Source organism: Streptomyces sp. NPDC057743, assembly GCF_042798755.1.
Taxonomy (GTDB): Bacteria; Actinomycetota; Actinomycetes; order Streptomycetales; family Streptomycetaceae; genus Streptomyces.
The window spans coordinates 1-57671 of the sequence record NZ_JBHVJX010000009.1; the positions used below are offsets into that span (position 1 = coordinate 1).

The window sequence follows — 57671 nt, forward strand, 5'->3', positions numbered from 1 at the left end:
TTTCTCGCCTCACGTGCTGGCGGCCGCCGCTGTCGGGGGGGGGCCGGTCGTCGTCGTCCGCCCCCCGCTTCCGCTTCCGGACGGCATCGCGTACGCCTGTGATCACCCGATGCGCACTCGTGCCCACCTTGATCGCTCACGCATCCGATTTGCCCGAATTGCCCCTAACTAAATCGTGATCAAACTCTAAAGTCCCGCCGGATTGCTGCCGAAGAGGTCAGTGACCCTTCAAACACGGATCATTCCGGCTTTCCCCAGTCGGCTTCCGTCCCCGCCACTCCCCAGGAGGCCCGGTGTCAGTTCTCCTTGAGCAGCCTTCGAGCCTGGTCGCCTACCGCCCGAACAAGCCGACCGCCATGGTCGTCGTGGCCGACCCTCGCGTCCGCTCCACCGTCACCCGTCACCTGTGGGCCCTCGGCGTGCGTGACGTGATCGAGGCATCGTCCATCGCGGAGGCCCGTCCCCGCGTCGGCAACCCGCGCGACATCTGCGTGGCCGACGTCCACCTTCCCGACGGCTCCGGCCTGACCCTGCTGTCCGAGACCCGGGCGGCCGGCTGGCCCAACGGCCTGGCGCTGTCCGCCGCCGACGACATCGGCGCGGTGCGCAACGCGCTCGCCGGCGGCGTCAAGGGCTACGTCGTCACCGGCACCCGCACCAACCTCGGCCTGCCGGGCCGGCCGGGCGCCACGCCGATCGGCGCCAACGCGGCCCGGATGCAGCGCCGTCCGCCCGGCGCCCCCGGGCATCCCGGCGGCTACCGCGAGCTCTCCGGGCGCGAGGTGGAGGTGTTGCGGCTGGTGGCGGAGGGCCAGTCCAACAAGGCCATCGGCGTCTCGATGGGGCTGTCGGCGCTGACCGTGAAGAGCCACCTCGCGCGCATCGCCCGCAAGCTCGGCACCGGAGACCGCGCCGGCATGGTGGCGGTGGCCCTGCGCACCGGCATCATCCACTGAAAAACCCCGCCGCCCGACCCGTCTCGCCCGTCGAGGGAACATTCCCCCGACGGGCGACGTGCATCCACAGATACCCTTGACTGGTGACCGACGCCCAAAAGACCGCAGCAGACATGACACTGCGAGCACCCGGAGAATCGCCTCCGGATTCCCGACCGGCGCCGGTACCCCTACTGGAACCCCGTGAGGGCATCCCCCCGGTGACCGCCAGCGGCGAGGCGCTCGCCGACATCGTCGCCGCCTTCGCCGCCGGCCGCGGACCGGTCGCGGTGGACGCCGAGCGCGCCTCGGGCTACCGCTACGGACAGCGCGCCTATCTCGTCCAGCTGCGCCGCGAGGGCGCCGGCAGCGTGCTGATCGACCCGGTCGGCTGTCCTGACCTGGCCGCGCTGGGGGAGGTGATCGCCGACGCCGAGTGGGTGCTGCACGCCGCGACCCAGGACCTGCCCTGTCTGCGCGACATAGGGATGGTCCCCACTCGACTCTTCGACACCGAGCTGGCCGGGCGGCTGGCCGGCTTCGCCCGGGTCGGCCTGGGCGCCATGGTCGAGAACGTCCTCGGCTACGCCCTGGAGAAGGGCCACTCCGCCGTCGACTGGTCCACCCGCCCGCTGCCCGAGCCGTGGCTGCGCTACGCCGCGCTCGACGTCGAGCTGCTGGTGGACCTGCGCGACGCGCTGGAGGAGGAGCTGGACCGGCAGGGCAAGTTGGAGTGGGCCCGGCAGGAGTTCGCGGCGATCGCGGCCGCTCCCCCGGCGCCGCCCCGCAAGGACCCCTGGCGCCGCACGTCCGGGATGCACAAGGTGCGCCGGCGGCGGCAGATGGCGGTCGTCAAGGAGCTGTGGACGCTGCGCGACCAGGTCGCCCAGCGGCGCGACGTCTCGCCCGGCAAGGTGCTCGGCGACGCCGCGATCATCGAGGCCGCGCTCCAACTCCCGCCCAACGCCCATGCGCTGGCCGCGCTCTCCGGTTTCGGGCACCGGATGGGCCGGCGCCAGCTGGAGCAGTGGCAGGCCGCCGTCGACCGCGCCCGGGCGCTGCCGGAGAGCGAGCTTCCGCAGCCCGGCCAGCCGCTCAACGGCCCGCCGCCGCCCCGCTCTTGGGCCGACAAGGACCCCGCGGCGGCGGCCCGGCTGACCGCCGCCCGCGCGTCCGTGACGGCGCTCGCCGAGCAGCTGAACCTCCCTCAGGAGAACCTCATCACCCCGGACACCGTGCGCCGGGTGTGCTGGGAGCCGCCGGCCGGCCCGACCCCGGAGACGGTCGCCGAGGTCCTCGCCGGACACGGCGCCCGTCCCTGGCAGATCGAGCTGGTGACGCCGCTCCTCACCGAGGCACTGCTGGCCAACGGCTCCTGACGCGGGCCCCGACGCCCCTCAACCGACGGCCCCGGCCGCGCTCCCATGGCGCGGCCGGGGCCGTCGGCGTTCCCGGTGCGCGCCGCGTTCGGCGTCCGCCGCGCGCGGTTCGCCGGGCCAGGAGGGTTCCGGCCGGTGGACGGTGTGACGTTCGCCGCTCCCGGCGAGGGGGGTGTGCAGCGTGGTTACCCGTAAGTAGCATGTGGGTGTGACGCGTCCTCCGGGGCGCGCCCGCAGCAGTGCCATCCCGCACCTGGAGGAGAGCCAACGTGCCTCGTACCGCTAGGGACGTCGTCTTCGTCGACGGCGTCCGCACCCCGTTCGGCAAGGCGGGCCCGAAGGGCATTTACCACGAGACCCGCGCCGACGACCTGGTCGTCAAGTGCATCCGGGAGCTGCTGCGCCGCAACCCGGACCTGGACCCGGCCAAGATCGACGAGGTCGCCCTCGCCGCCACCACCCAGATCGGCGACCAGGGCCTGACCCTGGGCCGTACCGCCGCCATCCTGGCGGGGCTGCCGCAGTCCGTGCCCGGTTTCTCCGTCGACCGGATGTGCGCCGGCGCGATGACCGCGGTGACCAGCGTCGCCGGCGGGGTGGCCTTCGGTGCGTACGACCTCGCGGTGGCCGGCGGTGTCGAGCACATGGGGCGGCACCCGATGGGCGAGGGCGTGGACCCCAACCCGCGGTTCGTGAGCGAGAAGCTGGTCGACCAGTCCGCCCTGTTCATGGGCATGACGGCGGAGAACCTCCACGACCGGCTGCCGCAGATCACCAAGCAGCGCGCCGACGAGTACGCGGTGCGCAGCCAGGAGAAGGCCGCGAAGGCGTACGCCGACGGCAAGATCCAGGCCGACCTGGTGCCGATCTCGGTGCGCCGCACCAACGCCGAGGCCGGCGAGACCGGTTGGGGCCTGGCCACCGCCGACGAGCCGATGCGCCCGGGCACCACGCTGGAGAACCTCGCCGGCCTGAAGACCCCGTTCCGCCCGCACGGCCGGGTCACCGCGGGCAACGCCGCCGGCCTCAACGACGGCGCCACCGCCTCGCTGATCGCCGCCGAGGACGTCGCCCGCGAGCTGGGCCTGCCGGTCAAGATGCGCCTGGTGGACTACGCGTTCGCCGGCGTCGAGCCCGAGGTGATGGGCATCGGCCCGGTCCCGGCGACCCAGAAGGCGCTGGCCAAGGCCGGCCTGACGATCGACGACATCGGCCTGTTCGAGATCAACGAGGCGTTCGCCGTCCAGGTGCTCTCGCTGCTCGACCACTACGGCATCGACGACGACGACCCGCGGGTCAACCAGTACGGCGGCGCGATCGCCTTCGGCCACCCGCTGGCCTCGTCCGGTGTGCGCCTGATGACGCAGCTGGCGCGGCAGTTCGAGGAGCAGCCGGAGGTCCGCTACGGCATCACCACCATGTGCGTCGGCTTCGGCATGGGCGGCACCGTTATCTGGGAGAACCCGCACTTCGAGGGGAACAAGTGACTACTACCGCTGAGCTGTTGAAGGGTGCGGCCGAGCTGTTCCCCGACGAGGTCGTGACGCAGGCGCACGTGCGCCACCTCGACCTCCCCAAGAGCGCGGGCCGGTTCGCGCTCATCACGCTGGACAACGGCCTGGACCACACCAAGCCGACCACCTTCGGACCGCAGTCGCTGGCGAACCTCAACGTCGCCATCGACCAGGTCGAGAAGGAGGCCGCGGACGGCGCGATCGTCGGCGTCGGCATCACCGGCAAGCCGTTCATCTTCGCCGTGGGCGCCGACCTCAAGGGCGTCGAGCTGCTCAAGCGGCACGAGGACGCGCTGGCCATCGGCAAGGGCGGCCACGACGTCTTCAAGCGGCTGTCGTCGCTGGCCGTGCCGACCTTCGCGTACTACAACGGCGCGGCCATGGGCGGCGGTGTCGAGGTCGGTCTGCACTGCACCTACCGCACCGTCTCCAAGGCGCTGCCGGCCTTCTCGCTGCCCGAGGTCTTCCTCGGCCTGGTGCCCGGCTGGGGCGGCTGCGCGCTGCTGCCGAACCTCATCGGCGCGGACAAGGCGATCTCGGTGATCATCGAGAACTCGCTCAACCAGAACAAGCAGCTCAAGGGTGAGCAGGTCTTCGAACTCGGCATCGCGGACGCGCTGTTCGAGGGCGCGGACTTCCTGGAGCGGTCGCTGGATTGGACCGCGTCGGTGCTGACCGGCCAGACCGAGGTCAGTCGGACCGAGGTGGACCGCGGCGAGGCGTGGGACGCGGCCGTGCAGCGCGGCAAGGAGATCGCGGACGGCAAGGTGCACGGCGCCGCCCCGGCCGCCTACCGCGCGCTGGACATCATCGCGGCCGCCAAGAACGGCGACCTGCGGCAGGGCTTCGACGCCGAGGACCAGGCGCTGGCCGACCTCATCATGGGCGGCGAACTGCGCTCCGGCATCTACGCGTTCAACCTGGTGCAGAAGCGCGCCAAGCGGCCGGCCGGTGCGCCGGACAAGGCGCTGGCCCGCCCCGTCACCAAGGTGGGCGTGGTCGGCGCCGGCCTGATGGCCTCGCAGCTGGCGCTGCTGTTCGCGCGCCGCCTGGAGGTCCCGGTCGTCCTCACCGACATCGACCAGGCCCGGATCGACAAGGGCGTGGAGTACGTCCACGGCGAGATCGACAAGCTGCTGCTCAAGGGCCGGGTCAACCAGGACAAGGCGAACCGCCTCAAGGGCCTGGTCTCCGGACACCTCGACAAGGCCGCCGCGTTCGGCGACGCGGACTTCGTCATCGAGGCCGTCTTCGAGGAGATGGGCGTCAAGCAGCAGGTGTTCGCGGAGGTCGAGGCGGTGGTGCCGGAGCACGCCGTGCTCGCCACCAACACCTCGTCCCTGTCGGTCACCGAGATGGCGTCGAAGCTCAAGCACCCCGAGCGGGTCGTGGGCTTCCACTTCTTCAACCCGGTCGCGATCCTCCCGCTGTTGGAGATCGTCCGGGCGGAGAAGACCGACGACGCGTCGCTGGCCACCGCCTTCTCCGTCGCCAAGTCGCTGAAGAAGACGGCGGTGTTGGTGAAGGACGCCCCGGCGTTCGTCGTCAACCGCATCCTGACCCGCTTCATGGGCGAGATCCAGAACGTCATCGACGAGGGCACCCCGGTCGCCACCGCCGAGAAGGCCGTCGAGCCGCTCGGCCTGCCGATGTCCCCGCTGGTGCTGCTGGAGCTGGTCGGCCCGGCGATCGGCCTGCACGTCTCCGAGACGCTGCACGGCGCCTTCCCGGAGCGCTTCACGGTTTCCCCGAACCTCAAGGCGGTCGTCGAGGCCGGCAAGCGCGGCTTCTACGTCTACGACTCCGGTAAGCCGGAGTTGGACCCGGAGGTCGCCGCGCTGCTCAAGCAGGGCGACGCGGTGCTGACCGAGGAGCAGGTCCGCGACCGGGTGCTGGACGCCGTCGCGCAGGAGATCGGCCTGATGCTGGACGAGGGCGTGGTGGCCGAGGCGCAGGACATCGACCTGTGCCTGATCACCGGCGCCGGCTGGCCGTTCCACCTGGGCGGCATCACGCCGTACCTGGACCGCGCGGGCGTCTCCGAGCGGGTGACCGGGAAGAAGTTCCTGGCCCCGGGGGTCGCGAGCGTTCCGGCGTAACGGCTCGTCGCTGCAGGGAAGTTGGCGCGCGGACCGGCTCGGTGGAGCCGGTCCGCGCGTCGTTCGCGTACCGGGCGCGGGCGGACGGCGGCGCCGCGCGTGGCAGGCTGGCGGTATGGATTCCTTGGTCGTCGTGGATGCCGCGAACGTCGTCGGTTCGGTGCCGGACGGCTGGTGGCGGGACCGGCGCGGGGCCGCCGAGCGGCTGCGGGACGCGCTGGTCGGGTACGCCGCGACGGGGTTGCCGGGTCTGGTCGAGCCGCCGCTGGAGCTGGTCTTGGTGGTGGAGGGCGCGGCGCGCGGGGTGGCGTCCGTGCCGGGCGTCCGGGCGGTGTCGGCGCACGGCAGCGGCGACGACGCGATCGTGGCGCTGGTGGCCGACGAGGGCGCGGGGCGGGACTGTCTGGTGGTGACCGCGGACCGCGGGCTGCGGGAGCGCGTGCAGGCGCTGGGTGCCCGCGTGACGGGCCCGCGGACGGTCCGGGGTGGCTCGGGGTCGGCCGGCGCCTCGTAGCCGCGCAGCGCGGCGCCTGCGGGCGCGCGGGGCCGGCGGGCGTCCGTACCACCGGCCCCGGTTGGCGAGGCGCTACGGCCGGGTGCCGGCCGCGTCCCGCTGCCGCTGGCGGAGGGCGAGGCGGCTGTGGCGCTGCCCGTAGAGGACGTAGAGGACGTAGCCGACCACCATCCAGATCGCGAAGCGGATCCAGGTCTCGGCGGGCAGGTTGAGCATCAGCCAGAACGAGGCGAGCACCGACAGCAGCGGCACCACCGGGACGAACGGGGTGCGGAAGGCGCGCGGCAGGTCCGGGCGGGAGCGGCGGAGCAGGACCACGCCGATGGCGACCACGGCGAAGGCGAACAGCGTCCCGATGTTGACGAGTTCGGCCAGCACGTCGATGGAGGTGAAGCCGGCGACCACCGCGACCACGACGCCGAGGACGATGGTCGACCGGTGCGGGGTGCCGAACTTCGGGTGCACGCGGGAGAAGAGTGGGGGCAGCAGCCCGTCCCGGCTCATCGCGAAGAACACCCGGCTCTGGCCGAGCAGCAGGATCATGCAGACCGACGTCAGGCCGACCGCCGCGCCGAAGCTGATCAGGCCCGCGTAGAAGGGGTGGCCGACGTGCTTGAACGCGTCGGCGAGCGGGGCGTCGACGGAGAGCTGGTCGTACTTCTCCATGCCGGTGACGACGACGGAGACGGCGACGTAGAGCAGGGTGCAGATGGCCAGCGAGCCGAGGATGCCGCGCGGCACGTCGCGCTGCGGGACGCGGGTCTCCTCGGCGGCGGTCGCCACGATGTCGAAGCCGATGAAGGCGAAGAAGACCACCGCGGCCGCGGCGAAGATGCCCATCACGCCGAAGTGGGACGGGGTGAAGCCGAAGAGCAACTGGGAGAGCGGCGCGGCCACTCCGCCGCCGGCGGGGCTGGGTTGGCTGGGCGGGATGAAGGGCCGGTAGTTGGCCCCGGTGATGAAGAACGCGCCGGCGATGATCACCAGCAGCACCACGGTCACCTTGACGCCGACGACCACCGACGTCACCCGGGAGGAGAGCTTCATGCCGAGCACCAGGACGGCCGTGATGGCCAGGACGAGGACGCAGGCCAGCAGGTCGAAGCCGAAGTGCCCGCCGTGGCTGCCGGACAGCGCCGACGGCACGTGCAGCCCCGCGGAGTCCAGCAGCGAGCGCACATAGCCGGACCAGCCGACGGCCACCACCGCGCAGCCCAGGGCGAGTTCGAGGATCAGGTCCCAGCCGATGATCCAGGCGGGCAGTTCGCCGAGGGACGCGTAGGCGAAGGTGTAGGCGGAGCCGGCGACCGGCACGGTGGAGGCGAACTCCGCGTAGCACAGCGCCGCCAGCGCGCAGACCACGCCGGCGACGACGAAGGAGACGGCGACCGCGGGCCCGGCCTGCTCCTTGGCGATCTTTCCGGTGAGGACGAAGATGCCGGTGCCGATGACCACACCGACGCCGAAGACGGTCAGGTCCAGCGCCGAGAGCGACTTCCTGAGGGCGTGCTCCGGCTCCTCGGTGTCCTGGATCGACTGCTCGATGCTCTTCGTCCGTAGGACGCCGCGGTCGCGGCGCGTGCGGTTGCGGGGCGCGAGCGGCCCGTTTCCGGGCGCCTCTCCCTGTGGTCCCTGCTCTGTGCTCATGGGCGAACCTCCGCCTGGACGGCCCTCGCGACTCTCCTGAACTGCCCGAGTGTCTGCAATGTCCCGAATGAGGCTGCGGCGGCGGGCCCTCGGGGGCCGGGGAATCACCCGATGGGGTGGGAACCAGATGGGGTGCCACGAAGACGCCGATGGGCCGGCCGGAACGTCCCTGGGGGCGTCCGGCCGGCCCATCGGTCGGCGGTGCGGGGTGCGGTCAGTCGCGGGCCGCCTCGGCGGTCGCGGTCGCACCGGCGTCCTCGTCGCGGTTGTCCATCTTGGCGACCAGGCCGGTCACCTGGCGGGCGATGTCCGGCGCGGTCAGCCCGATCTCGGCCATGACCTCCTTGCGGGAGGCGTGGTCCAGGAACCGCTCGGGGATGCCGAAGTCGCGCAGCGGGACGTCCACGCCGGCGTCCCGGAGCGCCTGCGCGATCGCCGAACCGACGCCGCCGGTACGGATGTTGTCCTCGACGGTGACCACCAGTCGGTGCTCGGCGGCCAGGCCCGGCAGCGCCTCGTCGACCGGCTTGACCCAGCGCGGGTCGACGACGGTGGTGGAGATGCCCTGCTTGTCGAGCAGGTCGGCGACCTCCAGGCACATCGGGGCGAGCGCGCCGACCGACACCAGCAGGACGTCGGGGCGCCCCTCGGTGCCGGCCTCGCGCAGCACGTCCATGCCGCCGACCCGTCCGACCGCCTCGACGGCCGGGCCGACCGCGCCCTTGGAGTAGCGCACCACGGTGGGCGCGTCATCGACCTCGACGGCCTCGCGCAGCTGGGCGCGCACCTGGTCGGCGTCGCGCGGTGCGGCGAGCCGCAGGCCGGGGACGACCTGGAGGAGCGACATGTCCCACATGCCGTTGTGCGAGGCGCCGTCGGTGCCGGTGACGCCGGCCCGGTCCAGGACGAAGGTGACGCCGCACTTGTGCAGCGCGACGTCCATCAGCACCTGGTCGAAGGCGCGGTTGAGGAAGGTGGCGTAGACCGCGAAGACCGGGTGCAGTCCGGCGGTGGCCATGCCGGCGGCGGAGACCGCGGCGTGCTGCTCGGCGATGCCGACGTCGTAGACCCGGTCCGGGAACTCCTTGGCGAACTTCTCCAGGCCGACCGGCTGGAGCATGGCCGCCGTGATGGCGACGATGTCCTCGCGCTCCTTGCCCAGCGCGACCATCTCGTCGCCGAAGACGCCGGTCCAGTCCTTGCCGCCGGAGGAGATCGGCAGGCCGGTGTCCGGGTGGATCGGGCCGATGCCGTGGAAGCGGTCGGCCTCGTCCTGCTCGGCGGGCTTGTAGCCGCGGCCCTTCTCGGTGAGGCAGTGGACGATCACCGGGCCGCCGAAGCGCTTGGCACGGGCCAGCGCGGACTCCAGCGCCTCGATGTCGTGGCCGTCGATCGGGCCGACGTACTTCAGACCCAGGTCCTCGAACATGCCCTGCGGCGCGATGAAGTCCTTCAGGCCCTTCTTGGCGCCGTGCAGGGTCTCGTAGAGCGGCTTGCCGACGACCGGGGTGCGCTCCAGGATGTCCTTCCCGCGGGCCAGGAAGCGCTCGTAGCCGTCGGTGGTGCGGAGGGTGGCGAGGTGGTTGGCCAGGCCGCCGATGGTCGGGGCGTAGGAGCGCTCGTTGTCGTTGACGACGATGACCAGCGGGCGGTCCTTGGCGGCGGCGATGTTGTTGAGCGCCTCCCAGGCCATGCCGCCGGTGAGCGCGCCGTCGCCGATGACGGCCGCCACGCGGTCGTCCGTGCCGCGGACCTCATGGGCCTTGGCGATGCCCTCGGCCCAGCCCAGGACGGTGGAGGCGTGGCTGTTCTCGATGATGTCGTGGTCGGATTCGGCGCGGGAGGGGTAGCCGGAGAGGCCGCCCTTGGCCTTGAGCTTGGAGAAGTCCTGGCGCCCGGTCAGCAGCTTGTGGACGTAGGACTGGTGTCCGGTGTCCCACAGGATCTTGTCCTTGGGGGAATGGAAGACGCGGTGCAGGGCGATGGTCAGTTCGACCACGCCGAGGTTAGGGCCGAGGTGTCCGCCGGTCTTGGAGACCGCGTCGACGAGGAAGCTACGGATCTCCCCCGCCAGCTGCGCGAGCTGCTCGGACGAGAGCCGGTCCAGGTCGCGCGGCCCCTTGATACGGGTCAGCAATGCCACCCCATGCCTCCTTGCTGCCGTAGGTCGAGCTTGCCGATCAGATGAGTCTAATGTTGCGTCCGCCGCAGGCGCGGCCGGGCCTCACGATGCATGTCACTCGGGTGACAACCGTGTCGGAGGGCGATTTTTGGCCGGCGGTGCGGGTGTGACGTGGCACTGCGCACGGGACGGCGCAGGGCGCGGCCCCCACCGGGACGCCTCTGGCGAGCGTCCGATGGGGGCCGGTATCTGCCGTTTTGCGCTGCGACATTGCGCACTTAAGTGCGGCGGGGGCGCTGTCGCGGACGCACCACCGCCCGTGCCCTACGCGCGCCCAGGGGCGCCGCCGCGGAAGCACCACCGCCCGCGCTTACGTGCGCCCCTCCTTATGTGCGCCCCGCGGTCTTCTGGGTGCGGCGGGAGAGCGAGTCGATGACCACGGCGGCCAGCAGGACCGCGCCGGTGATCATGTACTGGATCTCGCTGGCCATGCCGAGCAGGTTCAGGCCCTGCTGGATCGACTGGATGACCAGCATGCCCAGCAGCGCGGACCAGATCTTGCCGCGGCCGCCGAAGAGGCTGGTGCCGCCGATGACCGCCGCCGCGATCACGTTCATCAGGGTGTTGCCGGCACCGAGGTTCTTGGTGGCACCGCCGGAGAGGCTGGCGATGAACAGGCCGCCGAACGCGGCGAGCATCCCGGAGATCGCGAAGACGGTGATCCGGACCCGGGCCACGTTGATGCCGGCCCGGCGGGCCGCCTCGGCGTTGCCGCCGACCGCGAAGATCTGCCGGCCGTAGGAAGTGCGGCGCACCACGAAGTCGGCGAGGACCAGGACGGCGAGGAAGAGCACCAGGGCCAGCGGCAGGCCGCGGGCGCCGGCCGGCTCGTTGAGGACGTAGGCGACGGCGAAGGCGATCACCGCGACCACGCCGGTGCGCAGCAGGACCTCGCTGAGCGGCCGGGCCGGCAGGGCGGCGGCCTTGCGGCGCCGGGTGTCCAGTAGCAGCGAGCCCGCGTAGGCGAGGACCGCGACCAGCGCCAGGCCGTAGGCGGCGGCCTTGTCGTCGAAGTAGTAGCCGGTGAGGCTCTCGACCACGCTGCCGCTGGGCGTGTTGATGGAGCCTTCCTTGCCCATCAGCCAGATCTGGAGGCCGCTCCAGCCGAGGAAGCCGGCCAGGGTGACGACGAAGGCGGGCACCCCGATCTTGGCGAAAAAGAACCCGTGGAGGGCGCCGATGACGGTGCCGGCGACCACCGCGAGCACGACCGCCAACCAGTCGTTGACGCCGTGACCGACGCTCAACACCGCCCAGACGGCCGCCCCCACACCGGCGACCGAGCCGACCGAGAGGTCGATCTCGCCGAGCAGCAGGACGAAGACGATGCCGACGGCCATGATGCCCAGGCCGGAGGTGTAGACGCCGATGTTGGCGAGGCTGTCCGCGGACAGGAAGCTGCTGTTCTTGAACTGGAAGACGACCGCGATGACGACCAGGCCGATGATGACCGGCAGGGAGCCCAGCTCACCGCCGCGGATCCGGCGGGCGAACTCGTCGAGATAGCCGGCGAACCCGTTCTCCCGGACCAGCAGGCGGGGATCGACGGCGGCCGGTTGCCGCGGCTGCGGCGCGGTCTCGGTGGTCTGCTGCTCGCTCACGCCCCGGCCTCCTTCTTCGTCAGGTCGGTGCGCGCCTGGTCGGTGCGCGCCCGGCGGCGGGTGACGGCGTTGTCCGAGGCGCCGGTGATGGCGGCGATGATCTCTTCGTGGCTGGTGTCCGCGACGTCGAAGACGCCGTTGTTGCGGCCCAGTCGGAGCACCGCGACCCGGTCCGCGACGGCCAGCACGTCGGCCATGTTGTGGCTGATCAGGATGGTGCCGAGGCCCCGTTCGCGGAGCCGCTCGACGAGGTCGAGGACCTGGGCGGTCTGCTCGACGCCGAGGGCGGCGGTGGGCTCGTCGAGGATGACCACCTTCGGCTCGCCGATCAGGGCACGGGCGATGGCGACGACCTGCCGCTGGCCGCCGGAGAGCGAGGCGACCGGGATGCGGACGCTGGGTATCCGGATGGACAGGGTGTCGAGGAGTTCCTTGGCCCGCTTCTCCATGGCGATCTCGTCGAGGACGCCGGCGGTGCGAAGTTCGTTACCGAGGTAGAGGTTGGCGACCACGTCGAGGTTGTCGCAGAGCGCGAGGTCCTGGTAAACGGTGGCGACGCCGAGCTGTTGGGCGTCGTGCGGCTTGCCGATGCGGACCGGGGCGCCCTGCCACTCGATGGAGCCGTCGTCGACCGGGTGGACGCCCGAAATGGTCTTGACCAGGGTGGACTTGCCGGCGCCGTTGTCGCCGACGAGGGCGACCACCTCACCGGCATGGATCTCCAACGTGACGTCGGTGAGCGCCTGGACGGCGCCGAACCGCTTGGAGACCCCGCGCAACGCCAGCACGGGCGGAGCGGACACGTGAATCATCTCCTTCACCGCCGTCGCTGCGGCGGGGAAAACGGTGGGGCGGGTGCGGGGGTGCGGGCCCCGGCGCGGCGAGGTGTCGTCGGCCGGGCCGGGGGCGGGGCGGCGCGGGCCACAACGGGCCCGCGGCGCGCGCTACTTGATGCCCGCCGCCGCGCAGGCCGCCTTGACGTCGGCGGTGCAGATCTGGCTGGCCTTGTAGACCTTGTCCTTGATGATCGTGCCCTCGATGTTGTCCTTGGTCACGATCTGGGCGTCGTAGAGCTTGGCGGGGATGCCCTTGACCTCGCCGCTGATGCTGTCGACCTTGGTGGGGGCCAGCGAGTCGATGCTCTCGCCCTTGAGCAGTCGGACCGCGATCTCGGCGCTGGTGTCGGCCTGCGGCTGGATCTGCTTGTAGATGGTGAACGCCTGATCGCCCTTCAAGACCCGCTGGAGGCCGGCGAGTTCGGAGTCCTGGCCGCCGACCGGCACGGAGACGCCCTGCTGCTTGAGGGCGGTGATGATGCCGCCGGCCATGCCGTCGTTGGCCGAGTAGACGCCCTGGAAGCCGTTCTTGCCCAGGGAGTTGATGGCGGCGCCCATCTTCTTGTTGGCCTCGTCCGGCGACCAGTCCGGGATGTCCTGCTCGTAGACGACCTTCTTGACCTGCTTGTCGAGGACGCTGTGCGCACCGCGCTTGTAGAGCGGGGCGTTGGGGTCGGTCGGCGAGCCGTTGATCATGACGACATTGCTGTCCTTGGCCTTGTCGCCGAGCGCCTTGACCAGTGCCTGGCCCTGGAGGCGGCCGATCTTCTCGTTGTCGTAGGAGACGTAGGCGGAGATCTTCCCCTCGGCCAGCCGGTCGTAGGCGACGACCTTGACGCCCTTCTCGGCGGCCCGGTCGATCCAGGACCTGGTGGCCTTGTAGTCGACCGGGTCCAGGACGATCACCTTGATGCCCTGCGTGATCAGGGCGTCGAACTGCTTCTTCTGCTCCTGGGTGTCCTGGTCGGCGTTGTTGTACTTGACCTTGCAGTCGGGGCAGAGCGCCTGGATCTTCTTGGTGATCAGCGGGCGGTCGAAGGTCTCATATCTGGTGGTCTTGTTCTCCGGCAACAGCAGACCGATGGTCTTGCCGTCACCGCCGCTCTTGCCACCGTCGCCGGCCTTGCCGCAGGCGGCCACGGAGAGCGCCATCGCGACGGCGGCGGTGCCTATGACGACGCGGCGCGTCCACATGTGCGTGCACTTCATGGGGTGCCTCCCTGACATGGCCGCGTCGTTGCGGCCGAGGTGGCTGGAAGTCAACTCGGCCGCCAGCCGCCGGTCAAGGAGTAAATCCTTAACGAGATGACAACGGTGCCATGCGTTTTGGAGGTGAACCTATGCCGGTCGCGCTATGGCGGCCGCGTCCGCGTCCCGCGCGCCGTCAAGCAGGCTCGAATCGCCCATCTCGCTCAGCACCAGGGCCAGCGCGCCCAACACCTCGGCGCGGCCCCCGAGGGTGCCCGGCACGATGCTCAACTGCCGTGCGGCGCTGGGGATCGCGTACCGCGACACCGACTCCCGGATCGGCCCGAGCACCAGCTCGCCGGCCTCGGCCAGGTCGCCGCCCAGCACCACCCGGCTGGGGTTGAGCAGGTTGCAGAGGTTCGCCACGCCGCTGCCGATGTGCCGGCCGACGTCCGCGATGACCCGCCGGCAGCCCGGGTCGCCCTCGCGGGCCAGCTGGACCACCCCCGCCATGGTCAAGTCCGGGCCGTGGCCGGGCTGGAGCAGCGGGAGGACGTAGCGGGCGGCGGTGAAGGTCTCCAGGCAACCGCGGTTGCCGCAGCGGCAGACCGGGCCGGTCTCGTCCAGGGTGATGTGGCCGATCTCGCCGGCCGTGCCGCCCGGGCCGCGGTAGATCTGGCCGCTGATCACCAGCCCGGCGCCGACGCCGCTGGCGACCTTGATGTACGCCAGGTCCGCCGCGCCGCGACCGCCGCCCCACACCAACTCGCCGAGCGCGCCGAGGTTGGCGTCGTTGTCGACGTAGACGGGCACGCCGAGCCGCTCGGAGAGCTCCTCGCCGGGCTTGGTGCCGGCCCAGCCCGGCAGGATCGCGGTCGAACCGAGGGTGCCGGACTCCACGTCGATCGGGCCGGGGACGCCCAGGCCCACGCCGATGACCTTGCCCGGGGTGACCGCGGTCCGCTCGATCAGCCGGCTGACCAGCCGCTCCGCCCGGTCGAAGCCCTCGGCCGCGGAGGCGTCCACGTCGAACGGCTCGGCCTCCTCGGCGAGCACCTCGTGGGCGAGGTTGCCGACCGCCACTCTCAGGTGGGAGTGGCCGAAGTCGACGCCGACGACGATGCCGGCGTCCCCGGAGAGCGAGACGCTGCGTGCCCGGCGACCGCCCGCGGAGGTGGGCGTCACCTCGACCGTGCCGCCGTCCTTCAACTCGCGAACGATGTTCGAGACGGTGGCCGCGGACAGCCCCGTACTCCGGGCGATCTCCGCCTGGGTGAGCGAGCCCGCCATGCGCACCGCCCGGACGACCCGCTCCAGATTGGCCCGGTGCAGCGAGGACTGCGACCCCGGAGTCTCCATCGACTCATCCACTCCCGCCTGGGGCGGGCAGTGCGACGACTGCCCGCCGGCCGCACCCACGTCGTCGGAGGGGCGGCAACCGATTTCAACATGTGAACTCTAAGCAGAACTCCAGTGAGGAAGTTACGTCAAGGCGTTGAGTCCGGGCGCAACCGGGAGGTGGTGGGGCATGCGGACAGGGCGGTTCCGACGGGTGCGGAACCGCCCACCGACGCCGCGGCCGGCGCTACTTCAGCGCGCCGGCCGTCAGCCCGGCCTGCACCTGCCGCTGGAAGATGACGTAGACGAGCAGCACCGGCAGCATCGCGATCATCATGCCGGCCATCAGCCCGCCCCAGTCGCCCTGGTAGCCCTGCTGGAGCGCGAGGTTGGCCAGGCCCTGGGTGAGCACGTACTTGCTCTCGTCCTGGTTGAGGACCATCGGCAGCAGGTACTGGTTCCACTGCCCCAGGAAGTTGAAGATCCCCACGCTGATCAGGCCCGGCTTGGCCATCGGCAGCATGACCTGGAAGAACGTCCGCACGTGCGAGGCGCCGTCGATCATCGCCGCCTCCGCGATGGACGTCGGCAGGGTACGGAAGAACGCCGTCATGAAGAAGACCGTGAACGGCAGCGAGTAGGCGATGTAGACGGCGATCAGGCCCTGGTACGTCGCCAGCAGCGGGACGCCGGGGAAGTCCCGCAGCACGAAGAAGAGCGGGATCACCAGCATGAAGACCGGGAAGGACATGCCGGCGACGAAGAGGTAGTAGATGAGGCGGTTGCCGGGGAAGTCGAAGCGGGCCAGAACGTAGCCGGCCATGGACCCCAGCACCATCGTGCCGGTGAGCGAACCGCCCACCACGATCAGGGTGTTGAGGAACATCCGGCCGATGTTCGCCTTCTGCCAGGCGTTGACCCAGTTCTCCAGGTGCAGCTTGCCCGGCAACGACCAGGGGGTGGTGAGGATGTCGCCGCTGCTCTTGAAGGAGCTCCACAGCACCCACAGCAGCGGCAGGCCCACCATCAGCGCCCACACCACGAGGATGCCGTGCGAGAAGACGTTGAGCGTGCCGCCCTCGGCGGTCCGGCGCGCCCGCGCCGGCGTGGTTTGTGTCGTCATGCGCCCTGTCCCTAGAACTCGATCCGCTCACGGCGCGCGAAGCGCATCGTGAGGGCGGCGAACAGCAGCGTGACGACGAGCATCGCGACGCCCATCGCCGCCGCGTAGCCGAACTGACTGTCGCGGAAGGCGGTCAGGTAGAGGCGGAGCGGGACGACGTCGGTCGCGCCGTCCGGGCCGCCCATGTTGACGGACATGATCTGCACCAGCGCGAACGCGTCCATCGCGATGATGCCCATGTAGACCCAGCCGGTCTGCACGGTGTCCCACAGCAGCGGGAGGGTGATTCGGAAGAAGGTGTGGAAGCGGCTGGCGCCGTCCAACAGCGCGGCCTCGTAGATCTCCCGGGGAATGGCGGCCATGGCGGCGGAGAACAGCACGACGTAGAAGCCGACGTTCGCCCAGACCATCACGACCATGATGCAGGCCAGGGCCAGGCTCCCCTCCCCCAGCCAGGCGCTCTGGAAAGAGCCCAAACCCACCGTGCCCAGCAGCGAGTTGAGCATGCCGTCGTGCGGATCGGGATTGTAGATGTTGAACCAGATCACCGAGATGATGGTGATCGAGATGACCTGGGGGAAGAAGTAGACGAATTTGTAGAACCGCGCGCCGCGGACGCCGGTGACGACCGCGCCGCGCCGGGACCGGCCGCCGATGTTCAGCATGAACGCGAAGAACAGCCCCAGTGCCAGCGTCACGATCGGCACCAGCACCAACATGACGACGTTGTGTTTGAGTGCGTTCCAGAATTCGTCGCTGTGCAGCAGTTTGGTGTAGTTGGCCAGCCCAACACCCTTGGCGGTGCCGCGCAGTCCGCTCCATTCCGTGGTGGAAATCTGGAATGCCTGGACGAACGGCGAGATCACAAAGATGCCGTAGAGCAGTAGGGGCAGGGCCAGGAACCCCACGATGAATCGGTACTTGCCGTGTCGCATGCGCTCCCCGGCCCTCCCTCGTCAGCGGTGGTGCGTGGGCGTGCGTCCCGGTCGGGAAACCAGGCTCAGGCGGAGCGGTGGAACTTGGTGACGGAATCGTCCTTGGCGATCGCGTCCGCGTACGACTGCGCCTTCTTGATCCAGTCGGCGGCCTTGAGTTCGCCGGTGAGGAGCTGGCTGGTGATGCCGCCGAGCTTTTCGTCGGTGAGCTGCGGGTACCACTCCTGGAGCTGGATCATCAGCAGGTTCTGCCCGCCCGCCTTGACCGCCTTGGCGGCGGAGGCGAGGCCCGGAGAAAGGTGCATTCCGTCGGTCGCATCGCGCACCGAGGTCAGCGACTTGACCTTGGTGGCGAAATTCTGCGCGTGCTTCTTGGAGAGCATGATGCGCAGCAGTTCCATGCCGCCGACGGGATTCTTGCCGCCCTTGGCGACGATGAACGGCTCGCTGGGCTCGGCGCGCAGCGTGCCGTGCGGCATCTTGTCGCCGCTGCCGCCGTTGAAGAGCGGGCCGACGGCCATGTCGAAGTCGGGCGGGGTGGTGGGCGCGGCCTCGTTCTCGACCCAGGAGCCGTTGGGGATGAAGGCGGCCTTGCCGCGGGTCCAGGCGGTCTGCGACTGGATGTGCGTCATGCCCTGACTGCCGGCCAGGAAATAGCCCTTGGCGGCCAGTTCCTCGTAGTGCCCGACGACCTGCTTGACCGCGTCGTTGGAGGTCCAGGCATGCGGTTCGAGGTTGTCGATGGCGATCCACTTGTCCAGCCCGCCGATCTTGGCGATCTGGGCGAACATGTTGAAGTGGACGTAGTAGGGATAGTGCCCCGGATAGGTCCAGGGCGCGATCCCCGCCTTCTTGATCTCGGCGCAGAGGCTGATCATCTCGTCGAAGGAGGTGGGGTACTGCCAACCCCGGTCCTTCAGCAGCTTGTTGGAATACCAGGTGCCGTACACCGTGAAGGCGTAGTAGAAGACGTCGAAGGTGTCCTTGTGCTTGCCCTTTTCGAGGGTGCTGGGGTAAAGCGTGTCCCGGACCTTCTTCTTCGGGTCGTCCACCGACGGGGCGTCGAGCAGCGGCGTGAGGTCCTGCAACTGCCCTTGTGCGGAGAGCTTGTTCATGTCGAGGTGGTCGGCACCGGAGTTGTCGATCACATCGGGCGGATTGCCGCCGGCGAAGCGGGGCTGGAGTTTGGGGCCGATCTGTTGGGTGCCGGTGTGCTTGACCGTGGTGCCGTAGGTCTTGTGGTAGTCCGCCTCGGCGTCCTTGGCGTACTGGTCGCCCAGCCCGCCCTTGAAGATGAACGCCTCCAGCGGTACGCCGTTCTTCACGCCGAGCGGATTCTTGGCGGAGGTGGCGCCCTTGTTCTTGGTGCCCTGGTCGGATGCGCCGCCGCCTCCGGTGGCGCAGGACGAGAGGGCGCCCATGGCCGGTACCGCGAGAATTCCCAGGGCGGCGGCTCGCTTGACCAGATCGCGACGGTTGACTTCAAAGGTGGAGCCCATGCTCAAGTCCTCGCCTTCTCCGGGACTGAACGCGGTGTACCGGAGCCACCCCGGCACCGCGGGTCAGTTGAAGCTGAGTCGTGCGGGATGTGCAACCGGGCGAGCTAGGGACAGGCAGGGGAATTCTCCGTTCCCCCGCTTTCCCCCCGGATTCCGTGCCGACAGTCGTACGGCCGGGTTCGGACGCCGATAGGTATAGTCCACTTCCGGCCGAACAGGCAAGATCGGATACCGAGTTGGCCGGCAGTCTTTCTCTAGTTGAGACCTCACCGGTATGCGTCTTCGACGCCCCGTCCGGGGGCACTGGCGAGGAAAGGGCGCCGGTCGCGGGAGCCGTGCGCGACACGGTCGCCCCCGCGCTCGCCGCACCCTTGACACCCACCCCGGTGCGCACCTTACTTATCTCTGCACTACGCAACTGACAACGATGTCAATCCCGTTGAGAGGGAATCGCGTGCGGCACCGGCACAGATACCGGCACAGTCCACTGCGGGGGATCGCCCGCCCTGCCGCCCTCGTGGCGGCCGCCCTGCTCGCCCTGACCGCGCCGGGCGCGACCGCCCCGGCCCGGGCCGCAACGCCCCAACCGCCGCACACTGCAGCGGAGTTCAGCTCCTCCTTCGAGCCCGGTCAGCCGGCACCGGACTGGACCGACACCGTCGAGACCGGTCCGGACGGCCGCCCGAAGACCTCCGGCGTCACCCCGGAGCAGACGCCCGGCGCCCCCGGGATGGACACCGCGCCCGGCACCGGCCCCGCCGACTCCCCCACCGCGAAACCGCACGCCGGCTTCACCGGCGGCCACGCCCTGCGCTACGCCGGCACCCACACCGCAGCCGGCCGGGCCTACTCGTACAACAAGCTCTTCGCGGTCCACCTGCCCGTCACGCCCACCACCACGCTGTCGTACCGGCTCTTCCCGGAGTTGGCCAAGACCGACCTGGACTACCCCGCCACCCACGTCGCGGTCGACCTGGCCTTCACCGACGGGACGTATCTGAGCGAGCTGGCCGCGACCGACCAGTACGGGGCGCCGCTGACCGCGCAGGGCCAGGCGGCCGCCAAGACGCTCTACGTCAACCAGTGGAACCACCGCGCATCCCGGATCGGCGCGGTCGCCGCCGGCAAGACCGTCGCCCGGATCCTGCTCGCCTACGACGCGCCCCGGGCGCCGCGCACCGCGCCCGCCTTCCGCGGCTGGCTCGACGACCTCGTGATCGCGCCCAAGGCTCCTGAGAAGCCGCTCGCGCACCTCTCCGACTACGCCGTCACCACCCGCGGCACCCTCTCCAGCGGCAGCTTCTCGCGCGGCAACACCTTCCCCGCGACCGCGGTCCCGGGCGGCTTCACGTTCTGGACGCCGGTGACCAACGCCGGCTCCACGGACTGGCTCTACGAGTACGCGCGGAAGAACAACGCCGACAACCTGCCCACCCTCCAGGCGTTCGGCGCCAGTCACGAGCCGAGCCCCTGGATGGGCGACCGGCAGACCTTCCAGGTGATGCCGTCCACCGCCGCCGGCACCCCGGACGCCTCGCGCACCGGGCGCGCGCTGCCCTTCCACCACGAGCGCGAGTCCGCGCGCCCATACCGCTATGCGGTGACCTTCGACAACGGCCTGCGAGCGGAGGTCGCGCCGAGCGACCACGCCGCGATGATGCGGTTCACCTTCCCCGGCCCGGACGCCAACCTGCTCTTCGACAACGTCAACAACAAGGGCGGGCTCACCCTGGACGCCCAACACGGCGTCGTCAGCGGCTACTCCGACGTCCGCAGCGGGCTGTCGGTCGGCGCCACCCGGCTGTTCATCTACGGCGTGGTGGACAAGCCGGTCGCCGCGAGCGGGCGGCTCACGGGTGGCGGGGGCAAGGACGTCACCGGCTATCTGAAGCTCCGACCGGGCGCCGACCGGACCGTGACGCTGCGCCTGGCCACCTCGCTGATCGGCGTCGACCAGGCGAAGGCCAACCTCGCCCGGGAGATCCCCGACGGCACCCCCTTCGCCACCGTCCGGGACCGCGCCCGCGCCCAATGGGACGCCCTCCTGGGCCGCGTCGAGGTGCAGGGCGCCACCCAGGACCAGCGCACCACCCTCTACTCCAACCTCTACCGGCTCTACCTCTACCCCAACTCCGGCTCGGAGCAGGTTGGTTCGCGGGTCCGCTACGCCAGCCCGTTCTCGCCCCCGGCCGGTCCGGACACCCCCACGCACACCGGCGCGAAGATCGTCGACGGCGCGGTGTACGTCAACAACGGCTTCTGGGACACCTATCGCACCACCTGGCCCGCCTACTGTCTGCTCACCCCCGGGCGGGCCGGGAAGATGGTCGACGGCTTCGTCCAGCAGTACAAGGACGGCGGCTGGATCTCCCGTTGGTCCTCGCCCGGTTACGCGGACCTGATGACCGGCACCAGTTCGGACGTCGCGTTCGCCGACGCCTATGTCAAGGGCGTGAAGTTCGACGCCGCCGCGGCCTACGAAGCGGCCGTGAAGAACGCCACCGTCGCCCCGCCCGCCGCCGGCGTCGGCCGCAAGGGCATGACCACCGCGCCGTTCCTCGGCTACACCAGCACCGACACCCGCGAGGGCGCGTCCTGGGCGCTGGAGGGCTACCTCAACGACTTCGGCATCGCCCGCATGGGCCAGGCCCTCTACGCCAAGACCCACAACCCCCGCTACCAGGAGGAGTCGGCGTACTTCCTGGGCCGGGCCCAGAACTACGTCCGGCTCTTCGACGACCGCATCGGCTTCTTCCAGGGCCGGGACGCGGGCGGTGCCTGGCGGCTGCCCCCGGACCGCTTCGACCCCCGGGTCTGGGGCTACGACTACACCGAGACCAACGCCTGGACGTTCGCCTTCGCCGCCCCGCAGGACACCCGCGGGCTCGCCGACCTCTACGGCGGACGGGCCGGCCTGGCCAGGAAGTTGGACGCCTACTTCGGCACCCCGGAGACCGCCGCCAAGCGGTTCGCCGGCTCCTACGGCGACGTCATCCACGAGATGACCGAGGCCCGCGACGTCCGGATGGGCATGTACGGCCACAGCAACCAACCCGCCCACCACATCGCCTACCTCTACGACGCGGCCGGCCAGCCGTACAAGACCCAGGCGAAGGTCCGCGAGGCGCTCTCCCGGCTCTACCTCGGCAGCGAGATCGGCCAGGGGTACCCGGGCGACGAGGACAACGGCGAGATGTCCGCGTGGTACGTCTTCAGCGCCCTGGGGTTCTACCCGTTGGTGATGGGACAGGGCGAATACGCGGTGGGCTCACCGCTGTTCACCAAGGCCGTCGTCCACCTGGAGAACGGCCGCGACCTGGTGATCAACGCGCCCCACAACAGCCCCCGGAACGTCTACGTCCAAGACCTCCGGGTGAACGGCAAACTCTGGAGCTCCACCGCCCTCCCCCACGCCCTCCTCGCCCACGGCGCCACCCTCGACTTCACCATGGGCCCCCGCCCATCCCACTGGGCCAACGGCCCGTCGGCGGGACCCACTTCCCTCACCCAGGGCGACCGGGCACCGTCCCCGCCCACCGATCTGACCGTCCCGGACGGCAGCCCGCTGACCGACGACACTTCCGCCACCTCCACGACGGTCTCCCGCGCGACCTTCACCGTCCCTGCCGGGGCCACCGTCTCCTCGTACACTCTCACCTCGGCGGACCGGTCCCAAGCGCCGACGGGATGGGTACTTGAGGGCTCCAACGACCGTGCGACGTGGGTGGAGTTGGACCGGCGCGCTGGCGAGTCCTTCACCTGGAACAGACAGACGCGCCCCTTCTCCCTCTCCCACCCGGCCAGCTACCGGCACTACCGACTCGCTCTGGACACTCCCGAAGACCAGCACACGTTGTCGGAAATTGAGCTACTGGGAAGCCGCCAGGCCGGTTGACCCGCATCGCCGTTGCGATCCGTGGGGCTCACACGGCGCGCCGGCCGTGTCGGGGCGGCAGCTCTGGCCGCCCCGACACGGTTCCTGCGTACTGGACACTTACCAGGTCGCGGACTGCTTAAGACGTCCGGTCGGGCTCCCGGACCAGGCCCAGCACCTCGTCCCGTAGGGTCGCCATCGACGTCGGGTCGGTGGCCTCGACGTTCAGGCGCAGCAGCGGCTCCGTGTTGGAGGGGCGGAGGTTGAACCAGCGGCCGTCGCCGAAGTCGACGGTCAGACCGTCCATGCGGTCGGTGGTGACCTGGTCGCGGTCACGGTACTCCGCCTCGACGGCGCTGAGCGTGGCGGTGGTGTCGGCGACCCTGGAGTTGATTTCGCCGGAGGCGGCGTAACGGGAGTAGTCGGCGACCAGTTCGGACATCGGGCGGTCCTGTTCGCCGAGGGCGGCCAGGACGTGCAGGGCGGTGAGCATGCCGGTGTCGGCCTTCCAGAAGTCTCGGAAGTAGTAGTGACCGGAGTGCTCACCGCCGAAGACCGCGTCGTGGTCGGCCATCAGCGCCTTCATGAAGGAGTGTCCGACGCGGGAGCGGACGGGGATGCCGCCGTGCTCGCGGATGATCTCCACCGCGGCGGCCGAGGTGATGACGTTGTGGATGATCGCCGAGCCGGGGTTCTTGGCCAGCTCCCGAGCCGCGACCAGGCCGACGATCGCCGAGGGGGAAACGGCCGCGCCGGTCTCGTCAATGAAGAAGCAGCGGTCGGCGTCGCCGTCGAAGGCCAGGCCGATGTCGGCGCCGGACTCCTTGACCAGTGCTTGGAGGTCGAGGAGGTTCTTGGGGTCGAGGGGGTTGGCCTCGTGGTGAGGGAAGGTGCCATCCAGTTCGAAGTAGAGCGGCACCAGGTCGATCGGCAGGCCGTCGAAAACGGCGGGGACGGTGTGTCCGGCCATCCCGTTGCCCGCGTCGACGGCGACCTTCAGACGGCGGATGCCGCCCAGTCCGACCAGGGAGTTCAGGTGGGCCGCGTACTCGGCGAGCAGTTCGCGGCGAACGGTGATGCCGGGTACCGGCGCCGGCTCCGGGATGTCGTCGTTCTCCAGCCAGGCACGGATCTGCGCCAGCCCGGTCTCCTCACCGATCGGGGCGGCGCCGGCCCGGCAGAGCTTGATGCCGTTGTCCCCGGCCGGGTTGTGGCTGGCGGTGATCATCACGCCCGGCAGGTCCAAACTGCCCGAGCAGTAGTACAGGTAGTCGGTGGATCCGAGCCCCGCATCGATCACCTCGGCCCCGGCGCGGTTGGCCCCGGCCGCGAACGCCTCCGCCAACGCCGGCGAGGTGTCGCGCATGTCCCGCGCAGTGACGATCCGTTCGGCACCGGTCAGGCGGATGAACAGAGCACCGGCCTTGGCGGCGATGTCGGTGTTGAGCTCGGAGGGGACTGCGCCGCGGATGTCATACGCCTTGACAAGGCGAGAGTAGTCGGGCATGTGGTGTCTTCCAGGTGTGGAGGTGGTTGAGGTGTGGGGCGTCAAACGGTGCTGACCGCCGTGCCGTTGGGTCGGCCTGGCCGGGACGGGGCAGCAGGGCCGCGGGACCGGTTACGACGCTGAGCGCTCCGGCGAGGGCGAGGCCGCGCGGGAACCGCCGCCGGCCACCCGGACAGTCTCCAGCCCGTCGGCCAGGCGGAGCCCGGGAGTCTCGGCCGAGCCCCCACATCGCCGCCGGACCGCACGTTGAATGGCTACGTCCACCAGAACCGGCAGCCCGGCGGCGACGATCAGCCAAACCGCCGCGTACAGGCGCTCCGCCTGGAAGTAGACAGGGTGGGCGACGACCGTGGCGATGCCCGTGGCGCCCAGTGCGACGACCGTCAGGGCAAGCGGTACGGAGCGCCGCCACAGTCCCCACAGGGCCAACCCCAGCGGGAGGACGAGCAGGGGAGCGAGGGCCTGTTGCTGGGCCCACTGCCACCAGAAGTTGACGTTGAGGTGGGCCAGGTCGTGCCAGGGGGCAGCGACCTCAGGCTTGGTCCAGTGCTTGCTGAAGGTGTCCTGGAGGGTGGCCGAAGTGCCGGGCAGCGCCAGAAGTTTGCTGATCAGCGTGACGGCCGCCACGGTGCCGGCCGACAGGCCGAACAGCCACCAGGTGCCCCGGTGCCGCGTGCGGCGTACGCAGAGAAGCATGGCGCCGGCGGCCAGGGTCATGGTGACCGCGGCCATCTGGGCACTGGAGTACTTCACGCCCGCGGACACCGCCAGCGACGCCGTGTAGACCAGTGCTCCCGTACGGATCCGGCCCTGGAGCAGGCACACCGCGCCGTACAGCATCGACGCCAGCATCGCGAGCAGCGGGCCTTCGGCCAGCGGGAGGGTGCCCCAAGTCGCCAGTGGGGTCGCGTAGTAGAGGACTTGGCCGAGCAGGGCGAGTCCAGGGGAGAGTCCGACTCGGCGCAGGGCGGCGAGAAGGAAGAAGCCGCCGGCAGTGGTGAAGATCAGGGATACCGCGCTCAGCCCGGACTTGGCCCCCATCACGCCGACGAAGGGCGCCGCGAGCAGCGGGTAGAGGGGCCGGGTCTCGAAGATCCGCTCATAGCGCGGGTCGTTGGGCTTGAGCCCCGAGGTCTCGGTGGACTTCATGCACCGCTGGTACGACTTGGGGTCCCGCGGCCCCTTGAACCTCATCTCGTCGAGGAGTTGGGCGCGGTACTTGCGGTTCGCCTCGTCCTTGCAGTACGCCACCAGCGCCTTGTGCTGGGCCTCCGGGCGGGTGTCGCCAAGGTACTCGTACGCCTGGCGGGCGTAGCGGTAGGAGTCGTTGGAGAAGAGCGAGGCCGGGAAGGCGAAGACGTGCAGGACGACGAAGAGCACGGCTACCAGACCGGGCATCGCGAGCCCGGCCAGCCGGCGGTCCACGCGGCGGTGCCGGGACCGTCGCCGGTCGACGGACGGCCGGTCCGGCGCCGGGGGCGCGGCCCGGCTGGGCTCCCGGTCCTCGACCCAGTCGGGTATGTGCTCGGTTTCGACGCTCACCGGCCGGCCCTCTGCCGGGGGGTGCTCAGGGAGCCGAACCGGATGCGCCAGGGCATGATCGCGGACTCGACCTGTACCGCCATCGACATCTTGGAAGCACCGATCTGGCGCTCCTCGAAGTGGATGGGTATCTCCAGAGCGGTGAACCCGTTGCGGACTGCCTGGTACTTCAGCTCGACCTGGAAGCTGTAACCGCTGGAGCGGACCTCGTCCAGGCGGGCGGCGCGGACCGCGTCCGCGCGCCACAGCACGAACCCGGCGGTGGTGTCCCGCAGCCCGGTCCGCAGCACGCCGCTGACGTAACGGTTCGCCCAACGGGAGAGCAGCCTGCGGTGCAGACCCCACTCGGGGGCAAGCCGCCCGCCGCAGACATAACGGCTGCCGATGACCAGCCCCGCGCCGGCGGACAGCGCACCGCCCAGCAACTGCGGCACGTACTCGACGGGGTGGCTGCCGTCCGCGTCCATCTGCAGGACGTACTCAGCGCCGTCCTCGACGGCCCTGTTCATGCCGGCCGCGTACGCCTTGCCCAGTCCCTCCTTCGCGGTGCGGTGCAGTACGTCGACGCGGCCCGGGTACTGCTCGGCGAGCCGCTCGGCGACCTGACCGGTGCCGTCGGGGCTGTTGTCGTCAACGACCAGAAGCCGCAGGCCCTCCAGGCCGAGGTCCATCAGGTCCTTGGTCATACGGGGCAGGTTCTCGGCCTCGTTGTAGGTCGGCATCACGACGGTCAGGGCGGTGCGGGCCCAGGCGTCGGGGAGGCTGGCGGTGTCGCGCGCGGGGCGCGGGGCGGCAGCGGAGGGGGAAGGCACTGGCTTGTTGCTTTCGTTGAAGGCGGGGGATGGCTGGGGCTCGGTGCGGGCGGCCTGTCTCAGCAGTCGGCGGAGAAGCGCACCGAGACGTCCGGCAGGTGCGTTTCGCACCACACCCGCACTCCGTTGCGCAGTTCGTTGTCCGCACCGACCACGGCTCCGTCACCGACCACGGCTCCGTCGACGATCGTGCGCGGGCCGATCCGGGCACTCGCGCCGATGAGGCTTGCGCCGATCCACGCGCCTTCCTCGACACGCGCGCCGTCGAGGAGGATCGACCCCTCGACCACGGCGCCCGGAGCCACCTCGGCGCCTGCGCCCACGACCGTGCCGCCCCCGAGCTTGGCCCCGTCGGCGACCTTTGCCCCGGGCAGCACCAGGTACTCGTCGGGCACACCGGGCAGGGCAGCCGAGCGAACCACTCCACGCACGAGGTCCGCAGATGCCTGGACGAAGGCGTCGGGACGGCCGAGGTCCAGCCAGTAGGTGCGGTCGACGACGCCCAGCAGATGGGCCCCGTCGGCCAGCAGGCCGGGGAAGACCTCGCGCTCCACGGAGACCGCCCGGCCAGCGGGGATGGCATCGATCACATCCCGGCGGAACACGTAACACCCGGCGTTGATCTGGTCGGTGACGATCTCGTCGGGGGTGGTGGGCTTCTCGGTGAAGGCGAGCACCCGGCCGGCGCTGTCGGTGGGCACCAATCCGAAGGCGCGCGGGTCTTCGACTCGGGTCAGGTGGAGGGTGACCGCCGCTTGGGCCGCTTGGTGCCGGCGCACCAGGTCAGCGGTGTCGAGACCGGTGAGGATGTCACCGTTCAGGACAAGCACGGGATCGGCCGGGCCGGACTCCAGGGCGTCGGCGGCGGATCGAATGGCCCCGCCCGTGCCCAGCGGCTCCTTCTCGGTGATGTAGGTCAGCCGCATTCCGAGCGCCGCGCCGTCACCGAAGTACGGCTCGAAGACCTCGGCCAGGTAGGACGTGGCCAGCACCACGTGATCCACCCCGGCCTCCTTCAGGCGGGCCAGCTGATGTGCCAGGAATGGCACACCGGCCGCCGGAACCATCGGCTTCGGGGTGTTCATCGTCAGCGGTCGCAGGCGCGTCCCCTTGCCGCCTACGAGCAGTACCGCTTCCGTCACTCGCCACTCCTCATGACATACGTTAACGTCACAATGGTTTCACCAACCTTTGCGCTCTTTTTACAGTAAATCGATCAAGTACAGCAAATCGCCCTTAAGTAGCAAGTAAGGCCACATGAGATCCACCTCCTCCACACACACTCGCGCCGGCGCACGACTGCGCCGCCTGATCGGCGAACTGGCAAAGTTCGGCGCGGTGGGCGGACTCGGCGTCCTGGTCAATCTGGGCGTCTTCAACCTGTGCCGGGCAGTGACCGACCTCGCGGTGGTTCGATGCAGCGTCATAGCCACCGTCGTCGCCATCGCCTTCAACTACCTGGGGCTGCGGTACTTCACCTACCGCGACCGCCAAAACGGCGGCCGGACAAGGGAGTTGACGCTGTTCGCCGCATTCAGCGCGGTCGGCCTGGTCATCGAGAACGGCGTGCTCTACACGGCGACCTACGCCCTGGACTGGAACAGCCCGCTTCAGAACAACATCTTCAAGTTCCTCGGCATTGGCATCGCCACACTGTTCCGCTTCTGGACCTACCGCACCCTGGTGTTCAAGCTCCCCGCTCCAGCGGAGCCAGCCCGGCTGCCAACTCCCCGAAGGGAGACGGCAGATCAGCTGAGGTGAGGAGAGCCGGAACCTGACGGTCGCCACCGCCGCAGGCACCTGGGACTGCCACAAACGCCCCGGCGACCACGATCCCCGTCCCGCAGCCGATGTGAAGTTGGCACTGACTGCGGGCGGGACAGGAGGAAAGATCCGGTCCTCGTCCGAGAGGAATGAGGACCGGATCCTTCGCTGTCTGGACGGCCTCGGGAAGTTGATCCAGAAGGCTGCGACCACCGCCCGCACGGCGAACTACGCGGCCAACCAAGCGTACGATTCCGCCCGTCGCGCGGTCGCCTCGGCCAACTCCGCGCAGACCTCCGCAGCCAAGGCCAAGGCCGCATCCATCCACGCGGGTCAGGACGCGAGCTCGTATGCCAGCACGTGGCTGGGGACGCTGAGCCTGGTCGCCATGGGCTTGGGCGCGGTCTCACTGGTCACCGGCCCCGGTGCCGCGGGAATCCTCGGGGGTGGGTCGTAATCTCTGGCGGGGCATCCAGGGGCTGCTGGGGTTCCGGAGTCAACGACGTGCGCCCCGAGGGAAGGGCGACACCCCCGAACCCGCCCCCTCCCACGACCGCAGCGGCGTGCCAAGCCGATCTCCTGACCGGCTCGGCGGCACTGCCAACGGCAGAGAGCGCGAGGGCCGCACCCCCCTTTCGGGGAGTGCGGCCCTCGTCTACTGCCGTGGCGTAGCGCTTACTTGCGGCTGTGCTTACTTGCGGATGAGGTTGCGCAGCACGTACTGCATGATGCCGCCGTTGCGGTAGTAGTCCGCCTCGCCGGGGGTGTCGATGCGGACCACCGCGTCGAACTCCACGCCGGTGTCGGTGGTGACCTTCACCGTGCGGGGGGGGGTGCCGTTGTTCAGCTCGGTGACACCGGCGATGGAGAAGCTCTCCTCACCGGTGAGGCCGAGGGACTGCGCCGTGGCGCCCTCGGGGAACTGGAGCGGCAGCACGCCCATGCCGATCAGGTTGGAGCGGTGGATGCGCTCGTAGGACTCGGCGATGACGGCCTTGACGCCGAGCAGCGCGGTGCCCTTGGCCGCCCAGTCGCGGGACGAGCCGGAGCCGTACTCCTTGCCGGCCAGGACGACCAGCGGGATGCCGGCGGCCTGGTAGTTCTGCGAGGCGTCGTAGATGAAGGAGACGGGGGCGTCCGCCTTCGTGAAGTCGCGGGTGTAGCCGCCCTCGGTGCCCGGCGCGATCTGGTTGCGCAGGCGGATGTTGGCGAACGTACCGCGGATCATCACCTCGTGGTTGCCGCGGCGGGAACCGTAGGAGTTGAAGTCGCGGCGCTCCACGCCGTGCTCGGTCAGGTACTGACCGGCCGGGGTGTCGGCCTTGATCGCACCGGCCGGGGAGATGTGGTCGGTGGTGACCGAGTCGCCCAGCTTGGCCAGCACGCGGGCACCGGCGATGTCCTGCACCGGCGCCGGCTCCATCTGCATGCCCTCGAAGTACGGGGGCTTGCGGACGTAGGTGGACTCGGTGTCCCACTCGAAGGTGTTGCCGGTCGGGATCGGCAGCGCCTGCCACTGGGCGTCGCCGGCGAAGACGTCGCTGTAGGACTTGTTGAACATGTCCTCGCCGATGGCGTTGGCGACGACGTCGTTGACCTCGGCCTCGGTCGGCCAAATGTCCTTCAGGTAGACCGGGTTGCCGTCCTGGTCGGTGCCCAGGGCCGCCTTGGTGATGTCCACCTTCATGGAGCCCGCGAGGGCGTAGGCGACGACCAGCGGCGGGGACGCCAGGTAGTTCATCTTGACGTCGGGGTTGATCCGGCCCTCGAAGTTGCGGTTGCCGGAGAGGACCGACGTCACGGCCAGGTCGTGGTCGTTGACGGCCTTGGAGACCTCCTCCGGCAGCGGGCCGGAGTTGCCGATGCAGGTGGTGCAGCCGTAACCGACGAGGTTGAAGCCGACCTTGTCGAGGTAGGGGGTCAGACCCGCCTTGTCGAAGTAGTCGGTGACGACCTTCGAGCCCGGGGCGAGGGTGGTCTTGACCCACGGCTTGCGGGTCAGGCCCTTCTCGACCGCCTTCTTGGCCACCAGCGCGGCGGCGACCATGACGTACGGGTTCGAGGTGTTGGTGCAGGAGGTGATGGCCGCGACGGTGACCGCGCCGTGGTCCAGCTCGTAGCTGGAGCCGTCGGGGGCGGTGACGGTGACCGGGTTGGACGGCACGCCGTCGACGGAGGCCGGGGCGTCGGAGGCCGGGAAGGACTCCTCGCCCGCCTCGTCGGCGGTGGAGACGTAGTTGAGGACGTCGCGCTCGAACTGCTCGGCGGCGTTGGCCAGCACGATGCGGTCCTGCGGGCGCTTGGGACCGGCGATCGACGGGACGACCGTGGCGAGGTCCAGCTCCAGCTTCTCGGAGAAGTCCGGCTCGGCGGCCGGGTCCAGCCAGAGGCCCTGCTCCTTGGCGTACGCCTCGACGAGCGCGACCTGCTGCTCGCTGCGGCCGGTCAGCTTCAGGTAGTTGAGGGTCTCGTCGTCGATCGGGAAGATCGCGGCGGTGGAGCCGAACTCCGGCGACATGTTGCCGATGGTGGCGCGGTTGGCCAGCGAGGTGGCGGCCACGCCCTCGCCGTAGAACTCCACGAACTTGCCGACGACACCGTGCTTGCGCAGCATCTCGGTGATGGTCAGCACCAGGTCGGTGGCGGTGGTGCCGGGCTGCAGCTCGCCGGTCAGCTTGAAGCCGACCACGCGCGGGATCAGCATCGAGACCGGCTGGCCGAGCATCGCGGCCTCGGCCTCGATGCCGCCGACGCCCCAACCCAGCACGCCCAGGCCGTTGACCATGGTGGTGTGCGAGTCGGTGCCGACGAGGGTGTCCGGGTACGCCTGGCCGCCTCGGACCATGACCGTGCGCGCCAGGTGCTCGATGTTGACCTGGTGGACGATGCCGGTGCCGGGCGGGACGACCTTGAACTCGTCGAAGGCGGTCTGGCCCCAGCGCAGGAACTGGTAGCGCTCGCGGTTGCGGCCGTACTCCAGCTCGACGTTCTGACCGAACGCGTCCTTGGTACCGAACTTGTCGGCGATGACGGAGTGGTCGATGACCAGCTCGGCCGGCGCCAGCGGGTTGATCTTCGCCGGGTCGCCGCCCAGCTCCTTCACGGCCTCACGCATGGTCGCGAGGTCCACGACGCAGGGGACGCCGGTGAAGTCCTGCATGATCACGCGGGCCGGCGTGAACTGGATCTCCTGGCTGGGCTGGGCCTGGGAGTCCCAGTTGCCGAGCGCACGAATGTGATCGGCGGTGATGTTGGCGCCGTCCTCGGTGCGGAGCAGGTTCTCCAGCAGCACCTTGAGGCTGTAGGGCAGACGGGCGGAGCCCTCCACCTTGTCCAGCCGGAAGATCTCGTACGACTCGTCGCCCACCTGCAGCGTGCTGCGGGCGTCGAAGCTGTTCGCCGACACGACAGTCTCCTTCAATGATTTCTCGCGTACCACCGCAATCCTGCCGTCACGGGTTCATCGCCGATCCGCTAAGGTGAACCTAAGTTAGGTATGCCTCACTAGTACGGCAGCAGTACGCCTCTCGGCAGATATCTCGATGTCGAGATAACTCTAGTACATCGCTGCTGCCGGGTCATGCCCTGGCCGCCCCGACCGCGCCGTCTCGCCTCCCCCGCCGCCGGCCGCACGGCCCCGACCCGGCACGACGCCGTCGCGCGTCACATCCGCGCCCCCTCCCCCGTCGTCCCCATGGGGCGCGGCGCGAGAATCGGCCGCGCACGGGGCACGCCAGGTGGGCCGACGCCCCGCGACGGAGGAGCACAGCGATGAGCGAAGAGCGCACCGGGCCAACCGCCGGCGACGGGCCGGGGGAGGTGGGACGGGACATCCGGGCGGAAGGGGATCGCCAGGAGTGGCTGGCCGCCCGCTTCGAGGAGGAGCGCGGTCAACTGCGCGCGGTCGCCTACCGGATGCTCGGCTCGCTCAGCGAGGCGGACGACGCGGTCCAGGAGGCGTGGCTGCGGCTGAGCCGGTCCGGGGCGCACGGGGTGGAGAACCTCGGCGGGTGGCTGACGACGGTCGTGGGCCGGGTGTGCCTGGACCAGCTCCGCACCCGGCGGGCGCGGCGCGAGGACCCGCTCGAACCGGCGGTGTACGTGCCCGAGCCGGTGATCGGCCCGACGGCCGGCGTCGACCCGGAGCAGGAGGCGCTGCTGGCGGACTCGGTGGGCCTGGCGCTGCTGGTCGTCCTGGAGGCGCTGTCGCCGGCGGAACGGCTCGCCTTCGTCCTGCACGACATGTTCGCCGTCCCCTTCGACGAGATCGCCCCGATCGTCGGCCGCACCCCGACCGCCGCCCGGCAACTCGCCAGCCGGGCCCGCCGCCGCGTCCAGGACACCGCGCCACCCCTGGACACCGATCCGGCCCGCCAGCACGAGGTGGTCGACGCCTTCCTCGCCGCCTCCCGCGCCGGCGACTTCGAGGGCCTGCTGGCCGTCCTGGACCCGGAGGTGGTGCTGCGCGCCGACGGCGGCACCGCGGCACGGGGCGCGACCAAGCTGGTCCGCGGCGCCGCCGCGGTCGTCGAACAGGCCCTGTTCTACGCCCAGTTCGTGCCGGCCGGGCGCCCGGCCCTGGTCAACGGGGCGCCGGGCCTGGTCACGCTGCGAAACGGCCGCCCGTTCTCGGTGATGGGCTTCACGGTGGCGCACGGGAAGATCGTGCAGATCGACGTCCTGGCCGACCCGGTGCGGCTGGCGAGGTTGGACCTGTCGGGCCTGGAGGGGTGAGGTGGGGCGGTGAGGCCACGGGCGGTTCGGGGCGCGGACGGCTGAGGGGGCGTCGGGCGCCTGCTCGCCGGACGGTGACGCCCCGGCCGAAACGCGCCGGTCTCGCTCCGCCCCACCAACCCACCACCCCAACGCCCCACCACCGCCGAGGCGTTGGCGCCTACCCCCCGTCCAACCCCAACCGCACCACCCGCACGATCTCCTCGTCCGTGAGGCCCAGGTCTCGGGCCTCGGCGATGAGGCGTTCGGTGGTCTCACCGAGGCGGGCCCGGGCCGGGGAGGCCGCTCCGGTGACCACCGCGCCCCGGCCGCGGCGGAGTTCGATCAGGCCCTGCTCCTTCAGCCGCTGGTAGCCACGCAGCACGGTGTGGACGTTGACGCCGAGGGAGGCGGCGAGCGCGCGGGCGGCGGGCAGCCGTTCGCCGGCGCGGACCGAGCCGTCGGCGATGGCGCCGCGGACCGAGCCGGCGATCTGGTCGCCGAGCGGCACGGATGAGCCGGGGTCGACGCGGAACAGCACGTCAGCCTCCTTCGCCGGAACGCCGGCGGTCCAGATAGGTGTTGAGCAGGGCGGCGGCAGTGGCCGAGTCGTCGACGGTGACCACGAACTCCCGGCCGCTAGTGAGCCGCAGCACCACACCCTCCCCCGAACGGAGCAACAGGCCGCTGCCGCCGGGCCGGATGCGGTACCCCCAGCCACCGTACTCGGCGAGCGTCGAGATCTGACGGCTGGTGGCCTCGGTGACCTCGCCGAGCGGTATGCGGTGCAGCGGCACCGGCAGCAGCGTCGGGGTCAGGGTCAGCCCGCGCCGGTCGACGGTCACCCGCATGGAGCAGTGGACCGCGACCGCCAGTCCTCCGAGGACCATGGCGACGCCGGCACCCCAGCCGCTGGATGCCCCCAACACGATCCCGGCGCACGCCATGACGCCCGCCGTCGCGGCCAGCGGCAGCGAGCTGATGGTGCGGGTCCAGCCGGCGCGGGTGCCGGCGGGTAGGTGGAGGCGGTGCGCGGTGCCGGCCTCCGGGCGGGGCGGCTCCGGGTCGGCCCCGGCCAGCAACCAGCCCAGCCCGCCGACGGCCACGCCCACCGTCAGGGCCACGGCGAGCTGCCAGCCCGACAGTCGGACCCCGGTGGGGTCGGCGCCGGCGTTGCGGACCAGGGTCACCACGCCGAGGTAGCCGAGGAGCGCGGCGGTGAAGGAGCCCGTCGCAATGGTCCAGCGCACGCTGCGCGCGGGCAGCCCCCGTTGGACGAGCAGGACGGTGCCGGCCCCCAGGGCGAGCAGCGGCAGCAGGCACGCCAACAGGAGGCCCTGGGGCGAGGAGTAGCCGTCGGGCCGGCCGTTGAAGGCGAAGTGGGTGGCCAGCCGTTCGGGCAGCCGGCCGGCGAGCAGGGCGTAACAGCCACCGAGCAGCACGGTGGCAAGGATGAACGGCAAGGCGGCGATCCAGCCCCGTTGGCGGGCGTTGGCCGGTGGGCCGGACGGCGTGGATCGGTTCATGGCAACCTTCATGGCGACCTCCAGTTGTTTGCATAGTAGTAGAACAACTGGCGATGGACGCATGCATCTCATATCTGAGATACGGTCACCCCATGGCAGACGACTACCTCGTACGCATCGGCAGGCTCATCCGTGACGCACGGCAGCACCGTGGCTGGACACAGACGCAGCTCGCCGACGCGCTGGGCACCAGTCAGAGTGCGGTCAACCGCATCGAGCGTGGGAACCAGAACATCAGCCTTGAGATGATCGCCCGCATCGGCGAGGCCCTGGACAGCGAAATCGTCTCGCTCGGGTACGCCGGGCCGATGCATCTGCGGGTGGTCGGCGGGCGCCGGCTGTCCGGCAGCATCGACGTCAAGACGAGCAAGAACGCCTGCGTGGCGCTGCTGTGCGCGACGCTGCTCAACGCCGGACGGACAACTCTGCGCCGGGTGGCCCGTATTGAGGAGGTCTACCGGATCCTGGAGGTGCTGGGCAGCATCGGCGTCCGCACCCGCTGGATCAACGACGGCAACGACCTGGAGGTCGTCCCGCCGGCCCAACTCGACCTGGCCGCCATGGACATGGAGGCGGCGCGCCGGACCCGCAGCGTCATCATGTTCCTCGGGCCGCTGCTGCACCGGATGGACCACTTCAAGCTGCCGTACGCCGGCGGCTGCGACCTCGGCACCCGGACCGTCACGCCGCACATGACCGCGCTGCGCCACTTCGGCCTGGAGATCACCGCGACCGACGGTACCTACCTCGCCGAGGTCGACCGCAGCGTCGCCCCCAAGCGCGCCATCGTGCTGACCGAACGCGGTGACACCGTCACCGAGAACGCCCTGCTGGCCGCGGCCCGGCACGACGGCGTCACGGTCATCCGCAACGCCTCCTCCAACTACATGGTCCAGGACCTCTGCTTCTTCCTGGAGGAGTTGGGCGTGCGGGTCGACGGCATCGGCACCACCACGCTCACCGTCCACGGCGTCGCGAAGATCGACCGCGATGTGGACTACGCGCCGTCCGAGGACCCGGTCGAGGCGATGAGCCTGCTCGCGGCCGCGGTGGTCACCGAATCGGAACTGACCATCCGTCGGGTCCCGGTGGAGTTCCTGGAGATCGAGCTGGCCGTCCTGGAGGAGATGGGGCTGGACCACGAGCGCAGCGCGGAGTACCACGCCGACAACGGCCGCACCCGGCTCATCGACCTGACGGTCCGCCCCTCCAAGCTCCAGGCCCCGTTGGACAAGATCCACCCGATGCCCTTCCCGGGCCTGAACATCGACAACGTCCCGTTCTTCGCCGCCATCGCGGCCAGCGCCCAGGGCCAGACCCTGATCCACGACTGGGTCTACGACAACCGCGCGATCTACCTCACCGACCTCAACCGGCTGGGCGCCCAGGTCAAACTGCTCGACCCGCACCGCGTCCTGGTCGACGGCCCCACCCGCTGGCGCTCCGCGGAAATGATGTGCCCCCCGGCGCTCCGCCCCGCCGTGGTCGTCCTGCTCGCCATGATGGCCGCCGAGGGCACCTCGGTCCTCCGCAACGTCTACGTCATCAACCGCGGCTACGAGGACCTCGCCGAACGCCTCAACTCGATCGGCGCCCAGATCGAGATCTTCCGGGATATCTAACCCATAACACCCGGCTCCCCGCGGGCCGTTGAGGGGCTTGGGGAGCCGGGTGAGGGGGCCGGGGGTGGTCAGGCCAGCAGGACGCCCTGGTTGACGAGTTCGTCGGTGAGGGTGGGGAAGGCGTCCAGGTATTCCATGACGATGGCCTGGATCTTGTCGGTCTGGATGTCGGTGTCGGCGGTCCGGACCAGGACGCGCCAGGGGCGGTCCAGGCGCTGGCCGGTGGCGCTGACCAGGTGGACCTCGGTGTAGGAACCGGTCTCCTCTGCCAGGCGGTTGGCGAGGCGGGTCGCGGCGAGGTTGTAGAGCTTGCCGACGTGGTAGACCGGGTTCTTGCCGCTCGCGCCCTCCATGTTCATCGGGCGCAGCGGGGTGATGAGGCCGTTGACGCGGTTGCCGCGGCCGACCACGCCCTCGTCGCCGGACTCGATCGAGCTGCCGGTGTAGGTCAGGTACAGCTCGTCCTTCTCCGGGATGTCGCGCACGTTGATGCGGAAGCGCACGGTCATCTCCGGCAGCAGCCGGTCCGCGAGCTTCCGGCACTCGGCCAGCACGACGTCCTTGTTGGCGAGGTACTCCTCGCGGTTGGCGACGAAGCGGGACTTCTGCGGGACGCAGAGCACGACGTCGACCTCGTCGCCGTCGGCGTAGCCCATGAGCTTGACGTCCGAGCCGCACCAGGGGTGGGCGCGGGTGAACTCGCTGTCGCCGGAGAGGTGGTCCACCAGCTCGCGGACGAAGGACTCGAAGGCGTTGGTGGGGCCCCAACCGGTGCCGAGCGAGGTGTCGTTGGCCACCAGGACCCGGCGCTCGCGCAGGTCCTCGACGGAGCTGGGTGCGAACCAGCGGGTGCGCTCGCCGGTGTTGGCGTCGGTGACGACGGCACCGGGGCTGGAGTTGCTGGTGATGTTGAACTCGATGCTCAGCTTGCCGCCGAGCTCGGGCAGGCGCTCGTCGAAGAAGGCCCGTACGGTGTCCTCGATCAGCCGGTGGACCGGGATCTCCTCGCCGCCGCAGGCGTAGGCGGCCCGGCCGTTGACCAGCACCCGGACCGGGTCGCGCATCTCGCCGCCGCCGTACCGGACTTCGCTGGCCCCGCCGAGCAGCGCCAGCTTGTCGAAGTTGTGGTGCAGCACGGCGCCGAACCGCTCGCGGGTGTAGTGGCTGTAGACCTGCGAGAGGCGCTCGGCGAGGTGGTCGGAGAGCGTGTCGGGGTGGCCGAGCCCCTTGCGCTCGACCATGGAAACGCGGCTGGGCACACAGCCCCCCAGCTCGATGACAACGTTGCTGCCGTCGATTTCATTCGTGGTGCGGAGCAAGGCAGTTCTCCCAGAGTTCGAAGGAGGATGTGTCGACTACGCTGAAATGCGCCCAGGATGGAATGCGTTTGACGGGGCGAATCGCCTTAGGGAGCCGGTCAGTTCACCCGGCAAGTAATGGTCGGTCTCGCGGTGCGTTACGAAGTGCCCGCGGATTCGTATTCGATGCTCTCCATGGCCTGGCAGTCCGTCCAGCAGATCGCGCAGTTGTCCTTGCCGATTTTGTCGCGGCTGTCCTGCGCCTGCTGGCTGTTCCAGACCGGGAGGATATCGAGGTCGTGGTCCTTGACGTTGCCGAGGACGTCTTCGGTCATGGTGACGCAGGGCGCCACTCCGCCGTAGGGGTCGACCCACATCGAGGCGAACATCGCATAGCAGGGGAGAATCATCCGACCGGGTTCGGTGACGCTCTGCGGAATCTTCTCGATGAACGGGAGCGTGCGCTTGAAGTCGTACTTCTCGCGCAGCTCGTTCACGGTCCGCACCAGCTTGTCGCGGTTCTCGACGTTGTTCTCCTGGGCGTAATAGTGCCCGGAGGCCACCGGCCGGAAGGTGAAGTCGTCGGGCTCGCGGATCAGCCCGCTCTCCAGGGCGTACGCCATGAGGTCGGGCAGCTCGTCGACGTTGGAGTCCATGATCGTGAAGCTGATCTGCTGGTTGAGCTGGGGATACCGCTCGCGCAGCTTGCCGAGGCCGCGAAGGAGCCGTTCGGCGCGGTCGAAGCCCTTCTTGACCCCGCGGATCTCGGCGTAGGTATCGGCGAAGCCGTCCAGCGAGACGCTGACCACGAACAGCGAGTCGGCGGGCGCCTGGGCCAGCACGGACTCCACCATGCCGAGGATGCGCACCGGTTGGAGCGCATTGGTGGTCACCGCGGTGAAACCGGTCCGTCTGACGATGAGGGACAGTAGGTCCACCACCCCTTCCTTGAGGAAGGGTTCACCTCCGGTGATGTCGATGGACGTCACGCCGTGGTCGATGGCCCGGTCCACGACCCGAAACCATTCCGCACCCGTGAGTTCCTCGTGATAGAGCCCCTTGTTCTGCCGGTAGATCTCCCAGATCGAGCACATCGTGCACCGGGAGTTGCACAGATTGGTGATCTGGACACTCATGCGTTTGGGCACCGGACGGGGCAGGCCGACAATGCGAAGCTCCCGCACTTTCGCCGCGAGTGGATCCGTCATGTCGCCGACACTACCTACCGCCGGTATAACTGCGGTATAGCGGTGGGATATCGGCGGTATACCCTCGCAATACCCTTGGTATAGCCGGACTTTGAGCCACCATCCGGCGCTTGACATAAGCATCGGCGATCTGTCGAGAATTACCGTGCGCTCCTCGACGAATAACCGCACCGCCCGCCGCGGCGACGCCTTTGCCGGCGGCGCGGGCCGGTATCGCATCGAGGCCACCGTCAAGTCCGTGATGTCGCAGGGCCCGCCGGCCGCCGGCGGCGTCCTGTCTGGCTCGCCCCGGCCGACGCACCGGCCGGGCCGGAGAGAGAGCGGTAATGGAAACTCACACCAGCGCGTTGCGCCGCTGGCTGCTGGACCGTCCGCAGATCACCCGTGGCCCGCACGCCGGCGGCGTCGTCGGCGGGCGCGGCGCCAGCACCGCGGGCGAGTACGTCTATCCGGAGATCACCGGCTACTACCTGAGTTGGCTGGCGTTCGTCGCGGAGAGCGAGCCGGACACCGACGAGGACATCGCGCAGCGGTACGGCGCGGCCGCCTACTGGCTCCAGCGGGAACTCGGGCGCCCCGGCGGGCCCCGTACGCGCGACTACCTCGGCCCCAGCGCCGAGCCGGACGTCGACTGGCGCAACGCCGCGCTGTTCGCCTTCGACCTCGGTATGGTCCACCGCGGCCTCGCCGCCACCGGGGCGCCGGACCTGCCGGCCGTCCGGCGCGCCCGCGCCGACACCGCCGCGCTGCTGGACTCCCTGCGGGACGCCGACGGATCCTGGCTCTCCTGCCTACCGCACGCCAACGCCGGTGCGCTGCCGGACCGTTGGTCGACCGTGCCCGGGCCGCATCTGCTCAAGGTCGCCGGCGGCGCCCTCGCGCTGGCCGGCCCGGGCGAGGACTCCACGACGGTGCGGGCCGCGCGGGCGACGCTGGCCCGGCACGCACCCGGCCTGAAGGGGCGACTGCCGGCGATGAGCCACCCGGCGCTGTACGCGCTGGAGGGCCTGCTCCAGGCCGAGGTGGCCGGGCACTCCGAGTACCACGACGAACTCCTGCACGGCTACCACGAGTTGCTCGACCACGCGGTGGGCGGGGTGCTGCACGAGGCGGCCGCTGACCCGTCCAGCCGGGTGCGCAGCGATGTGCTGGCGCAGGCACTCCGGGTGGGCGCGGTGCTCGCCGGGCGGGGCGAACTCGACGGGCGGCACGCCGACCGCCTCGACGAGATCGCCCGAGTCCTGATCAGCCACGTCGACCCGCACGGCGGGACGTGGTTCGACCGGACCGGCAACGCCGGGGCCCGTTACAACACCTGGTGCGCCATGTTCGCCCACCAGGCGCTCGCCTACTTCGACCGCATCAAGGCGGGCCAAACGATTCCCGAGAACTGGATCCGCCTGCTCGTCTGACCGACCGGCGCACGAGATATGGACGTCGGGTCGCCCGTGGCACACAAGGGAGCACCCATGCAACGCCGTGTCGCACTGGTCGTGGGTACGCGGCCGGAGGCGATCAAAATGGCCCCCCTCATCCGGGAGTTCGACCGGAACCCGGACTTCGAGCCGGTCGTGATCTCGACGGGGCAACACACCGACCTGCTCGACCAGGTGCTGGCCGAGTTCGACATCACCCCCGACCTCGACCTCGGCGTGCGCCGGGTCACCCGGACCCTGGCCGAGCTGACCGGTGCGATGCTCAGCGCCGTCGACGAGGCCCTGGAGAAGTGCCGGCCGCACACCGTCCTCACCCACGGCGACACCACCACCACCTTGAGCACCAGCCTCGCGGCCTTCTACCGGATGGTGCCGCTGACGCACGTCGAGGCGGGTCTGCGGTCGGGCAACCGATGGGCGCCCTATCCGGAGGAGATCAACCGGCGGGTCACCTCGCTCGTCACCGACCTGCACCTGGCCCCCACTCCGGAGGCCAAGGCGAACCTGCTGGCCGAGGGCGTGTCGCCGGACACCGTCGTGGTCACCGGCAACACCGTCATCGACGCCATGCGGGAGATGCTCGACACCGCCCCGGGCTGGACCGACCCGGACCTGGCGGCCCTGGACACCGACCCGCGCCGGCTGTTGCTGTTCACCACCCACCGCCGCGAGTCGTGGGGGGCGTCCATGCAGCGCGTCGCGCAGACCGTGGCCGAGGTCGCCCACCGCCACCCGGACATGCTGGTGGTCGCCTGCGTGCACCCCAACCCCACCGTGCGGGCCGCGCTGATACCCGCGCTGCGCGACCGCGACAACGTCATCGTGGTCCCACCACAGCCCTACGCCACCTTCCTGAAGCTGATCCAGCGCGCCCACCTGGTGGTCACCGACTCCGGCGGGGTGCAGGAGGAGTGCACCGGCCTGGGCACACCCGCGCTCGTCCTGCGGGAGGTGACGGAGCGTCAAGAGGGCGTGGCGTCCGGGGGCGTGCTGCTGATCGGCACCCAACCGGCGCGGGTACGCGACGGCATCGAGACGCTCTGGCGGGACGCCGCCCGGCACTCCGCCATGGCGAACGCGATCAGCCCGTACGGCGACGGTCACGCGGCCCGGCGCTGCGTCGCCGCCGTAGCCCGCCTGCTCGGCCTCACCGACAAACCGGTGTCCGAGTTCCAGCCCGTGTCGATGGCCGAAGGGGACCCCCTGTGAACAGCGACGCCAACACCACCTACCTCGTGCGCCACGCGCAGACCGCCTACAGCGCCCATCACGTCGTCAACGGCGCCCTGCACGTGGACATCCCCCTCGACGACGCCGGGCGCGCCGCCTGCCGGCAGTACGCCGACACCGACTGGCTCGCCGACATCGCCTCCTGCCGCACCAGCGGCTTCGGCCGCACCCTGCAGACCGCCCAACTGCTGCTGCCCGGCGGCCGGGTGCCGATGTCGCCCGACCACCGCCTCAACGAGGTCGACTACGGCTCCTTCGAGGGCGGGCCCTGGCTGACGTACGGTGCCTGGCTGGTCGAGGCGGGCTGGGACGCGGTGCCGCCGGGCGGTACCGAATCCTGGCGGGGCTGCGTACTGCGCATGCTGGACGGCCTGTTGGGCTGCCTGGCGCTGCCCGGGCCGCGGCTCGTGGTCGGCCACGGGCTGCTCGGGTCGGTGGCCCGTTGGCTCGCCGGTCCGCATCCGCCGGTCGGTGACACCACCGCGCTCCCCGTCTTCCCCGAGGCGCCGTACTTGGAGCCGTTGGTGCTGGACGAGGAGGCGCTGCGGCGCCTGGTGGCGGAGGGCCGGCGCCAGTTCGACCGGCCCGCCGACCGCAGCAACGCCGGCCGGGCGGTGGCCCGATGACCGCCGACGCCCTCGTCGTCGGCTCCGGTGCCGCCGGCGGCTGGGCCGCGAAGACGCTCGCCGAGCGCGGGATCGAGGTGCTCGTCCTGGAGGCCGGCCCGTTGGTCGCCGGCGACCTCCGGGTGGACCGCGCCGCGCACGACGGCAGCCGGCAGCCGGTCCAGTCCCGCTGCTCCGCCTACGAGCCGGCCAACAGCCACCTCTTCGTCGACGACCTCGACAACCCGTACCGGACGCCGGACGGGCTGCCGTACCACTGGTTCCGCTCCCGCCAACTCGGCGGCCGGCTGCCGCTCTGGGCCGGGGTGTGCCTGCGGATGTCCGACCGGGAGTTCGGCGGCGCCGCCACCGAGGCCGCCGGCCAAGGCCGCTTCGCCTGGCCGATCCGGCACCACACCCTGGACCCGTACTACTCCCGGGTCGAGGCGTTCTTGGAGGTGACCGGCGGCGGCGAGCACTCACCGGCCGCGCCGCCGCCCACCGCGGGCCAGCGGCAGCCGATGACCCGCGGCGAGGCCCGGCTGGCCGCGGCCATCGGCGCGCGGTGGCCCGAGCGGCAGCTGGTCACCAGCCGGGTCGCCCGGGGCGAGGCCGGGGCGGTGCTCTCCGCGGCGCAGCGCACCGGGCGGGTCCGGTTGCGCCCCGACGCGGTCGTCTCCCACCTCGAACTGGACGCAACCGGCAGCCGCGCCACCGGAGTTGTCTTCGTCGACCGCCGCACCGGCGCCACCCACCGCGAGCGGGCCGGGGCCGTCGTGCTGTGCGCCTCCGCCATCGAGACCGTCCGCATCCTGCTCAACACCCGCACCCGGCACCACCCCGAGGGGCTCGGCGGCGACTCCGGCCGGCTCGGCCGCTACTTCCTCGACCACCTCGCCGGGGCCACGGTCAGCGGCACCGTCCCCGACCTGGACGCGGCGCCCCGCCCCCGCACCGAGCCCGGCTTCGTCCCCGTGTGCCACATCCCGGACTTCGCCACCGGCGCGGACCGCGGCTTCCCGGGCGGCTACGGCATCACCGTCTTCGCCCCGGAGACGCTGCCGCTCAACGCCGGGAGCGCCCGGTGGGCGTCGGCCAGCGGTGGCGTGCCGTTTCGCATGTGGGCCAGCGGCGAGGTGCTCCCCCGGGCCGACAACCGCATCACTCTCGCCGACACCACCGACGCCTGGGGCATCCCGCAGGCCCACGTCCGGCTCGCCCACCACGCGCCGGAGCGCGCGATGTTCGCCCACCAGATCGCCGCGATGACCGAGATGGCGGAGGCGGCCGGCTTCCAGCTCACCGAGGTCGCCGACGCACCGCTGGCGCCGGGGTCCTCCGTCCACGAGATGGGCGGCGCCGCCATGGGGGACGACCCGGAAACCTCCGTCGTGGGCCCCGACAACCGGCTCTGGCGGGTCCCCAACGTCCTCGTCGCCGACGCCGCTTGTTTCCCCACCGCCGGCTGGCAGAACCCGACCCTGACCACCATGGCCCTCGCCGCCCGCGCCTGCGACCTGCTCGCAGACCGGGCCCGCAGCGGGGAGTTGGAGCGTGAAGCGGCATGAAGATCCTGCTGATCAGCGACGTCGACGTGGAGAGCGGGCGCGGCCCGGTCACCCGACTCGCCAGCGTGCTACCGGAGTTGAGCCGGCGCGCCGAGGTCGTGGTGGGCATGCTCGGGGAGCCCGACGAGACCTGCCGCCGGGCCATCGAGACCAGTCAAGTCCGCGCCCATCCGCTGCCGTTCGCGATGCGTGGCTGGAGCGTGGTCGACCTGCCCGGGCTCGTCGGCCGGATCGAGGGCCTGGTCCGCCACGAGCGGCCCGACCTCGTGGTGCTCTATCGGGAGATCTGGGACCTGATGCACGCGCTGCCGCCGGTCCTGGCGCGCGCGGGCGTCCCGTTCCTGGTGATGCCGCACTCGGTGCCGTTCCTGGACGCGATGGCCCGCCCGACCCGTTCGTTCGCCTGGGACCTGTGCCGCAGGGTGGCCACCGAGCGCCGGGGCCACGCGCTGCGCTACCTCTTCACCCATGTCCACCAGGTGGGGCTGTTGCGGACGTTGCCCCGAGTGATGATCAATCAGACCGTCAGCGTCTATCTGCACGGCTACTTCCCGCAGGCCCCCACCGTCCACGCCCTTCCGGGATACGCCGTCGACCTGGACGCCATCCAGTCCGCCGCCGACGTCGAGAAGACCTACGACGTGGCCTTCATGGCCAAACTCACCGCGGGCAAGGGGCTGTTCCACCTGCTCGACGTGATGCGCCGACTGCGCCGGCTGCGGCCCGAGGCCCGCATGATCGTCATCGGTTCCTTCGAGAACGCCGCCGTCGAACGGAAGTTCCTGGCGGCCCGGGACCGTTACGGGCTGCGCGACGCGATCCACCTGGCCGGATGGCTGACCGGCGAGGAGAAATACCGCGCCCTTGGCTCCGCCAGAACGTTCTGCTACCCGTCGATCTCGGCTGATACCTTCTCTCTGTGCCTGCTCGAAGCGCTGGCCGGCGGCCTGCCGGCGGTCTGTTACGACGTGCCGTTCACCCGCGCGGTCTACGGCACCACGCCAGCGGTTCGTCGAGTGCCGTTCGCCTCCCGCTCGCTCATGGCGGGGGAACTCCACAGCCTTCTCGCAGCGCACACGCTGGAGTCCGCCAGCACCGCGGCCACGGAATTCGCCACCGGCTACAGCTCCTGGGGTGCCGTCGCCGACGCCGAGTTGGCCGCTTATGGGAACTTTCTCGGCCTGGTCGGCGCTGAGCCCCGAGCCGAGACAGAACATCGTTAGGGTAAACCGTTGCTTGACTTGAAGTTCATTCTCCAGAATCCGGATGCCGTAGCCGAGAACTGTGCGCGCCGCGGATACGAAGTGGACATCGAGCAGATCGTCTCGCTCGATCGGGAACGCCGCGAGACGACCGGCCTCCTCGACGAAACTCGGCACAACATCACGGCACTTGGCCGCGAGTGGAAGAACGCCACCGACAAGGACGAGCACCGGCGCAAGGCCAACGCCCTCAAGGAGGACCGCTCGCGCCTGGAGACCCAACTGGAGGGCATCGAGGAGAAGCTGGGGCACATCCTGGAGCGGCTGCCCAACATGCTGGACCCGCGGGTCCCGGTGGGCGGCGAGGAGAAGAACGAGGTCGTCCGGGTCGTCGGGGAGCCGACCACCTTCGACTTCGCCCCCCGCTCCCACGAGGAACTCGGCCGGCTCACCGCCACCATCGACATCCCGCGCGGGGTGAACGTCGCAGGCTCCCGCTTCTACCTGCTGATGAACGAGGCGGTCCAGATGCGCATGGCGCTGACCGACCTGTTCACCAAGCGCGCCCGCGAGCAGGGTTTCGACCTGGTCTCGCCGCCCTACCTGGCCCGCCGGGAGACCCTGTTCGCCTCCGGCTACCTGCCGTTCCAGGACAAGGACAACTTCACGGTCAACGACTCCGACCTGTCGCTGATCGGCACCAGCGAGCAGTCCCTCCTCGGCATGCACGTCGGTGAGATGCTCACCCAGCTCCCGCTGCTCTACCTCGGCGACTCGATGTGCTTCCGCACCGAGGCCGGCAGCTACGGCCGCGACACCGCCGGAATCCTGCGGGTGCACCAGTTCTACAAGCTGGAGCAGCTCATCTACTGCCACCCGTCCGAGAGCGAGCACTACCACCAACTCTGCCTGGAGAACGAGGAATGGCTGATGCGTGAGCTCGGCATTCCCTACCAGGTGGTGCTCACCGGCTCGCAGGACCTGGGTGCGCCCGGCCGCATGAAGTACGACACCGAAGCCTGGCTGCCGTTCCAGGAGCGGTACCGCGAGACCACCTCCAACACCAACATGGGGGACTTCCAGGCGCGGCGCGGCCGCATCCGCTACAAGATCGACGGGGAGAAGGGCTTCCCGCACACCATCTCCGCCACCGGGTTCTGCGACCGCCTGATCATCGCGATCATGGAGAACTACCAGCAGGAGGACGGCTCTATCCGGGTGCCCAAGCTCCTGGCGCCGTACCTCGGCACCGACCTCATCCCGGTCCGCCCGGTGGAACAACAGCGCCCCATGGTCCGGTAGGAGACATGACCCACGCTGCCACATCGCGCTTCGACGCGGCCTTATCCGACTACCTCCTCGCCAACAAGTGGTTCCGGGAACGGTGCGACCACTGCGGACGCACCTACTTCAGCAAGTGGCACCGGTCCTGCCAGAGCCCCTGGTGCCCCGGTTCCCGTCCGGCGGACCCGGAAGTGCGGGGCGCGGCCAAGCCGCCCCGGCCGCCGTCGATGCAGTGGCAGCGCCTGCGCCGCGCCCTCGCGGGCCGCGGTGTGCCCCCGTCGGCCATGCCGGACCTCAAGAGCGCGGCCCGCGACACCGATCTGGTCGTCTCGGCCCTGCAACACCTCGACCCGGTGGTGCACGACGGGGCGCCGGCCCCCGTCGGCCCGTACGTCCTGGCCCAACCGTGCGTGCGCTGGCAGTACTTGCCGACCGCCGGGCGGGAGGACGGCGTCTCCTCCTCGTTCGTCAACCTCTCGTCCCTGGAGGTGGGCGGGCCGGATCTCGTGGAGCGCCTGGCGCACCATCTCGACATCTGGCTGGACGGCCTGTCGGCCCTCGGCATCCACGCCCGTGACGTGACCATCGCGCTCACCGACGAGGACTGCGCGTACGGGCCGTACGAGGGGCGGCGGGCCGACGTGAACTGCGCCGGCGTGGAGATCGGCGAGCTGAACTGGTACTACCGCGTCGCGGACGCCGCGGAGCGCTCGCTGACCGTGATCGACTGCGGCTTCTCCCTGGAGCGCATCCTGTCGACGGCGACCGGCGTGCACGGCTACCACGCGGCGCTCTCGCCGATCTATCTCGCCGGCGTCAAGGACGGCGGCGTCGTCAACGACCGGGTGCGCACCCTGGCGTTGCTGTCGCTGTTCGGGGTGACGCCGGGCAGCCGCGGCCCGCGGCGGTACGCGCGACGGCTCGCCGACGAGCTGGCCGTGTCCCTGCTGAAGGGGATCAACCTGAGCGGCTGCCTCGATCACGCGGCCGGCTACTGGCGGCAGTTCGCGACGCCCACCGCGGCGCCGGCGGCGGCCCTGGCGACCGCCTGCGAGGCGGTGGAGCAGCAGGCGATCGCCCGACTGTCCGGGGCGCTGCGGATCGCGGTGCCGCCCCAACGGATGGCGTTCGCCGAGGTCGCCGACTTCCTGGCGGTCCGTGCCGGGGGCTGGGAGGGGGTGTCCCGGGCCGTCGAGACGCTGGCCGCGGAGGCATGACCAACGCCCGGGTGCACGGCACCGGCCGAAGGCCAGTTCCGTGAACCCGGGCGCGTCCAGGGGGTGTTGGGTCAGTGCAGCGGGGAGAGCGTGACGTCGATGACGTCGGCGTTGACGTCGGGCGGCAGGTCGCGGCCGCCCGGCGGGCCGGGCCGGCGCGGGAGCGGTGTGGGCACGGTGTCGCTCAGTATCCAGTCGTGCAACTCGCGCAGTTCCCGGCAGGGTTCGATGCCGAGCTCCTTGACCAGGAGGCGGTAGCCCTCCCGGTAGACGGTCAGCGCCGTCAGCCGGTCGCCGGAGCGGCTGAGCGCCAACATCAGCTGGAACCGCAGGCGTTCGTGCTGCGGATGGGCCTCGACCAGGCGTTGCAGGTCGGGCAGGATCTCCCGGTGCCGGCCGGTCTCCAGGAGCACCTCGAAGTAGTTCTCGGACAGCAGCAGCCGCAGCTCTTCCAGACATCGGATCTCCGCCGCCATGGCGACCGTGCCCATGAGGGCGGACAGCGGCCGGCCCTGCCACAGACCCAGCGCCTCGGCGAACAACGTGCCCGCGCGCTCGCAATCCTGGGCGCGCCAGGCGGCGTTGCCGTACCGCATGAGCCGTTGGCAGCGCCGGAGGTCGATCTCGTCCTCGTCGGCGGTGAGGAGGTAGCCCTTGCCGACGGTGTGCAGCCGCGGCTCGGACTCGGCCGCCGCCAGCGTGCGGCGCAGGCGTCCCACATAGAGCTGGATGTTCTTCACGGCGGATACCGGCGGATGCGCGCCCCACAGGGCGTCGCTGATTTCGGTCACCGTCACCTGTCGGTTGGCGTGCAGTAAGAGATACGCAAGGAGAATCTGTTGTTTGGTGCTGCCGAGGGGAAGTCGAGCGCTGTTCTGGGACATGGTCAAGGGCCCCAAGACAGTAAACTCCATCGTCGCTCTCCAGAGATGTTCTTAATGGCCGACGTCGATCCTGGACCCTGAGTTGGTTCCCGTTGACGCGGGACAAGAGCCGAATACCGGAGCGGTGCCCTGGCGGATGACCCGTGCCGTCTGCGGCCGGCACGGGGTGAGAGCTCGAAGTCGAGGGTGGGGGGTGGAAGTTGACGTGCGGCACCGCCGACTCCGGGTCAACCATATGTACCAGCCACCCACGAAAGTGCGGGGGCAATGCGGTGCAGTTCGCGCCAGATCGGTCGGCACCGTTGCACATGTTGCTTCTCACACCAACCGGAGTTCGGGCGAAAACTATGTGCCGAGGAGGCGAATCCGGGCGCGAACTTAACGCAGTTGCCACCGGCAACGCCGTGGGGGTGCCCGGCCTTCGGACCACCGAAACCAGGGTTTCGCAAAGGAATCGCAACTGCATATGACTGGCAGTAAGAGTGAAAGGTTGGCAGAAAGTGACTCCTGAGGCTCCGGTGGCCAGAAGTCGGCCTCCAGATTCGGCCGTGTGATCGTTACGGTGGTACCCGGACAACCCGACGACCCGACGACCTGGGGACAGCGCGTCATGACGGGGCGCGCGGATCTGCCACCGTCCCCCGGGGCGCCGCGCCCTCCCCTACCCCTTCACCTCGGAACCCGGTCTGCGGCGAAGGGAGACGCCCGCGCTCGGGCCCGCGTCAAGGAATCCCCCCAACCTCGCGATGAGCCGTGCCGTGCCGGGACGCAGGACGGACGTGAAGGACTCAAGTGGACCGCCAAGCTGCCCGCATGCCCCGTGGCTGGATCCGGAGGCTGTTTCGCTACTGCCGCCGGCACCCGCTCGCCCTGACCACCGTCGTGCTCGGCACCCTCGCCGGTACGGCCGCCACCGCCGCCGTCCCCCTGATCACCCGGGCCGTCGTGGACGACGTGATCGGCCACCGCCACCGCCCGCTCGCCCCGCTGCTCGGCGCGATGGCCGCCGTCGCCGTGGTCGGCTTCCTCGCCTCCTACGCACGGCGCCGCGCGGCCGGCCGGCTCTCCCTGGAGGTGCTGCACGACCTGCGGGCCGACGTGTTCCACGCCGTCGTGCACGCCGACGGGCGGGCCCAAGACCGGCTGGGCAAGGGACAGTTGATCAGCCGGATGACCTCCGACGCGGCCACCGTGCAAAAGCTGCTGTCCGACCTGCCGGTGATGGGCGGCGCGGCGCTGCTGTTCGTGTGCGCGCTCACCGTGATGGTCGTGCTCTCGCCCTCGCTCACGCTCGTCGCCGTCGCCGTCGGCCTGGCGGTGTGGTGGGTCGCCAGCCGGGCCTACACCCGCGTCTCGGCGGCGGCCTGGCACGCCCAGGAGGAGGCCGGCTCGGTCGCCACGGTGGTCACCGGGGCCGTGGACGGCGTCCGCGTCGTCAAGAGCTTCGGCCAAGAGGACCAGGAGGAGCGCAAGTTGCGGGCCGCGGCCCGCCGGCTGTTCGCCTCCCGGGTGCGGTCGGTGCGGCTGCGCAGCCACTACGGGCCCCTCATGGGGATGCTGTCGGCGCTGGGGCAGGTCGGGATCATGGTGGTCGGCGGCTGGCTGGCCATCAGCGGCGCCATCTCGCTGGGCACCTTCCTCGCCTTCTCGGCGTATCTGGCCCAGTTGATGGAGCCGACCATGCTGCTGTCCGCCATGGTGACCGAGGCCCAGCAGACCCGGGCCAGCGCCCAGCGGATGTTCGAGGTCATCGACGGCGACGCCCCGGACCGGCCGGCCGCCGGGGACGCCGCGGCCCCGCGGGCGGACGGCACCACCCCGCCGCCGGCCGGCCCGGTGGCCCTCGAACTGGACGGCGTGACCTTCGGGTACGACGACGGCCCGCCCCTCCTACGGGACCTCTCCCTCACGGTCGCCCCTGGGGAGACCCTCGCCCTCGTCGGGCCGGCCGGATCCGGCAAGTCCACCCTCGCCGCCCTGCTCACCGGCTTCTACCGGCCCGCCGGCGGCCGCATCCGGGTCGGCGGCCAGGACATCCGCCAACTCCCCCTGGATTCCCTGCGCTCCACCATCGCCGTCGCGCTCCAGGACGACTTCCTCTTCCGCGGCACCGTCCGCGACAACCTCACCTACGGCCGCCCCGACGCCACCGACGCCCAGGTCGTCGCCGCGGCCCGGGCCGCCGAGGCGCACGCCTTCATCGACGCCCTGCCGCAGGGGTACGACACCGAGCTCGGCGAGCGCGGGCACACCCTGTCCGGCGGCCAACGGCAGCGCCTGGCCCTCGCCCGGGCCCTGCTCTGCGACGCCACGGCGGTCGTGCTCGACGACCTGGCCAGCGCCGTCGACGCCGAGACCGGTGCGGCCATCGACCGCAACCTCCAGGAGGCGCTGCGCGGACGGACCGCGCTGATCCTCGCGTACCGGGAGTCCACCCTGGCGCTCGCCGACCGGGTCGCGCTCCTGGACGAGGGACGGATCGTCGCCACCGGAACCCACGCGGAACTCAAGGAACACCACCCCCGCTACCGCGCCCTGGTCGCCACCACCACCCCACTCGCCACGGCCGCCCCACCCGACCAGGACGCCCCGCCGCCCCTCACCACCGTCACCCCCGGCCCCTGGGCGAGGCGCATCGAAGCGGCGGGCGCCCGGCAGAACCCCGACGTGGCCGCGCTGCCCGCGGCCACCGACACCCCCGACATCGACGAACAAGCCGCCCGCCGCGTCGCCCCCGACTTCGGGCTGTCCCACCTACTCCGCCCGCTGGCCGGCCCGTTGGCGCTCTCCCTCGCCCTGGTCATCGCCAGCGCGGCCGGCATCCTCACCCTCCCCGTCCTCCTGCGCACCGGCATCGACCAGGGCATCGCCCGGTCCGACCTGCCCGCGCTGACCGCCGCCTCGCTGGCCGGCCTGGCCGTCGTCCTGGCCACCTGGGGCGTCAACGTGGCCAAGGACCGGGTCAGCGGACGCACCGCCGAACGACTCCTCTACACGCTCCGGGTGAAGGCGTTCGCCCACCTCCAGCGGCTGCCGTCGGACTACTACGCGCGCCAGGGCGCCGGCCGCATCATCACCCGGCTGACCGCCGACATGGAGAAGCTGTCGGCGTTCCTCCAAACCGACCTCACCACCGGCCTGTTCAGCCTGCTCTCCCTGGTCACCGTGGCGGTGGTGCTGCTGGTCATCAACGTCCCGCTCGCCCTCGCCGTGCTGGCGCTGCAACCGGCCCTGATCCTGGCCACGTTGGTCTACCGCGCCAAGTCCACCCCGGTCTACCTCCGAGCGCGGGAGCGGGCCGGGGCGCTGGTGACCTCGCTGGAGGAGAGCGTCGCCGGGCTGCGGACGGTCCAGTCCTACCGCCACGAGCACCGCAGCGAGCGGGAGTTCGCGGCCCGCAGCCAGGACTTCACCGCCGCCCAGTTCCGCACCCAGGTCCAGCTCGCCGGGTACTTCTCGTTCGTCCAACTGCTCGCGGACCTGAGCACGTTGCTGGTGCTGGCGCTCGGGGCGAGCTGGGTCACCGGCGGCACGGTGAGCGCGGGTGTGCTCGCCGCCTTCCTCCTCTACATCGAGCTGTTCTTCTCCCCCGTCCAGGAGCTCTCGCAGGCGTTCGACAGCTACCAGCAGGCGTCCGCCGGTCTGCACCGGGTGCGGGAGCTGCTCCGGGAGCCGGCCCCCCGGCCGCGCCCGGCCGGCGAACTCCGGCCGCTGCCGGCCCGTTTGGACGGCCCGATCACCCTGGACGGGGTGTACTTCACCTACCCGACCACCGCCCACGAGGCGCTGTCCGGCATCGACCTCGTCCTCCCGCCCGGCCACACCACCGCGCTCGTCGGCCGGACCGGAGCCGGCAAGTCCACCGTCGTCAAGCTGCTGTCCGGGCTGCACGAGCCGACCGCCGGCACCCTCCGGATCGGCGGCACGGACCTGCGGGACTACGACCCGGTCGGCTACCGGCGGCGGTTGGGCATCGTGCCCCAGGAGGCGTACCTCTTCGCCGGCACCGTCCGCGACAACATCGCCTACGGGCGGCCGGACGCCGAGGACATCGAGGTCGAGCGCGCGGCCCGCGCGGTCGGCGCCCACGACATGATCGCCGGGCTCGACCACGGCTACCACCACGACGTGGGGGACGGCGGCCACCGCCTGTCGGCCGGCCAACGGCAGCTCGTCGCCCTGGCCCGGGCCCAGTTGGTGGACCCGGACATCCTGATCATGGACGAGGCCACCGCGGCGCTCGACCCGGTCGCCGAGGCCGCGGTGGACCGCGCCCGCCGCCTGCTCTCCCGGAACCGCACGACCGTGGTGGTCACCCACCGGCTGCACATCGCGGCCCGGGCCGACTACGTGGTGGTGCTGGACGACGGGCGGGTGGCCCAGGCCGGGACCCATGCCGAACTGCTGGCCGCGGACGGGCGCTACGCCGATCTGTGGGCCGCCTCGGCCTCCTCGGAACGGTCCCCGGCGCCCGTGGTGCCGCCACTGGCCGACCCGGCCCGCGCCGGCACGTAGGCATCGAGGAAAGCGGAGGAAGCGAGGAAAGCGGGGGAAGCGGAAGAAGCGAAGGAAGCGCTGGAAGTCCGCGCCCGTTCAGTTCGCGCCCGCGTCAATCGGTATAGTCCGAAAGGCAGTTGGGCGGACTGTTCGGGCGGGCGGTTCGCCCTCGCCGGTGAATTCCCGAACCAGGTTTCTGTATTGCTCCGGCGTAACGCGTCTGTCAGCTTGGATATGCCCGCGGACAAGGGGTTGCGGGCCGTCGAGCAGTCGCGGACGGAATCGTCACCGTACCGGATGAATTCCGTCGCGCCACTTTTCCCTTCGGGCGTGCCACGGTTCCGCATTCCTCGTCGGAACGCTCCCGCACCGCGCGGGAATTCCGGCGGGAGGTCCGGTGCGCGCGCCCGGCAGGGACTTCCGGCAGAAGGGCGGATAGCCGTGCAGGGTCGGGGTTGTAGAGGTTTCAGCGGCGCCGGGGGTAGGTGGGGGCGTCGGCTCGTGCGGTTGCTACCGGGGCGGGCCGATCTCGCGGCGGTGCGCCGGGCGCCGCGCAAGGACCTGTTCGCCGGGCTGACGGTGGCGGTGGCCGCGCTGCCGCTGTCCATCGGGTTCGGCGTGGCGACCGGGTTGGGGGCCCGCGCGGGGCTGGTCACCGCCGTGCTCGCCGGCGGGCTGGTGGCGGTGCTGGGCGGCGCCCGGTTGCAGATCACCGGGCCGAGCGGGGTGGTCGCCGTGGTGCTCGCGCCGATCGCGCAGGAACACGGGGCTGCGGGGGTGCTCACCACCGGGCTGTTGGCCGGAGTCGTGCTGCTCGGCCTGGCGTTGACGCGCGCCAGTCGGTACGCGCGCTGGGTTCCGGCCCCGGTCGTGAAGGGCTTCGTGCTCGGCGCCGCCGTGGTGATCGTCGCGCAGCAGATCCCGCCGGCGCTGGGGAGGACGGTGCCGCACGGGGAGGCGGTCGCGGCCGCCGCGGCGCGGGCGGCGGCCGACTTCGTCGCCGAGCCACACTGGCCGGCCCTGCTCACCGCCCTGGCGACCGCGGCCGTCAGCCTGGTCGGGGCGCGACTGCGGCCGGCCGTGCCGTTCCCGTTGCTGGCCATCGCGGCGGCCACCGTCGTCGCCGGGGTCGCGCACCTGCCGCTGGCCCGGATCGGGCACCTTCCGACCGGGCTGCCCGCGCCGTCCGCCGGCTTCCCGGTGCCGTCCGAGGTGCCCGCGCTGCTGCCCGCCGCGGTGACGCTCGCGGTGCTGGTCGCCCTGGAGTCGCTGATGACCGCCGCCGCGGCGGACGCGCTGAGCGGCACCGAACGGCACGACGGCCAGCGGGTGTTGTTCGGCCAGGGCGTCGCCAACCTGGTGGTGCCGTTCTTCGGCGGGGTGGCGGCCACCGGCACCATGTGCCGCACCGCCATCAACGTGCGGTCCGGCGCCGCGTCCCAACTGGCCGCGCTGACCAATGCGGCCGCGCTCGCCCTGGTGGTGTGGAGCGCGGCGCCGCTGGTGTCCACGGTGCCGCTGGCGGCGTTGGCGGGCGTCCTGATCGCCACCGCGCTACGGATGATCGACCTCGCCGCGCTGCGCGCACTGGGCCGCGTCGGCCGGGGCCAGGCCGGGATCGCCGCGCTCACCGGGGCGCTGACCCTGGCCGTCAACCTGGTCACCGCGGTGGCCACCGGGATCGTGCTGGCCATGGTGCTGGCGCTGCGCACGGTGGCCGCGACGGCGCGCGTCGAGCACGTGTGGATCCCCGCGTGGGTCCCCGTGCAGGGTGCCCCGCCGCTCGACGCGCGTGCGCCGGCACCGGATGCACCGAGCGCGCCGGACCCAACGGCCGTACCCGGCCCACCGGATGCGCAGATCTCGGTCCACCGCTTCGCCGGCCCGCTACTGTTCACCACCGCCGACCGGGTGCTGCGGACGGTGCTCCGGTCGCGGGCCCAGGTGGTGGTGCTCGACCTCGGGCGGGTGACCGGCCTCGACAGCACGGCGATGCTCACCCTGGCCGAGGTCATCGACCACCATGCCCGGCGCGGCGCCGTGGTCCACCTCTCCGGGGTCCGCGACACCCACCGGCTCCACCTCGACGCCCTCGGCGTGCTGGCCAAACTGCCCGCGCCGGGCGCCCTGTTCGAGACCGCCGACGACGCCGTCGCACAGGCCCACCAGCGAAACCGCCCTCTCGCCGCCACCACCTCGCCGGAGGAGCCGCTGCCGCATCCGCAGAACTGACCGGGCGGGGCCGCGGTCCGAGCAGCCCCGCTCAACGGGCCGCGGCCACCCCCGCCTCGGCCCCCGCGTCGTCCCCCGCCAACTCGACGTGGATCAGCAGGTCCCCCGAACCACCGCCGCGCAGATGCCGGACGCCGTACCCGGCCAGCCGCAGCGTCTGCCCCGGACGCAGCCCGGCGGGGACCCGGACCGACCGCACGCCGTCGAGCGTAACCACCTCGACGGTGCCGCCCGCGCGGGCCAGGGAGCGCGGAATGCTCCGGGTCAGGTGCAGGTCGTCGCCGTGCCGCTGCAACTCCGGGTGCGGCAGCTCCACGACGTTCACGTACAGGTCCGCCCGCGGGCCGCCGCCCGGTCCCACCTCGCCCTCGCCGGCGAGTTGGATGCGGGTGCCGTGGTCGACGCCCGCCGGCACCCGCACGCTGAGGGTGCGCCGGACCCGCACCCGCCCCTCGCCCGCACAGTCGGGGCACGGTGCCGGGATGCGCACCCCGCTGCCCGCGCAGTGGGGGCACGGGACGGTCGGCTCCCCCTTGGCCACCCGGCCGTACGTGCCGGTGCCGGCGCAGAGGCGGCAGGCGTACACCGGTGCGTCGGCGGCGGCGCCGCGGCCCGCGCAGCCCGCACAGACCGCGGCACTGTCGAAGGCGAGTTCCCTGACCGTGCCAAGGGCCGTCTCGACCAGCGGCAGCTCGACGCTGACCAGCGCATCCGTGCCGCGCCGGGCGAGTCGCCCGAGCGAGGTCGAGAAGGGCGGATCGACACCGTTCCAGCCGTGGTCGAGGCGGTCGAACAGCGCCTGCTCGGCGGGCACTTCAGCGGTCGGCCCGGCGGAGGCCCCGGCCGACCGCCCCCCGGGCGCCCCGGCCCCGGCGACCGCCCGGGCCAGCATCACCCGCCCCTCCAACTCCACCCACATCTGGGGCCGTTGTCGTGCCCCGCTGCGGTGCAGGTGCTCGTACGCGTAGTCGTAGAGCTCGTTGACCGTGATGTGGCCGTCCCGGTCGGCGTCCGCGGCCCCGGTGCGCAGGCCCTCGATCAGGGCGCCGGTGAAGCGGGACGGCTGCGGCGCGGCGGCCTGGAGCTGGTCGCCCTCCCAGGCGTACTCGGTCCGGCTGGTCGCGGTGAGCACCGCCCGGCCGTGGCCGGCCAGTTCCTCCTTCACGTGCACATGGTCGTCGCCCTTGGTGCCGGGCAGGAAGGCACCGCTGTAGCAGCAGTCCAACAGCACGACGATGGTGCGGGCCCGGCAGCGGGCCATCTGGTCGTGCAGGAAGGCGGCCGGCACCGCGGTGGACGCCGGCAGGTCCTTGTCGGTGTCCCGGGCGGCGAAGTGCAGATGCCCCTCGTCGTCCTTGATGCCGTGGCAGGACAGGTGGAGCAGCAGCAGGTCCGCCCGGCCGCGGTGCCGGAAGAACTGTTCCAGGGCGCGCTTGACCTCGTACGACGTGGCGTCCACGTGCTGTTGGACGCGGAAGTCGCCGATGGCGGGGTCGCCGAGGACGGCGGCCAGGCCCTCGCAGTCCTGGCGCGGCGAGCGCAGCGGCCGCAGGTCCGGGCTGTCGTACTGGCCAGTGGCGATCAGCAGGGCGTCCCGGCGACCGGCGGGCGAACCGGGCACCGGATCACTCCTCGGGCTGCGGGTTTCCGGCCCGCTCGACCCGCTCCCGCACGAACGCGTCGATCAGTCGCCCCTGGTCCGCGCGGGAGGCGTGGGTCAACTCGATCCTCCCGCCGTCCAGTTCCACCGTGACGGTACGGACCGGGCGGTTGCGCAGCCAGGTGTCGACCAGGTTCAGCACCTGGCGGACGAGCACCGGGGCGGCGGTGACGACGAGGGCGCCGACCGCGATCGCCTCGGCGGGCTTGGCGCCGGCCGGTGCCGGCGCGCCGCCGCGGGCCAACTGCACGTCGGTCACGTCGAGTTCGAGCAGCGCGCGGCGCAACTGCTCGCCGAGCGCCGAAAGCTCCTCCGGATCGGTGTCCGACGCGCCCGTCAGACCGAGGGTCAGCCTGCTGACACCGGTGTTCATTCCGCCCCCTGCTCATGAATCGGAGCAGACAGTGTATGCGGCGGGCGCGGCGCCCGGGTCCGGAAGGGAGCGGGCGCCGCGGTCCCGTATATGCACGGCCGGCGGCGGGCCGGGGAGACGGAGACAACGGCCGGCCGTGCGGCGCCCGTTCAGGCCCGCGGTGCGGCGGTGCGGTACAGCTCCTTGGCGATGATCGAGCGCTGCACCTCCGTGGCGCCCTCGTAGATGCGCGGGGCGCGGACCTCGCGGTAGAGGTGCTCCAGGAGGTGGCCGCGGCGCAGGGCGCGGGCGCCGTGGATCTGCACGGCCGCGTCGACGACGTACTGCGCGGTCTCGGTGGCGAGCAGCTTGGCCATCGCCGCGCGGCGGGCGACGTCCGGGGCACCGCGGTCGTAGGCGGCCGCGGCCGCGTACACCAGCAGTCGGGCGGACTCCAACCGGGTGGCCATCTCGGCGAGTTGGTGGCCGACGGACTGGAGGTCCCTGAGCGGCCCGCCGAACGCGGTCCGGGTGCCGGCGTGCGCCACCGTGGCGTCCAACGCGGCCTGCGCCATGCCGACCGCGAACGCGCCGACGCTCGGCCGGAAGAGGTTCAGGGTGCGCATCGCCACCCCGAACCCGCCGCCCACCTCACCGAGCACGTCCGCGGCGGTCACCGGGGTGCCGTCGAAGACCAGGGTGCCGATGGGGTGCGGGCTGAGCATGTCCAGCCGTTGACCGCCCAGGCCCGGGCGGTCGGCGGGGACGAGGAAGGCGGTGATGCCGCGGGAGCCGTCGGCGCCGGTGCGGGCGAAGACGGTGGCGAAGTCGGCCTCCGGGGCGTTGGA

General features: G+C 71.0%; 41 protein-coding genes (1 of these 41 running past the window's edge). 19 read left to right on the top strand and 22 right to left on the bottom strand.

Annotation, left to right across the window (positions count from 1 at the left end):
* Positions 1-293 precede the first annotated feature (293 nt).
* The 5 genes from ACFVFQ_RS12275 to ACFVFQ_RS12295 all read left to right on the top strand — a co-directional run bounded on the left by ACFVFQ_RS12275 (position 294) and on the right by ACFVFQ_RS12295 (position 6441).
* Positions 294-956, top strand: coding sequence for a response regulator transcription factor (locus ACFVFQ_RS12275; protein WP_274912735.1), 663 nt, complete (start codon positions 294-296; stop codon positions 954-956).
* A gap of 83 nt (positions 957-1039) precedes the next feature.
* Positions 1040-2314: an HRDC domain-containing protein gene (locus tag ACFVFQ_RS12280; RefSeq protein WP_383413131.1), complete on the top strand. Its 1275-nt coding sequence runs from the start codon at positions 1040-1042 to the stop codon at positions 2312-2314.
* A 269-nt stretch (positions 2315-2583) separates the two neighbouring features.
* Positions 2584-3801 carry a thiolase family protein gene (locus tag ACFVFQ_RS12285; protein WP_383413134.1) on the top strand — a complete coding sequence of 406 codons (1218 nt, stop codon included), beginning with the start codon at positions 2584-2586 and terminating at the stop codon, positions 3799-3801.
* The gene (locus ACFVFQ_RS12290) at positions 3798-5927 is read left to right on the top strand and encodes a 3-hydroxyacyl-CoA dehydrogenase NAD-binding domain-containing protein (RefSeq protein WP_383413138.1); all 2130 of its coding nucleotides are present in this window, start codon (positions 3798-3800) and stop codon (positions 5925-5927) included. The genes ACFVFQ_RS12285 and ACFVFQ_RS12290 overlap by 4 nt, the downstream gene beginning before the upstream one ends.
* A gap of 115 nt (positions 5928-6042) precedes the next feature.
* Positions 6043-6441, top strand: a complete 399-nt coding sequence (locus ACFVFQ_RS12295) for an NTP pyrophosphohydrolase (protein WP_383413141.1) — start codon at positions 6043-6045, stop codon at positions 6439-6441.
* Between the two features lie 72 nt (positions 6442-6513).
* Here ACFVFQ_RS12295 and ACFVFQ_RS12300 read toward each other — a convergent pair whose 3' ends face one another.
* The 9 genes from ACFVFQ_RS12300 to ngcE form a co-directional block, all read right to left on the bottom strand.
* Positions 6514-8088: an amino acid permease gene (locus ACFVFQ_RS12300; protein WP_383413144.1), complete on the bottom strand. Its 1575-nt coding sequence runs from the start codon at positions 8086-8088 to the stop codon at positions 6514-6516.
* A 214-nt stretch (positions 8089-8302) separates the two neighbouring features.
* Positions 8303-10231 (bottom strand): 1-deoxy-D-xylulose-5-phosphate synthase, encoded by a 1929-nt coding sequence (gene dxs, locus ACFVFQ_RS12305; RefSeq protein WP_383413147.1) that lies wholly within the window; start codon positions 10229-10231, stop codon positions 8303-8305.
* A gap of 365 nt (positions 10232-10596) precedes the next feature.
* Positions 10597-11871, bottom strand: coding sequence for a sugar ABC transporter permease (locus ACFVFQ_RS12310; protein WP_383413150.1), 1275 nt, complete (start codon positions 11869-11871; stop codon positions 10597-10599).
* Entirely contained in the window at positions 11868-12683 is an 816-nt protein-coding gene (locus ACFVFQ_RS12315; protein ID WP_383413153.1) for an ATP-binding cassette domain-containing protein, read from the bottom strand. Before ACFVFQ_RS12315 ends, ACFVFQ_RS12310 begins: the two co-directional genes overlap by 4 nt.
* A gap of 132 nt (positions 12684-12815) precedes the next feature.
* Positions 12816-13859 (bottom strand): substrate-binding domain-containing protein, encoded by a 1044-nt coding sequence (locus ACFVFQ_RS12320; protein WP_383413634.1) that lies wholly within the window; start codon positions 13857-13859, stop codon positions 12816-12818.
* A 186-nt stretch (positions 13860-14045) separates the two neighbouring features.
* Complete coding sequence (locus tag ACFVFQ_RS12325; RefSeq protein ID WP_383413156.1) at positions 14046-15254, bottom strand: ROK family protein; 1209 nt, start codon at positions 15252-15254, stop codon at positions 14046-14048.
* Positions 15255-15480: 226 nt separating this feature from the next.
* Complete coding sequence (locus ACFVFQ_RS12330; protein WP_383413161.1) at positions 15481-16356, bottom strand: carbohydrate ABC transporter permease; 876 nt, start codon at positions 16354-16356, stop codon at positions 15481-15483.
* Positions 16357-16367: 11 nt separating this feature from the next.
* Positions 16368-17291 carry a carbohydrate ABC transporter permease gene (locus ACFVFQ_RS12335; protein WP_383413165.1) on the bottom strand — a complete coding sequence of 308 codons (924 nt, stop codon included), beginning with the start codon at positions 17289-17291 and terminating at the stop codon, positions 16368-16370.
* Between the two features lie 65 nt (positions 17292-17356).
* Positions 17357-18790 (bottom strand): N-acetylglucosamine/diacetylchitobiose ABC transporter substrate-binding protein, encoded by a 1434-nt coding sequence (gene ngcE, locus ACFVFQ_RS12340; protein ID WP_383413168.1) that lies wholly within the window; start codon positions 18788-18790, stop codon positions 17357-17359.
* A gap of 427 nt (positions 18791-19217) precedes the next feature.
* On the opposite strand from ngcE, the gene ACFVFQ_RS12345 reads away from it, so the two are divergent.
* Positions 19218-22685, top strand: a complete 3468-nt coding sequence (locus ACFVFQ_RS12345; protein WP_383413171.1) for a GH92 family glycosyl hydrolase — start codon at positions 19218-19220, stop codon at positions 22683-22685.
* A gap of 118 nt (positions 22686-22803) precedes the next feature.
* Here ACFVFQ_RS12345 and ACFVFQ_RS12350 read toward each other — a convergent pair whose 3' ends face one another.
* From ACFVFQ_RS12350 to ACFVFQ_RS12365, 4 genes are all read right to left on the bottom strand, one after another.
* A complete protein-coding gene (locus ACFVFQ_RS12350; RefSeq protein WP_383413174.1) occupies positions 22804-24171 on the bottom strand; it encodes a phosphomannomutase/phosphoglucomutase in 1368 nt (455 codons plus the stop codon).
* 111 nt (positions 24172-24282) lie between these two features.
* Entirely contained in the window at positions 24283-25713 is a 1431-nt protein-coding gene (locus tag ACFVFQ_RS12355; protein WP_383413176.1) for a hypothetical protein, read from the bottom strand.
* Positions 25710-26525, bottom strand: a complete 816-nt coding sequence (locus ACFVFQ_RS12360) for a polyprenol monophosphomannose synthase (RefSeq protein WP_383413179.1) — start codon at positions 26523-26525, stop codon at positions 25710-25712. Before ACFVFQ_RS12360 ends, ACFVFQ_RS12355 begins: the two co-directional genes overlap by 4 nt.
* A 59-nt stretch (positions 26526-26584) precedes the next feature.
* Complete coding sequence (locus ACFVFQ_RS12365; RefSeq protein WP_383413182.1) at positions 26585-27667, bottom strand: sugar phosphate nucleotidyltransferase; 1083 nt, start codon at positions 27665-27667, stop codon at positions 26585-26587.
* A 115-nt stretch (positions 27668-27782) separates the two neighbouring features.
* On the opposite strand from ACFVFQ_RS12365, the gene ACFVFQ_RS12370 reads away from it, so the two are divergent.
* Both ACFVFQ_RS12370 and ACFVFQ_RS12375 read left to right on the top strand, forming a co-directional pair.
* Positions 27783-28286, top strand: coding sequence for a GtrA family protein (locus ACFVFQ_RS12370; protein WP_383413185.1), 504 nt, complete (start codon positions 27783-27785; stop codon positions 28284-28286).
* Positions 28287-28479: 193 nt separating this feature from the next.
* Positions 28480-28746 carry a hypothetical protein gene (locus ACFVFQ_RS12375; RefSeq protein ID WP_383413188.1) on the top strand — a complete coding sequence of 89 codons (267 nt, stop codon included), beginning with the start codon at positions 28480-28482 and terminating at the stop codon, positions 28744-28746.
* Between the two features lie 234 nt (positions 28747-28980).
* On the opposite strand, the gene acnA is transcribed toward ACFVFQ_RS12375, so the two are convergent.
* The gene (gene acnA / locus ACFVFQ_RS12380) at positions 28981-31695 is read right to left on the bottom strand and encodes an aconitate hydratase AcnA (protein ID WP_383413191.1); all 2715 of its coding nucleotides are present in this window, start codon (positions 31693-31695) and stop codon (positions 28981-28983) included.
* Positions 31696-32060: 365 nt separating this feature from the next.
* Here acnA and sigJ point away from each other — a divergent pair, with 365 nt between their 5' ends.
* The gene (gene sigJ / locus ACFVFQ_RS12385) at positions 32061-33023 is read left to right on the top strand and encodes an RNA polymerase sigma factor SigJ (RefSeq protein WP_383413193.1); all 963 of its coding nucleotides are present in this window, start codon (positions 32061-32063) and stop codon (positions 33021-33023) included.
* Between the two features lie 160 nt (positions 33024-33183).
* Here the strand turns inward: sigJ and ACFVFQ_RS12390 are convergent, their stop codons facing one another.
* Together ACFVFQ_RS12390 and ACFVFQ_RS12395 are read right to left on the bottom strand one after the other, a co-directional pair.
* Entirely contained in the window at positions 33184-33543 is a 360-nt protein-coding gene (locus tag ACFVFQ_RS12390) for a GntR family transcriptional regulator (RefSeq protein ID WP_383413196.1), read from the bottom strand.
* A 1-nt stretch (position 33544) separates the two neighbouring features.
* Positions 33545-34528: a DUF1648 domain-containing protein gene (locus ACFVFQ_RS12395; RefSeq protein ID WP_383413199.1), complete on the bottom strand. Its 984-nt coding sequence runs from the start codon at positions 34526-34528 to the stop codon at positions 33545-33547.
* Between the two features lie 92 nt (positions 34529-34620).
* Between ACFVFQ_RS12395 and ACFVFQ_RS12400 the strand changes: the two genes are divergently transcribed.
* The gene (locus ACFVFQ_RS12400) at positions 34621-36150 is read left to right on the top strand and encodes a helix-turn-helix domain-containing protein (RefSeq protein WP_383413202.1); all 1530 of its coding nucleotides are present in this window, start codon (positions 34621-34623) and stop codon (positions 36148-36150) included.
* Positions 36151-36218: 68 nt separating this feature from the next.
* Here ACFVFQ_RS12400 and ACFVFQ_RS12405 read toward each other — a convergent pair whose 3' ends face one another.
* Together ACFVFQ_RS12405 and ACFVFQ_RS12410 are read right to left on the bottom strand one after the other, a co-directional pair.
* Complete coding sequence (locus ACFVFQ_RS12405; protein WP_383413205.1) at positions 36219-37409, bottom strand: methionine adenosyltransferase; 1191 nt, start codon at positions 37407-37409, stop codon at positions 36219-36221.
* Between the two features lie 197 nt (positions 37410-37606).
* Positions 37607-38584: a radical SAM protein gene (locus tag ACFVFQ_RS12410; protein WP_383413208.1), complete on the bottom strand. Its 978-nt coding sequence runs from the start codon at positions 38582-38584 to the stop codon at positions 37607-37609.
* A gap of 398 nt (positions 38585-38982) precedes the next feature.
* Here ACFVFQ_RS12410 and ACFVFQ_RS12415 point away from each other — a divergent pair, with 398 nt between their 5' ends.
* Genes ACFVFQ_RS12415 through ACFVFQ_RS12445 form a run of 7 tightly spaced genes read left to right on the top strand, consistent with a single transcriptional unit; the run spans position 38983 to position 47198 of the window.
* Positions 38983-40068, top strand: a complete 1086-nt coding sequence (locus ACFVFQ_RS12415) for a hypothetical protein (protein ID WP_383413212.1) — start codon at positions 38983-38985, stop codon at positions 40066-40068.
* A 57-nt stretch (positions 40069-40125) separates the two neighbouring features.
* On the top strand, positions 40126-41301 hold the full coding sequence (gene wecB, locus ACFVFQ_RS12420) for a non-hydrolyzing UDP-N-acetylglucosamine 2-epimerase (protein ID WP_383413215.1): 1176 nt from the start codon (positions 40126-40128) through the stop codon (positions 41299-41301).
* Positions 41298-41948: a histidine phosphatase family protein gene (locus tag ACFVFQ_RS12425; RefSeq protein WP_383413218.1), complete on the top strand. Its 651-nt coding sequence runs from the start codon at positions 41298-41300 to the stop codon at positions 41946-41948. The genes wecB and ACFVFQ_RS12425 overlap by 4 nt, the downstream gene beginning before the upstream one ends.
* On the top strand, positions 41945-43495 hold the full coding sequence (locus ACFVFQ_RS12430) for a GMC oxidoreductase (RefSeq protein WP_383413221.1): 1551 nt from the start codon (positions 41945-41947) through the stop codon (positions 43493-43495). The genes ACFVFQ_RS12425 and ACFVFQ_RS12430 overlap by 4 nt, the downstream gene beginning before the upstream one ends.
* Positions 43492-44718, top strand: coding sequence for a glycosyltransferase (locus tag ACFVFQ_RS12435; protein ID WP_383413224.1), 1227 nt, complete (start codon positions 43492-43494; stop codon positions 44716-44718). Before ACFVFQ_RS12430 ends, ACFVFQ_RS12435 begins: the two co-directional genes overlap by 4 nt.
* Before the next feature lie 18 nt (positions 44719-44736).
* Positions 44737-45999, top strand: a complete 1263-nt coding sequence (gene serS, locus ACFVFQ_RS12440) for a serine--tRNA ligase (RefSeq protein WP_383413227.1) — start codon at positions 44737-44739, stop codon at positions 45997-45999.
* Positions 46000-46004: 5 nt separating this feature from the next.
* Positions 46005-47198 carry a hypothetical protein gene (locus tag ACFVFQ_RS12445; RefSeq protein WP_383413230.1) on the top strand — a complete coding sequence of 398 codons (1194 nt, stop codon included), beginning with the start codon at positions 46005-46007 and terminating at the stop codon, positions 47196-47198.
* A gap of 71 nt (positions 47199-47269) precedes the next feature.
* Here ACFVFQ_RS12445 and ACFVFQ_RS12450 read toward each other — a convergent pair whose 3' ends face one another.
* Positions 47270-48112 carry a BTAD domain-containing putative transcriptional regulator gene (locus ACFVFQ_RS12450; RefSeq protein WP_383413233.1) on the bottom strand — a complete coding sequence of 281 codons (843 nt, stop codon included), beginning with the start codon at positions 48110-48112 and terminating at the stop codon, positions 47270-47272.
* Positions 48113-48895: 783 nt separating this feature from the next.
* Here ACFVFQ_RS12450 and ACFVFQ_RS12455 point away from each other — a divergent pair.
* Positions 48896-52597, top strand: coding sequence for an ABC transporter ATP-binding protein (locus ACFVFQ_RS12455; RefSeq protein ID WP_383413236.1), 3702 nt, complete (start codon positions 48896-48898; stop codon positions 52595-52597).
* 483 nt (positions 52598-53080) lie between these two features.
* Positions 53081-54811, top strand: coding sequence for a SulP family inorganic anion transporter (locus ACFVFQ_RS12460; protein WP_383413239.1), 1731 nt, complete (start codon positions 53081-53083; stop codon positions 54809-54811).
* Between the two features lie 31 nt (positions 54812-54842).
* Here the strand turns inward: ACFVFQ_RS12460 and ACFVFQ_RS12465 are convergent, their stop codons facing one another.
* The 3 genes from ACFVFQ_RS12465 to ACFVFQ_RS12475 form a co-directional block, all read right to left on the bottom strand.
* The gene (locus ACFVFQ_RS12465) at positions 54843-56432 is read right to left on the bottom strand and encodes a DnaJ C-terminal domain-containing protein (RefSeq protein WP_383413242.1); all 1590 of its coding nucleotides are present in this window, start codon (positions 56430-56432) and stop codon (positions 54843-54845) included.
* Between the two features lie 4 nt (positions 56433-56436).
* Positions 56437-56844: a hypothetical protein gene (locus ACFVFQ_RS12470; RefSeq protein WP_383413245.1), complete on the bottom strand. Its 408-nt coding sequence runs from the start codon at positions 56842-56844 to the stop codon at positions 56437-56439.
* Positions 56845-56993: 149 nt separating this feature from the next.
* Positions 56994-57671, bottom strand: the 3' portion of a protein-coding gene (locus ACFVFQ_RS12475) for an acyl-CoA dehydrogenase family protein (RefSeq protein ID WP_383413248.1). It continues 462 nt past the right edge of the window; the window shows 678 of its 1140 coding nt (coding positions 463-1140); its start codon lies off the right edge, out of view; the stop codon is at positions 56994-56996.

What these genes read in the sequence shown, in the direction of transcription:
- ACFVFQ_RS12295 (WP_383413141.1), top strand. Translation starts at nt 6,043, where the DNA reads ATGGATTCCTTGGTCGTCGTGGATGCCGCGAACGTCGTCGGTTCGGTG.
- ACFVFQ_RS12470 (WP_383413245.1), bottom strand. Translation starts at nt 56,844, where the DNA reads ATGAACACCGGTGTCAGCAGGCTGACCCTCGGTCTGACGGGCGCGTCG.
- ACFVFQ_RS12325 (WP_383413156.1), bottom strand. Translation starts at nt 15,254, where the DNA reads ATGGAGACTCCGGGGTCGCAGTCCTCGCTGCACCGGGCCAATCTGGAG.
- ACFVFQ_RS12450 (WP_383413233.1), bottom strand. Translation starts at nt 48,112, where the DNA reads ATGGAGTTTACTGTCTTGGGGCCCTTGACCATGTCCCAGAACAGCGCT.
- sigJ (WP_383413193.1), top strand. Translation starts at nt 32,061, where the DNA reads ATGAGCGAAGAGCGCACCGGGCCAACCGCCGGCGACGGGCCGGGGGAG.
- ACFVFQ_RS12320 (WP_383413634.1), bottom strand. Translation starts at nt 13,859, where the DNA reads ATGGCGCTCTCCGTGGCCGCCTGCGGCAAGGCCGGCGACGGTGGCAAG.
- ACFVFQ_RS12410 (WP_383413208.1), bottom strand. Translation starts at nt 38,584, where the DNA reads ATGAGTGTCCAGATCACCAATCTGTGCAACTCCCGGTGCACGATGTGC.
- ngcE (WP_383413168.1), bottom strand. Translation starts at nt 18,790, where the DNA reads ATGGGCTCCACCTTTGAAGTCAACCGTCGCGATCTGGTCAAGCGAGCC.
- ACFVFQ_RS12335 (WP_383413165.1), bottom strand. Translation starts at nt 17,291, where the DNA reads ATGCGACACGGCAAGTACCGATTCATCGTGGGGTTCCTGGCCCTGCCC.
- ACFVFQ_RS12370 (WP_383413185.1), top strand. Translation starts at nt 27,783, where the DNA reads ATGAGATCCACCTCCTCCACACACACTCGCGCCGGCGCACGACTGCGC.
- ACFVFQ_RS12300 (WP_383413144.1), bottom strand. Translation starts at nt 8,088, where the DNA reads ATGAGCACAGAGCAGGGACCACAGGGAGAGGCGCCCGGAAACGGGCCG.
- ACFVFQ_RS12350 (WP_383413174.1), bottom strand. Translation starts at nt 24,171, where the DNA reads ATGCCCGACTACTCTCGCCTTGTCAAGGCGTATGACATCCGCGGCGCA.
- ACFVFQ_RS12330 (WP_383413161.1), bottom strand. Translation starts at nt 16,356, where the DNA reads ATGACGACACAAACCACGCCGGCGCGGGCGCGCCGGACCGCCGAGGGC.
- ACFVFQ_RS12395 (WP_383413199.1), bottom strand. Translation starts at nt 34,528, where the DNA reads ATGAACCGATCCACGCCGTCCGGCCCACCGGCCAACGCCCGCCAACGG.
- ACFVFQ_RS12430 (WP_383413221.1), top strand. Translation starts at nt 41,945, where the DNA reads ATGACCGCCGACGCCCTCGTCGTCGGCTCCGGTGCCGCCGGCGGCTGG.
- ACFVFQ_RS12455 (WP_383413236.1), top strand. Translation starts at nt 48,896, where the DNA reads ATGCCCCGTGGCTGGATCCGGAGGCTGTTTCGCTACTGCCGCCGGCAC.
- ACFVFQ_RS12415 (WP_383413212.1), top strand. Translation starts at nt 38,983, where the DNA reads ATGGAAACTCACACCAGCGCGTTGCGCCGCTGGCTGCTGGACCGTCCG.
- wecB (WP_383413215.1), top strand. Translation starts at nt 40,126, where the DNA reads ATGCAACGCCGTGTCGCACTGGTCGTGGGTACGCGGCCGGAGGCGATC.
- ACFVFQ_RS12435 (WP_383413224.1), top strand. Translation starts at nt 43,492, where the DNA reads ATGAAGATCCTGCTGATCAGCGACGTCGACGTGGAGAGCGGGCGCGGC.
- ACFVFQ_RS12400 (WP_383413202.1), top strand. Translation starts at nt 34,621, where the DNA reads ATGGCAGACGACTACCTCGTACGCATCGGCAGGCTCATCCGTGACGCA.
- ACFVFQ_RS12445 (WP_383413230.1), top strand. Translation starts at nt 46,005, where the DNA reads ATGACCCACGCTGCCACATCGCGCTTCGACGCGGCCTTATCCGACTAC.
- ACFVFQ_RS12345 (WP_383413171.1), top strand. Translation starts at nt 19,218, where the DNA reads ATGTCAATCCCGTTGAGAGGGAATCGCGTGCGGCACCGGCACAGATAC.
- ACFVFQ_RS12315 (WP_383413153.1), bottom strand. Translation starts at nt 12,683, where the DNA reads ATGATTCACGTGTCCGCTCCGCCCGTGCTGGCGTTGCGCGGGGTCTCC.